Origin of the sequence: Nocardiopsis sediminis (assembly GCF_042650565.1) — a bacterium.
In the GTDB taxonomy this organism is placed as follows: Bacteria; Actinomycetota; Actinomycetes; order Streptosporangiales; family Streptosporangiaceae; genus Nocardiopsis_B; species Nocardiopsis_B sediminis.
The window spans coordinates 568,023-616,199 of sequence record NZ_JBHSBH010000007.1; the positions used below are offsets into that span (position 1 = coordinate 568,023).

Consider the following 48,177-nt stretch of genomic DNA (forward strand, 5'->3'; position numbering starts at 1 on the left):
CACCGGCGAGAGCAGCCACGCGGCGCCGATACCGGCGGCCGCCCATGGCAGGAGCAGGAAGGCGTGGGCCGGGGTCATGCCGGTGAGCGAGCCCGTGAGCCAGCGCAGGGCGCCGGCGGCCTCGGCCTGGCTGAGGACCAGCAGGACGGAGGTGAGCCCGGACAGGGCGATGCCGACGATCACGCCGTTGATGGTCAGCCAGGTGGGGTCGGAGCGTCCGCGCCCGGACAGCAGCCACAACAGGGCGCCGCCGGCCAGGCCGCCGCACAGGGCGGCGAGCACGGCGGTGTGCGCCTGCCCGGAGACCAGGCCCAGGCGCAGCGCGAGCACCACCCCGAGGACCGCGCCACCGCCCACCCCGGTCAGCTCGGGCGAGGCCAGCGGGTTGCGCAGCGCGATCTGGAGCAGCAGTCCCGAGACGCCGAGGCAGGCGCCGGCGAGCAGGGCCACGGCGGCGCGGGGCAGGCGCAGCTCCCACAGGATGCGCTCGCCGATGGGGTCGCCGGAGTCGCGCAGGAGGGCGGGCCACACTTCATCGACGGCGAGGCCGCGGCCCAGCAGCGCCTGGCCGGTGGCGGCGGCCAGCGCCAGCACGGCCAGCACCGTGACGGCGACCGCGAACGCGCGCAGCGGGCGGGGCCGCGCCGGGAGCGGGGCGGGTCCGGTGGCGCGTTCGGGGCGGCGGCGGGTCAGGGTCATGTACGCGCCCTTCCATCGACGGCGGCCGCGCGGGCGCGCAGCAGGAGCAGCCCGCCGATGACCCCGATGGAGCCGGTGAAGGCGCCCAGCGGGAGTTCGATGGGGTGGAACATGGTGCGGGCGGCGAGGTCGGCGGCGACCGTGACCAGCCCGCCCAGCAGGCCCGACCACAGCAGGCGCACGCGCGGCTCGGCGCGGGGGTAGGTCTGGCGGGCGAGCATCGGCGCCAGGAACCCGACCCAGGAGATCGGCCCGCACGCGGCGACGACCACGGCGACCAGCACGGCGGCGACCGCCAGGCAGGCGAGCCGGGCGCGGCCCGGCGACAGGCCCAGCGCGGAGGCGGCGTCGTCGCCCAGGCCCAGCACCCCGAGCAGGGGCAGGCAGAGCAGCAGCAGGGGGACGGCGAGCACCAGCCAGGGCGCGACCATGCGGAGCTCGGCCCAGCCCGACCCGACGAGGGAACCCATCAGGTAGCGGAACACCAGGCCGAGCTGGAACTGGTCGGCCATGCTGGTGATGGCGTAGACCGCGCCGGTGAGCGCGGTGGACACGGCGGCGCCGGTGAGCAGGACCGAGGCGGCGTCGCCGGCCCGGCGGGCGACGACGAGGCAGAGGGCCCCGCCGGCCACCCCGCCGGCCAGTGCCAGCGCGGGAACGAGCGCTCCGGCGACCGGCAGCGCGAACACGGTGGTGGCGGCGACCACCGCGGCCGACCCCGAGGAGACGCCGAGGAGTTCGGGGACCGCCAGGGGGTTGCGCAGCGCCTCTTGCAGCAGGAGCCCGGCGCAGCCCAGGGCGGCGCCGGCGAGGAGCCCCAGCAGCATGCGCGGCAGCCGGATCTCCCACAGGATGACCGCATCGAGCGAGCCGGGGTCGGCGATGGCCGCGGTGATGGCGGCCGGCGCCAGGACGGGCTTGCCCAGGCACAGCGCCGCCGTGCAGACGGCGAGGAGCAGGAGGGCGGCGGCGGGGAACAGGACGGCCGGGCGCAGCCGCTCCCGCCCTCCGGGAACGGCTGCGGGGGCGGGGGCCGGGCCGGAGGGGCGGGGCGTGGCCGCGGGCGAGGTCATCCGCGCAGGTACCGCATGGTGTCGTCGAGCACGATCCCCAGGGAGCGGGTACCGCGGCCGGTGGCCCAAGGCGCGAGGTCGACCTCGTGCACCCGGCCCTGCTCGACGGCGCTGATCTGCTGCCAGACGGGGTCGTCGGCCAGCTGCTCGGTGAGGGTGGAGTCGCCCGGGGAGAACGTGAAGGACTCCAGGAAGATGATGTCGGGGTCGCCCGCGAGGATCTCTTCGATGCTGTAGTCGGAGCCGCCGGCCTGGTGGCCTCCGGTGGAGCGGTCCTCCCAGTCGTAGTCGACGACCTGGTCGAGCAGCCCGCCCACGATGGAGCCCCGGGAGTCGACCTGGAAGGCGCCGTCGCTGCCGTAGAGCACCAGCGGTTTGAGGGTGTCGAGGCCTTCGGCCTCGGCGTCGGCCTGGGCCTCGGCGAGGGTGTCGTAGAACGCCTGCTCGGCTCGTTGCTGCTCGGCGCCGCGGTCGGTGAGGGCGGCCACCGCGCGCAGGTAGTCGACGGAGTCCTCCCAGCTGCGGGAGTCGGTCAGCCACACGGGCGCGGTGCCCTCGAGGGACGGCGCGAGGCCCTCGTGGGACCCGGCGAGGCCGATGACGAGGTCGGGTTCGTGCCGCAGGATCTCCTCGACGTCCTCGCCGCCGAAGCCGCCGGGGATCACCGGGACGTCGTGGTCGGGGCCGAGGAAGCCCTCGTGGGCGAGGAGGTCGGGGTTGGAGGTGGCGACGGGGGTGATCTCCAGCTCGGTCAGGATGTCGTCGCACAGGGCCACCAGGCAGACGATCCGCTCCGGCGGGGAGTCGAGCTCGACCTGTTCGCCGCGGGGGTCGGTGACCGACAGGCCGGCCTCGACCGCGACGGCCTCGTGGGCGGCGGCGTCGACCGTGTCGCGCGGGGCGGCGTCGGCTTCGTCGTCGGAGGCCCCGGAGGCGCACGCGGTGAGCGAGGTCAGAAGGGCGCCCACTGCGGCCAGTGCGGCGGTGGTCACATGCGGGTGCTTTCGGGGGAGACGAGGCATGTGAAAACGATTATCACAACCCTTGGTGGATGTCGATATCGCCGATCGCCAGGCTGTGGATGAGCCGCCCGCGCCGCTCCCCCGCGGCGAGCACGGCATCGATCCAGCACCCGGCCGGCCGCACCGCGCGGCCCTGGCCGGTGGCCCACAGCCACGCCTCGTGGGCGGCGATCCCCGCGCCGACATGCTCGGCCAGCGCACGCCACGGGTCCGGCTCCGACTCCGGGGCGCCGAGCAGGAGCAGCAGGTGCGCCGCCTCCGCCACGACCGGCTGCCCGCACGAGCGGGGCGCCAGCGCCTCCCCGAGCCCGGGCACGCCGGCGGGCCGGACGGCGACCACCCGATCGGCCCCGATCCGCGCCCGCGCGGCATCGGCGGGATCGACCGGGCCACCGGACGGGCTGCCGGATGACCGGCTCTGCTCGGGCGGGGCGCCGGGCGACCGCTCCTGCTCGGGCGGGGCGGGCGGGCTGGGAGGACCGGGGCGGTCGGCTGACGGAGGCCGCGGCCCCCCGGGGACGGATCCGGGAGCGGGGGCCCGTTCGACTGGGGGGCCGCCCCGACCGGACGCACCGGCCGCCGCGGTGATCTCCTCCCACGGGGAACTGCACCGCTCGAGCACTGCCGCGACCGGAGGGGCCTGCGCCGGAGCGGCGAAGTCCACCCCCTCGGGCGCGCCCTCCCCCAGCTCCGCTAGGGCGTCCTCCACGACCCGCACCGCATCCGCCAAGGACGCATGCAGGGCCGGCTCCGAGCCGGGACCGGCACCGCCGGCCCCGGGAATGGGTGCCGACCCGGGAGCGTCCGCACCACCGGGATGCTCATAACGAGGGCGCACAGGGGATCCGGAGGGGTACGCGGCGCGCGCGGGCACTCCGGAGGGATCCGCGTGGTGCACCGGGGCGCCGGATCGATCCGGGAACGCCGGCCGCGAACGCACCGGGTCCAGGCGCACAGCGGCGAGCGGATACTCCGGAGCGGCGCCCGGCCACCGGACGGCGCCGTCGCGCCATGGCAGCGCGGCCTCGGCGGCCAGCCCGCGTGCGGGGCGCCCGATCTCGGCGCGCGCGGCATACCCCGCGACAGGGGCTGCGGCGAGCAGCGCCCCGATCGCATGCCCCAGGTCGAGCAGGAGCACGGGCAGCGACCGCTTCCCGTACCGCCACACCGTGCGCTGGGGAACCAGCGACAGCACGACGGTGGTTCCGCCACCCCCCGGCGGCGGCACTCCACCGCCACTCCCCGGCGCCCCTCCCCCGCCCCCGTCGACCGGCACCGCCAGGGCGTGGTCGACGGGGTCGTAGCGCCACGCCCGGCCGTCGGCCACCACATGCGCCTCGACGGGGTAGCGTCCCCCCGCCGACGGGACACGGCGCAGCCGCACCCCGCCCTGGACCCGCTCGGGGTCACCGGCCAGCGCGAGGTCGAGCAGCGCCCCGATACCGCTCGGCTCCCCCCGGCGCAGCAACACACGCGGGCCGGACCACCGCCGCCCCGCAGCCGGCCGCGGCCGGGTCGCCGCCCCGGGGTCGGCCCCACTCCACGCCGCACGCAGCGCCCTCGCGACCGCTGACCCCGCTTCGCCGTCATCCACGCCCGGCACCTCCGTCCCGTCCTCGATGTCGATCAGCACGCCGGAAACCATCCGCCGGGCGCGGCCCGGTCCGCGGTCCACCCGCCGACAGGGCGGCGGACCGCACCGGCCCCGCACCCGTAACCCCGCGGAACGTGCACAACGACCGGCGGCGCGTATGAACGGGTACCTCGTCGCACACCACTCACCGCACCTCCCGCCGATACCGCAACGGTCCGCGCCCGGCTGTGCCGCGAGGCACACCTCCTGACCGCGTCCGCGCAGCCTTCTCCCGCACCGGCGTCCCGTTTCGAACACGGCTCGCCTCGCGCCGCGTCCGCCCCCGGGAAGGGCATCGTGCACGCCTGGTGGACGCGACGACCGGCGGTGCGCATGCGCGGGTGGTCGCCCCGGACACGGACCGCGCCGGACACCACCCGCCGCCCGACGGTCCTCCGCGGCGGCGGGCCGGTCGTGCGGGCTCTTCGGGGTCTCACAGGAACGGGGGCGGGGCCGCCTCCAGAGGGCCGGGGGCCGATTCGGGGGTGATGTCGGGGGACCATCCGCGGTCGCGGGCCGCGGACTTCCAGCGAGGGAGGCCGAGATAGCGGAAAGCGGCCGGTGCGTTGGGGACCAGGCCCGTGGCACAGGTGCGCACCACCCGGAGCGGGGTGTGGGCGACATCGGGTGTGGTGATGTCGACGGTGGCGATCCGGGCACCACCCCGCGTCAGACCGGCCTGCACGTCGGCGAGGTCCCCGTGCGGCAGGTCGTCGACGCCGATGACACGGTCCGGCTCGGTGAAGCGCGGCAGCAGCCGCTCCTGCACCCGCGGGTCCAGCCAGACCTGGACCTGCGCACCGAGGTCGCGCACCCGGCGGTATCCCGGGCCCGCCGCATCCAGGTAGGTGCGGTCCTCGCGGTGGTCGAGGTAGAGCCCTTTGGCCAGGACGCCCGCCTCGACGGCGCGGAACACCCACCCCTCCGGATCGGTGAGGCCCAGCGTGAACACCCACGTGTGCACCGCCTCCAGCACGGCCTTGACGCACGCCTCCGCCGGGTCGGTGCGGGCGGCACCGCCGCCGCCCACGATCCCCGTGTCGGGGTCCACCACGATGGCGGCCACACAGGCCACCGGGTGCTCGCTGGGCAGCCGGACCAGATGGGTGCGCAGCCGGGACCCGGCCAGCTCCGCGGCCAGGCCCGGAACCGACCCGATGTCGATCCCGGTCGTGGGCCCCGACAGGTGCCACCACAGCTCCAGGGCGTCGCGCTCCAGGAGTTCGAGCAGCCCCCGGCGGCGCGCGTCGGCGGCGTCGGCGCCGGTGGCGATCCCGGCGTAGTTCAGGTGGTGGGTGCGCGGCTCGCCGCGCCGCCGCCCCGAGTGGTAGTTGAGGTACACCCACGAGGCGGGCAGCCAGCACCGCTCTCCGTCCTCCTCGCCCGCAACCCACGCGATCTCCAGGTCGTCGGTGAACGGCACGTAGGGGAAGCCTTCGGCCTCGTACTGCCACGGCGCGAAGAACGGCAGGTCCTCGGGCCCGAACCGGCGCTCGCCCGCAGCTGCGAGGTCGGCGGCGGTGGCGACGGGCAGGTCGCGGGCGACCCGGTTGCCGCAGTAGCGCTCGACCGCCTCGCCGAGGGCGGCGATGCGGGCGCCGTCGGCGTCGCCGAACGTGGTGCCGAGGCTGACCCGGTCGGCGGGCCATGCGCCGAGGCGTCTGGCGTCGGCGACCTCCGCGGTCACCCCCCGGTAGCGCGGCGGCATCCCGGGGACGGGGGCGACCGGGACGAGGCGGCGGACGATCCCGGTGAGGGGGTCGATGAGCGCCTCGGCGGGCAGGGGCGGCGCTGAGGGCGGAAGGGTCACTGGGCGATCTCCTTGACGACGTCGGCCGCCGCTACGGCGGCCGTGCGGGGCGGGTGCCAGGGCAGGTCGATGCCGTCGAGGACGACGTCGCGGCGGGCGGCGAGCAAGGGGCCGGCCGTGGTGATGGGGTCGTCCCCGGTGTGCGGGTTGCGGGCGTGCCGCGGCCAGTGGTGGCCGGCGATCTCGACGCCCAGGCGCGCCCCGCCGGGCACGGCCGCGCCGACCGGGGGCAGGTCGATCGCGAGGCGCACGGGCACACCGGGCCGGTGGGCGCGGCGGACGACGGCGTGCGCGAGCTGGACCGGCGGCCGGTTGCCCACGCACAGGGAGACGCGCGCGATCCAGTCGGCGTCGGCCGCGTCGGCGGTGGCGCGCAGCCGGACGGTGACGGGCCCGCGCAGCTCGCCGCGGGGCAGCGGGTCGGTCCAGGCGATGGCGCGGTCGGATGCCGGCGGGTCGGACCGGCGCCACGGCAGGTCGGCGCCGGGCGGGTGGGAGAGGAAGGGCCGGGTGGGGTCCGCGACGAATGTGTGCCCGGCCGGATGAAGGGGGGCTGTGCGGCCGGGCGTCACCGGATCGACGGGCACTGCACGGCCCTGCACGGCCGGATCGACGCGCACCGTACCGCCATCCGCGACCGCACCGACGGGCACGCCGCATCCGTGTCCGGCCCGATCGACAGGCACCATGCGGTCATCCGCCACCGAGTCGGCAGGCACCGTGTGGCCGGGCCTGGCCGGACCGGCGGGCACCGTGTCCCCCTGCCCGGCCGGACCGGCGCGCACGGTACGGCCCTGCCCGGTCCTGCGGGGGAGGGGGAAGCGGCGCCACTGCCCGTCGCCGTCGACGGCGATGAGTCCCCCGCTGCCCGTGGCCGTCCCCGACAGCGCCGCCGCGGCCCATGCCGTGTACACCGCGCCGATGCGGCGGCCGGCCAGCGCCGCGCCCGGCCGGGGGGCGTCGAGCCGGTGCCCCCAGGGGCCCAGGAGGAGCCGGGCGGGGCCGTCCCACCGGGCGGCGAGCTCCGCTGTGTCGGCGGCGAAGGGGTCGTGCAGGCCGCCCACGGCGAGCAGCGGCACCCCGGTGGGCATCCGGTCCCAGAGGGCGCCCCGGCGCGGGGCGGACCACAGGTCGTCCCAGCCCGCCGGTCGCTCCCCCAAGGCAAGGTGCGGGATGGTCGCGGGCGGGACGGCGGTGAGCAGGCCGGAGACGTCGGGCGGCGGGACGCGCGAGCGGGACGCGCCCGCGTGCTCGGTCCACCAGCCCGCACGGCAGGCCAGCCGGGCGGCGCCCCCCGGTTCGCGAGCGGTCTCGCCGGGGCCGAGCACCGGGACGGCGACGAGGACGCCGCCCAGCACCTCGGGCGGGGCGACCGCTGCGGTGACGAGGGCGCAGTAGGCGCCGTAGGAGGCTCCGGCGAGCAGCACCCGGCCGTCGCAGAAGTCCTGGGCGAGCACCCAGTCGAGCAGCGCCGCGCCGTCGTGCTCCTCGTGGCGGAAGGGGTGGAAGACTCCTCCGGACCCGTAGCGTCCCCGCACGTCGGCGACGACGCACGGGTATCCGCGCCGGGCCCACCCCGCGGCCTCGGGACGCAGGGAGTCGCGCCCGTAGGGCGTGCGGATGAGCACGGCCGGGCCGGGGGCTCCTCCCGGCGGGCGGGTCACGGTGACGGCCAGGCGGGCGCCGCCGGCGACCGCCACGGTGCGGTCGTCGATGGCGGTCGGATCGGTCATGGGGCGGCGGTGGGGACCGGCAGGACGGCGTGGTCGGAGATCGCCCCGGTGTCGAGATCGAGGACGCGGAGCCGGCGCTGCGGGGGCAGCGCGGCCGGGGTGAGGTCCCCGGTGCGCTGCGGGGTCCCCAGCGCCCAGGCCCGCAGGTCGTGGGCGGCGATCGCCGAGATGAGGTGCTGTTCCAGTTCATCGGGGCGGTCGTCGCCCTCGATGGGGGCGTCGCCGGTGCCGCCCGCCCAGTACGCCGCGAGGCGCTGGTGGCCGGAGCCCGCGGCGGCCAGGCGGCGGGCGCGGACGTCGGCATGGCCCGGGTCGCCCGGGGATGCGGCGACGGGTTCGAAGAAGACGTGCCGTCCCTCGCGGCTGACGCGCTGCCAGGCGATCCCCTTGGCCGCCAGGGCGTCGAACGCCGTCCAGGCGGCGGGCGGCGGTCCGTCGTGGATCCAGCAGAGGGCATCGATACCCGCGGCGGCCATGTCGTCCCCGGGGCCGAGCGGCCGGACGTCGGCCCCGGCGCGGGCCAGGGCGGCGGCCGCGGTGGGGGTGTGGCCGCCGAGGTCCAGGCCGGGCCCGGCGGTGCACACGAGACCGACGGCGCGGTGCTCGGCGGGCCAGTGCGCGCGGGCGCCGAGGTGGCCGGCGGACGCGAACGCGGCGACCTCAGGGGGCTGATCACCGCCCGCGGGGCCGGTCAGCGCGCGAGCGACCCCGTCGAGGGCGGCACCGGGCAGCGCCACGTCGAACAGGTCCCCATCGGCCGCCCGCAGGACGGCCCCGTGCCCGTCGACCCGGAACAAAGCGGCCCCGGGCCGCAACCGCGGCGCGTCCGGGAGGTCGACGGGCTCACGCGGTTCGGACGACACAGATGGTCCCCTCCACATCAGATCGGGATCGGCGGACGACCGGCCACAGGACGGCCCGACCCCCTATGGACGCACCCGGCGGTCCCGATGGGGCCCGTCACGCGATCGCGCCGGCGGCGCGGGGCCGCCGGTGGTTCGACGGCCCCGCGGGTGTTACTCGGTCTCTTCGTCGAACGGGTTCTCCACCAGGGCGTTGCTGTGGCTGGCGGAGTTGTGCGGAAGCTCGCGCTCCTGCTCAACCCGGACGAACACCTGCTGCTGCTCCATCTCGGTCACCTCCTGATCGCGACTGGGGGTCGGTCGGGCAGACACCAGGCTAATAGAATGATTATCGTTTTCAACAGCGGGGCCGCGTGACCAAGTCGACATTCCACAAAACGCCGCTCTCATCTGCACATAAACCTCGAAGGGGATACCGAATGGCCGTGTCCACACCCGGAAGGCTGCGTTCCGATCCCGATTTCCGGCGCTACCTCGCCTCGCGCATGGTCTCGGTGGCGGGGACGCTCGTGGCCACCGTGGCGTTCCCGGTGCTCGTCTACCGGCTCTCCGGTTCGGCGGCCTGGACATCGGCGGTGGCGGTGACCGGCGCGCTGCCGTACCTGCTCTTCGGCCTGTTCGCCGGGGCGATCGCCGACCGCTTCGACCGGCGCAGGCTGATGGTCGGCGCCGATCTGCTGTCGGCGCTCGCCCTGGGCAGCATCCCGGTGGCGTGGGCCCTGGACGCCTTGACCCCGCTCCACGTACTCCTGGCCAGCTTCGCCGTCCAGGCTCTCTATGTCCTCTTCGACGCCGCCAACTTCGGCGCGCTCCCCCAGCTCATCGGCAAGGAACGGCTCACCGCGGGCTATTCGGCCGTCTACGGCGCCACGACCTTCGTGGAACTGGTGGTGCCCGGTGTGGCCGGGCTGCTGGTCACCGTCATGGCGCCGGCCCCACTGGTCGCCGTCAACGCCGTGACGGCCCTGGCGTCCGCGGCCCTCGTGCGCATGATCATCCGCCCGTTGTCCGCCCCCCGGTCGCCGGCCGACCCCGCCGACGGCACGGGCACCTCCGGCACCACGCTGCTCGCCGACATCCGCACCGGCCTGTCCTTCCTCCTGCGCAACCCGGTCGTGCGCACGCTGACCCTCGTCGGCGCCACCCACGCCGCCGCCAGCGGGGCGTGGGTGGCCATGCTGGTCCCCTGGGCCGACCAGGTGCTGGGGGTGGCCCCGACCGGCGACCCGCGGCTGGCGGTGCTCTTCAGCTGCTGGGGCGTCGGGGCCCTGCTCGCCAGCAGACTGGTCCCGGTCCTGAGCGAGCGCTTCGGCGCCCCGCGCCTGGCACTGGGCGCGCTGCCCGCGTCGCTGCTGGCCGGGGTGGGAGTGGTGCTGTCCACCCAGTGGCCGGTGGCCGCGGCAATGGCCGTGCTGTGGGGAACCGCCTACTCGGTCGTGGTGATCAACGCCGTCACCTACCGCCAACAGGTCAGCCCGCAGCACCTGCAATCGCGCATCAACACCACGGCCCGCATGCTCTCCTGGGGCGTGGGCCAGCCGCTGGGCGCCGCACTGGCCGGAGCCGTCGCCGTGACCGCGCTCGGCCCCCGGGGCGGGCTGGCGGCGAGCCTGGCGGTGCTGGGCGCCGGCGTCGTGCTGGCGTGGCTGTCGCCGCTGCGCGCCCACGCCCGGGCCGCGGCGCGCGACCCCGAAACGGCCCCCGCGACGCTCGGCTGAACCGTCCCGGGGCGGCGCCGCTCAGGCCGGGCGCAGAGCGCCACCGCCCCGGTGTACTCACACCCCCGCGCTCACACCCCCGGGACGGCGGGGGCCGCGGCGTCGGCGCCGACCGTTCCGGCGATCCAGCCGCGCAGGTCGGCGGCGTCGCGCAGGAGCGCCTCCGGGGAGTCGTCCTGGACGAACTCCAGCAGCACCTCGCGCCGCGCGCCGTCGGCGGCGAGGAGGCCGAGGACCGGACGCCACAGGTCGGCGCGGTCGGCCAGCGGCAGCCGCTCGGTGTAGCCGTCGTCGCCCCAGGAGAAGGCGTGCACCGATTCCAGGCGCGGCAGCAGCGCGGTGACCTCACGCAGGCAGGCCTCGGCGTCGGGCGACTCGCGCGGCTGCCAATGGGGCACGAGCGCCGGGGATGCGGCCTCGGCGTGCAGGCGCAGCGCGGAGACGAGGTCGTCGGTCAGCGACTCGACGTGGTGCTCGACCGTGACCCGCAGGCCGGCCTGCGCCGCCACGCCGGCGCAACGCCGGATGTCCTCGACCGTCCGGGCGCGCTGCTCCGGGCCGGTCTCAGCCGAGCCCGTGGTCCCGGCCCACACGCGCACGCGCGGCGCGCCCAGCGCCGCCGCCGTGGCGACGATGTCCGGGAACCCGGCCGGGTCGGTGACGCCCGCCTTGTGGTAAGAGCCGTACCCGCCGATCTCCAGGCCCGCGGCGCGGCAGCGGTCGCCGATGTCGCGGGCCCGGCCGGTGTCCCCCGGCGGCACGTGGACGTCACCGCCCCACTCGACCGCCCGCAGCCCCGCCTCGCGGGCGAGGTCGATGATCTCCTCGGCGTCCAGATCGCGGAAGGTGACCGACACCAGGCCGGGAACGAGCACGTGCGCCCTCCTCCATCAAAGGGGCGCATCGGACACCCCGAAATGAGAATGACAATCATTGTCGATTGTACGTGCGCCCCGTGCCGCGCCCGCCGCCGGGCCCGCTGTCACGGCTTGCGGGCCACGCCGCAGTACTCGTCCACCACGACCGCGTCATCGGGCCGGTCCGGCGCTGGGCGCCACAGCGAGCAGGACACCACGCCGGGGTCGAGCAGCTCCAGCCCCTGGAACATGCCGGCGATGGCCTCGGGGCTGCGCAGGGTCAGCTTGGGGGTGCCGCGCTCGTTCCAGGCGGCGACGACCTCGCGGGCGCGCTCGGGGTTCAGGGCGGCGGTGGGGTGCGAGATCACCAGGTGGCTGCCGGGCGCCAGCGCACCGGTCAGCCGGTCCAGGACGCGCCGCACCTCGGCGTCATCACTGACGAAATTGAGGCTGCCCAGCAGCATCAGCCCCACCGGCCGGGACAAGTCCAGCGTCCGGGCCGCCGCGTCGAGGACCCGGCCGGGGTCGCGCAGGTCGGCCCCGACGAAGTCGGTCGCGCCCTCGGGGCCGCCGGCGAGCAGCGCACGGGCGTGCGCGATCACCATCGGGTCGTTGTCGACGTAGACCACCCGCGCCTCGGGCGCCGCTGCCTGTGCGACCTCGTGGGTGTTGTCGCGGGTCGGCAGCCCGCTGCCGATGTCGAGGAACTGCCGCACGCCGGCCTCGGCGGTGAGATACCGGACCGCCCGGACGAGGAACTCGCGGTCGGCGCGGGCGTTGTCGACGATCTCGGGGAAGACGGCGCGGATGCGCTCGCCCATCTCGCGGTCGACGGGGAAGTTGTCGGTGCCGCCGAGCCAGTGGTTCCAGATCCGGGCGTTGTGGGGGACGCCGGTGTCGATGGCGGGATGGCCGTCCGGAGCGGACGCGGATTCGGGCACGGGTCCTCTTCTCGCGTGGTCGCCGCGGGCCCGGCCGCCCCGCGGCCGTTCCCCGTTCGTCATCACGCGCCATCGTAGGCGCGCGCCCGCGCCGGCACGAGGGGGTGTTCGAGCCGATCCCGTAGGCGCTGTGGCATCATGGCCGCCATGACGACCCGTCGAAAGGCCGATGCCGCGTAGCCGGCCCGGCGCCCTGCGCGCCCAGCTTCCCTCAGCCCCGCTCCGGGCCGATTCCCGGCCCCTCCCGATCCGGGGCCTGTCCGCCCGGACCTGCCGCGCGATCCACGATGTGGAGACCGCAAGCGACGACTACTACGTCTTCACCGGCGCCACCCGCTCTGCGCTGCGCCGCTACCGCGAGTTCCTGAGCCCTCCGGGCCGGCGCCCCTTGTACCCGACGCCTGCACTGTGCTCGTGCCGGGGCTGCGAGCTCGACGACGTCCGGCACGCCCGCGACGTGCTGGAGGCGGTCGCGGTGCGCCTGCCGGTGCGCGCCCGCGCCGAGCTCCGGCGGGTGATCGCACCGCTGGACCGCGCGTTCGCGCGGCGCACCCTGCCCGATCCCCGGGGGCCCGCCTGGCAGCCGGAGTTCGCCGAGCGCTGGTGGCACCACCGCATGTCCGAGAGGTGGTGAAGGCCGGCCACCCCACCCGTGGGCCGCCCCCTACGCCTGCGCCGCCCCCTCCTTGTCCGCCTTGACGCCGAGCCGGGCGAGGAGGTCGGTGCGCAGGGCGACGAACCCGGCGTCCGACCGGTCGCGGGGCCGGTCCAGGTCGATGCGGCGGTCGTGGGCGATGGCGCCGTCGCGCATGACCAGGACCCGGTCGGCCAGCAGCACGGCCTCCTCCACGTCGTGGGTCACGAGCACGACCGCGCAGCCGTGGCGCTGCCACAGCTCGGCGACCAGGTCCTGGGCGGTGATGCGGGTGAGGGCGTCCAGCGCCGAGAAGGGCTCGTCGAGCAGGAGCAGGTCGGGGTCGCGGACCAGCGCGCGGGCCAGGGCGGCACGCTGGGCCTCCCCGCCGGAGAGGACCTTGGGCCAGACGCCGACCCGGTGGCCCAGGCCGACTTCGCGCAGCGCCCGCTCGGCGCGGGCGCGGTCGGGGCGGCCGGGCAGGCCGAGGACGACGTTGCGCCAGACCCGCTTCCAGGGCACCAGCCGCGGCGCCTGGAAGCCGACCGCGCGGCGCCGCGCGACGGTCACCTCGCCGTCGATGTCGCGGTCGAGGTCGGCGAGGATCCGCAGGAGCGTGGATTTCCCGCACCCGCTGGCACCGAGGAGGGCGACGAACTCGCCGGGGGCGACGTCGAGGTCGAGGCCCTCGATGACGGCGCGGCCGTCGAAGCGTCGGGTGAGCCCGCGCACGCGCACGGCGGCCCCGCCGCCGGGGCCCGGGTCGGTCAGGTTCCGCTGAATGCCGGACGCCATGCCAGAAGCACCCTTTCCAGGAAGCGGACGGTGAGGTCGGCGAACAGGCCGAGGAGGGCGTAGAGGGCGAGGCAGACCACGATGACGTCGGTCTGGAAGAACTCGCGGGCGTTGTTCATGAGGTAGCCGATGCCGGAGTCGGCGTTGATGGTCTCGCCGAAGACCAGCGCCAGCCACGCCGACCCGAACGCATAGCGCAGCCCCACCAGAGCACTGGGCATGGCGCCGGGCAGCACGATGTGCACGATGGTGCCCGGCCAGCCCAGCCCGAGGGTGCGGCCGGCCTCGATGAGGGCGGAGTCGACGTTGCGGATGCCGCCGTAGATGTTCATGTACAGCGGGAAGGTGACGGTCAGGGCGATGAGCGCGATCTTGGGCTCCTCGCCGATGCCGAGCCAGATGATCAGCAGCGGGATCAGCCCGATGGTGGGGACCGTGCGCAGCATCTGCACGGGGGCGTCGATGATGTCCTCGCCCCAGCGGAACAGCCCCGAGACCGTGGCCAGGACGACCGCGGTGAGCACGCCGATGCCCAGGCCGGCGAGGACCCGTTGCAGGGAGACGAGGATGGCCTCGGGCAGCTCACCGGTCTCGATGAGCCCGCCGGCGGTGGCGGCGATGGTGGCGGGCGCCGCCAGGGTCTCCTCCGGCAGCACACCGGTGGACCCGGCGGCCTGCCACAGGGCCACCAGCGCGATCGGGCTGAAGGTCTTCACCAGCCAGCGCGGCAGCCGGCGGCGGGAGCGCTCGGCCTGGCTGCGGACGGTCTCGGTCGCGACGGCCGCCGCATCCGGCGGGTGGCCGGCGGTGGCCGGCCGGGAGGACTGGTCGATGGTCACGCGGGGCACCTCGTGTCGGTGTGTCGGGGCCGGTCAGCCGGCGCCGCCGCCGGCAGCAGCAGCAGAGTCGACCGCGTCGGTGGTGTGCTCGGCGAGGTCGAGGCCGTCGTCGGGCAGCACCCCGCCGTCGACCCAGGTGGTGTAGGTGGTCTGGAGTTCGGCGGCCAGCTCGGCGTCGACGGGGACCCGCCGGTAGGAGGTGGTGGACTCGGCGACCTGGTGGGCGATCTCGATGGACTGCTGGGAGAAGTCGGCGTAGAACGCGTCGTAGTCGTCGGGGTTGTCGCGGCCCCAGGCGTAGGAGCGGTCGACCCGCTCGGCGTAGTCGGCGATGGCCTCGACCTTGAGCGGGTCGGCCAGGGCGTCGTCGGTGGCGCTGAGGATGGAGTAGCCGGGCAGGACGTCCTCGCCCTCGACCAGGACCCGGGCGTCCAGGTCGCCTTGGGCGCGGGCGTTGTAGACGCCCCACGTGGCCCAGGCGTCGATGCCGCCCGAGGAGAAGGCGGTGCTGGCGTCGACGGGGGCCAGGAAGGACACGTCGACGTCGCCGGCGCTCAGCCCCTCCTGTTCGAGGGCGCCGAGCAGCAGGTAGTGGCCGATGCTGCCGCGGGTGGTGGGCGAGACCTCGGCTCCGCGCAGGTCGGCCACGGAGTCGATGTCGCTGTCGGCGGGGACGAGGAGGGAGGTCCCGGTGCCGTTGTTGGTCCACGCGGCGGCGGCCTTGATCTGGGAGCCGCCGGCCAGCGCGCTGACGGTGGGGGCGTCGGCGGCGGCGCCGATGTCGATCGCGTCGGCCTTGAGCGCTTCGTGCAGGTTGACGGCGGCGGCGTACTCTGACCACTCGATCTCGTAGGGGACGTCGTCGAGCAGTCCGGCCTCCTCCAGCAGCGCGCGGGTGGCGCCGGTCTGGTCGCCGACGCGCAGGACGACGTCGGCGATGTCGTCGGCGGGCGCGTCGTCGGCGCCGCAGGCGCTCGCGAGCAGGAGTGCCAGGGTGGCGGCGGCCGCCGCGGCGGTTCGCTGGGGGCTGGGCATGAGGTGGCTCCGATTCCTGTGGCCGCCGGGTCCGACCCTGGAGGCTTTCCACATTGCACTACCGTGATCCCGCAATATAGTAATACCTACTAAACCAGTCAAGATAGTCGTCTATGCGCCGGGGCGAAACTATGAGCATGACGTTCGACACTTCCCGCGGGGCCGCCGAGCGCCCCCGCGCCGGGACCCAGTCGGTGGACCGCGCCATCGCGATCCTGCGGTGCTTCGAGCACGCCCCGTCCCTGACCCCCACCCAGGTCGCCCACCGCCTCGGCCTGACCGTGAGCACCGCGCACCGGCTGATGCGGGCCCTGCACGGCACCGGCCTGCTGGGCCGCGACCCCGCCACCGACGGCTACCACCTGGGCGTGACCGCGGCGGTGCTGGGCCGGCTGGCGCTGGAACGGCTGGGGACCACGGTCATGCAGCCCGTCCTGGAGGAGCTGCGCGACACCACCGGGGAGTCGGTGACGCTCGGCGTCCGCTCGGGCGACGAGGTCGCGGTCCTGGTACAGCTGCCCTCGGTGCACCCGCTGCGCTACGACCAGCAGCCCGGGGCGCGCAACCCCATCCACGTGTGCTCCATGGGCAAGACGCTGATGGCGTTCGGCGACCCCGCCATCGCGGCCCCCGAGCCCTACACGCGCTACACCGACACCACCATCACCCGCCGGGCCGCGCTCGACGCCGAGCTGGCCCGGGTCCGCGAACGTGGCTACGCCGTCAGCGACCAGGAGCGGGTGATCGGCGTGCGCGCCATCGCCGCCCCGGTCCGCGACCGCTCCGGGCACACCTTCGCCGCGGTGGCACTCCAGGTGCCCACGGTCCGGTTCGGCGACGACCGGCTCACCGAACTGGCGGCGGCCGTCACCTCGGCGGCGGCGCGGCTGTCCGATACGGCCGGGGCCCCGGACTGAGGGCCCCGGACCGCCGGTCAGACCGCGGCGGCCCCGCGATGCGCCAGCTCCGAGCGCACCAGCGGCAGCAGGTCGCGGCCGTAGGCGACCGCGTCCTCCAGCGGCTCGTACCCGCGGATCAGGATGGTCGTCACGCCGATGTCGACGTAGTCGAGCAGCGCGCGGGCCACCGTCTCGGGGCTGCCCACCAGCGCGGTGGAGTTCCCGGCCGCGCCGGTGGCCCTGGCCGTGGCCGTCCACAGCGCACGGTCGTGAACCTCGCCCCGGCCGGCCGCCGCGAGCAGCCGCTGCGACCCCACGCTCGACTCGCGGTCGAGGATGTAGGGCGCGCTGCCGTTGCCGCGGGCGGGCACCGTACCGCCCTCGATGACGCCGAGGATGGCGCGCGCCCGCTCCCACGCCTCTTCGTCGGTCCGGCCCAGGATCGGCCGGAAGGACACCGAGATGCCCAGGTCCGCGGGGTCGCGGCCGGCGGCGGCCGCCGCGGCGCGCACCGATGCGATCTGGTCGGCGGTCTCCTTCAGCGGCTCGCCCCACAGCGCGTAGACGTCGGCGTGGCGACCGCCGACCCGGTAGGCGTCGGCCGAGGACCCGCCGAAGTAGATGGGCACGCGCGGCCGCGAGTGGGTGGGGACCCGCGACAGCGCGCCCTCGACCCGGTAGAAGTCACCGCTGAAGGCGAAGGGCTCGGTCGCCGCCCACGTGCGCTTGACGACCTCGAGGTACTCGTCGGTGCGGCGGTAGCGGGTGGCCTTGTCGGTGAAGTCGCCGTCGCGCGCCTGCTCGGTGTCGCTGGCGCCGCTGATGATGTGCACCGCCACCCGGCCCTCGGTGAACTGGTCCAGGGTGGCGATCTTGCGCGCCCACACCGTGGGCGAGACGAACCCGGGCCGGTGGGCGATGAGGAAGCCCAGCCGCTCGGTGTGCGCCGCGGCGAAGCCGGCGACCGCGAACCCGTCGGCGTCCCACGAGTGGTAGCCGATGAGGACCCGGTCGAAGCCCGCCTCCTCGTGGGCCTGGGCGAACCGGCGCGTGTAGTCGCGGTCCAGCAGCGGGCCGCGCGCGGGCCTGATCTCCGACGCGTCGCTGGTGCGGATCATCCCGATGAACTCGACCATACCTACCCCACATCCGTGTCCCACATTGCGTGATCGTGGGTCCATAATGTAATAATTCCTATCAAGTAGGTCAAGAAAGTCGGAATAGATTCGGCGGGAGGACGCGGTGACCCACACCACCGACGGCGACGAACACGGCCACACCCACGGCGACCGGGTATGGCACGGGCGGCTCGAACACATCAAGGCCTCGTCGCTCACCGGCGACACCGGCCAGACCTCGGGGATGCGGCGCTTCGAGGCCATCTCCGGCAAGACCGTCGGCTCACACCGGATCTGGATGGGCCAGACCCACGTCGGCCCCGCCACCAACTCCGGCGACCACCACCACGGGGAGGCCGAGACCGCCATCTACGTCGTCTCCGGCCACCCCTCGTTCGTCTTCGCCGACGGCGACGAAGAGGTGCGCATCGACACCGGGCCGGGCGACTACATCTTCGTCCCGCCCTACGTCCCCCACCGCGAAGAGAACCCCTCCCCCGACGAGGAGGCCGTCGTGGTCATCGGGCGCAGCACCCAGGAGGGCATCGTCGTCAACCTGCCCAGCCTCTGGGCCACCGGCGACGGCGAGGACGGCCGGTGAGCGCCCCGGCGCCCATCACCGTGACCGAGTACACCGACCCGGGATGCGTGTGGTCGTGGGCGAGCGAGCCCCGGCTGCGCCTGCTCCGGCTGCGCTACGGCCACCTGCTCGCCTGGCGGCAGGTGCAGGGCATGCAGATCGCCGACCTGCACGCCACGCGCCCCGGCTTCGACCCCGAGGCCGACGCCCCGGAGTTCCTGCGCAAGTGGACCGCCGTCGCCGAGCAGACCGGCGCGCCGATCACCCGCCGCCTGCGCTGGATGCACCGCTCCACCGCTCCCGCGGGCCGCGCCGCCATCGCCGCCCGCTCCCAGGGACCCGAGGCCGCCGCCCGCGTGCTGCGGCGGCTGCGCGAGGCGGTGTTCCTGCGCGGCGAACCCGCCGACTCCCCCGCCCGGGTGCGCGCCGCACTCGCCGGCACCCCCGGCCTGGACCTGGACCGGCTGCTCGCCGACCTGGACTCCGCCCCCGTCCGCGCACTCCAGCGCGACGAGGCCGCCGAGGCCCGGCGGGTCCACCCCGCCACCCCTCAGGCCGCGGACACCGGCCGGCCCACCCCCCACCCCGGCCATCCGGTCGCCACCGGCACGGGCCACCGCTACGGCTTCCCGACCCTGGTCCTCGCCTCCGGGCCGCACACCATCGTGCTCCCCGGCCACCGCACCACCGAGGAGTACGAGCACGCCCTCGACCGGCTCCGGCCGGGGATCACCGCCCTCGCCCGCCCCCTGCCGGACCCGGACGACCTGCTGGCCGAAACGGGCACCCTGACGCAGCCGGAGGTGGAGCTGCTCGCCGGCGGCCGGCCGCCGGCCGGCGCGATCCGGGTCCCCACCGCCGCCGGCGACGTCTGGCACCCGCCGGTCCCGGCCCCCGTGAGCACCGGCCCGCCGGAGCACCTCCGTCCTGGGGCGACGGAGCACGACATCGACCCCGACGACTTCCGCCGCGCACTGGCCGGCCACCCCGCCGGCGTCGTCGTGGTCACCGCCGAAACCGGCGACGGCCCGGCCGGCCTGACCGCCACCTCCTTCACCAGCGTGAGCCTGAGCCCCCCGCTGGTGGCGTTCTACATCGCCGACACCTCATCGACCTGGGCGCGGCTGCGCCACGCCGGGCACTTCGCCGTCAACCTACTGGCCGAGGACCAGCACGCCCTCGCAGCCCGCTTCGCGCGCAGCGGCACCGACCGCTTCGCCGCACCCACCGCCTGGCGCGCGGGCCCGCACGGCACCCCGCTGCTGGAGGACGCGGCCGCCCACCTGCTCTGCCGGGTCCACGAGACCCGGGTGGTCGGCGACCACTGGCTGGTCGTGGGGCGGGTCCACGGCGCATCGGTGCACCGCACCGACACCCCGCTGCTCTACCACCAAGGGGCGTTCGGCGGGTTCCACCCCCACGGCTGACCCGCAACGGGCCGGGCCCGCGGCGGGCCCGGCCTCAGCCCTGCCCCACGATCTCGGCGACGCGGTCGCGCACGGCATCGAAGTTCTCGGCGAAGGTGTTGCCGGGGCACTCGGTCTCGAGCCAGTCGCGGTGCCGGGAGACCCCCTGCACGGTGATGGTCATGTCGTTGCCCGGGTTCACGTAGTTCACGTCGTCGGTCGGGTTCACCCCGGTGTACATGCACAGCACCGACAGCACCTGCACCAGGCTGTCCTGGGCGGCCTGGGTGGGCTGGGCGTCGGTGAAGTCGCCGAGCAGGCAGACGCCGACGTTGCCGGAGTTCATCTGGGCGACGTGGCCGGCGGTCACCGCGCGGGCGCCGGTCCCGTCGGGCGGGCCGTCGAACACCGGGATCCGGTCCTCACCCGAGTGGCGGCCCTCGTACACGGTGCCCTCAGGGTCGATGAGCAGGTGGTAGCCGATGTCGCCCCACGCCTGCTCTACCGCGTGCAGCTGGTACACGGCGCGCACCGCCGCGGCCGGGTCGTCGCCGACGGCCATGGCGGTGTGGTGGACGGTGATCGTCTGCACCGGGAAGAACTCCGCCGGCCACAGGTCGTTGCCCTCATCATCGAACCGCAGCGACTCGTCGGCGCCCCACCCGGCCCGGGTCAGGAACCGCAGAGAGGAGCCCTCCGCCTGCGACGACTGCTCCGAGGCCCGCAGAGTCCCGGTCGCCGGGCCCTCCGACGACACGCCGTCCCCGTCGCGGGTGTTGAAGGCGACGGCCGCGGGCTCGGCGCCATCGGCGCGCACCTCATAGCCGACCGCGCCCTCCGGCACCGCCACCACAGCGGCCGGGCCCGACGCCACGTCGTCGCGCCCGTGGTCACCGAAGTGGACGGGCTGCCACGACGTCTCCCCCGCCTCGTCCACGAACCCGATGCGGGCGCTGGGCTGCGTACCTTCGGCCAGCCGGACCGCGACATGGTCGAACCGCATATCGGGGCGGACCGGCCCGCCGCCCGCAGGAGCGGTCTCGGCGAGCGTGCGCGGGAAGTCGCCGGCGGTTCCGGACGTGGTCACCGCGGGGCCCGGGCGGTCGAGAACCGCCTTGCCGGCCCAGGCGAGGCCGGCGGCGCCGGCCGCGGCCGCGCCGACCGCCATGAACTGCCGTCTCTTCAGCATGGTGCTCCTCAAACGGGGGGAAGATGGGGTTGGAGAGGCCCGTCGGCCACGGACGGTGGGCGTTGGGGCCGATCGCCGCCCTGGCGGCGATCACGGCGACCCTAACGGACCCGCCGCGACGACCGGCAATCAACGCGCGCCCCTGCCGCGAACCATGCCGTGAACCGCCGGGGCGCCACCGCGCGATAACTGAGAGGTGCTCACGGCGCCGGCGAAACCCGCCGCCGCAGCGAACGCCGCTGACCTGGGCGTCCTCCAAGCGCTACCCGCCACCCGCGCGCCGCACCCATGGCGGGCCCTCCCCCGAGCGTGGCCGGATCCGGCCCCTCAGCGGCTCCCGGCGGCCTCCCGCGGCATCACGGCGAACGGGTTCAGGATCCCCGCGGGGTCCAGGGCCGCCTTGACCGAAGCGTGCAGCTCCATGCCCACCGGCCCCTGCTCGACCGCGAGCCACCCGCTCTTCAGCCGGCCGACGCCGTGCTCCCCGGTGATCGTGCCGCCCAGGTGCAGCGCCCGCTCGGTGATCTCGTCGAAGGCGCCGCGCGCGGCGGCGCGGGCCGCGGGGTCGGCGTCGTCGAAGATGATCGTGGGGTGCAGGTTGCCGTCGCCCGCGTGCCCGAACACCCCGATGGTCAGGCCCGAGCGCGCACCGACCTCCTCGACGAACGCGATCAGCTCCGCGATCCGGGAGCGCGGAACCGACACGTCGTCCAGCAGCCAGTCGCCCAGCCGCTCCAGCGCCGGCAGGGCGAGCCGGCGCGCCTCCAGCAGCATCGCGCCCTCCGCCCGGTCCGCGCTGGTGGCGATATCGGCCGCGCCGTGCTGTTCGCACAGGCCCTCCACCCGGGCCAGGACCTCGTCGGCGTCGGGGTCGTCGCTCTGGACCAGCAGCAGCGCGTGCACGTCGTCCCCGAGCCCCATCCCCGACATCGCGTCGACCGCGCGCACGGTCGTGCGGTCGAGGATCTCCAGCATCGAGGGGGTCAGGCCGGCATCCACGATGGCGGTGACGGTCCGGCCCGCATCGGGCAGCGCCGCGAAGGACGCCACGAGCGTGTGCGCGGGTCCCGGCGCCGGGACCAGGCGCACGGTCACCTCCGTGATCACCCCGAGCGTGCCCTCCGAACCGACGAACAGGTGGGTGAGGTCGTATCCGGCGACCCCCTTGACCGTGCGCCGCCCGGTCCGCACCACGCGGCCGTCGGCGAGCACCACCTCCAGGCCGAGGACGAAGTCCCCGGTGACCCCGTATTTGACGCAGCACATGCCGCCCGCGTTGGTCGCGACGTTCCCGCCGACCGTGGCGAACTCGACGCTGCCGGGGTCGGGCGGGTAGGCGAGCCCGGCGCTACTCGCGCGGTCCCTCAGCGCGGCGGTGACGACCCCGGGCTGGACGACCGCCAGCCGGTTCGTGGGGTCGACCTCCAGGATCGCGTCCATCCGGTGCAGGCTGAGGACGACGGACTCGGCCGTGGCGTTGGCCGCCCCGCTCAGGCCGCTGCCCGCGCCGCGCGGCACGACGGTCACACCGTGCCGGCGCAGGGCGGCCATGGCGGAGGCGACCTCATCCGTCGTGCGGGGCGCGAGCATCGCCGCGGGCGTCTCGGAGGGGGTGAACCGCGACTGATCGCGGGCGTAGCCCGCGAGGATGTCGGGGTCGGTGGTGGCGATCTCCGGGGGCAGTTCCGCGAGAGCCGCCCGCACCCGGGCGGCGGCAGAGGGGTCCATCCCCCTACTTTCGCACGCCGGCCCGCACGGAGCCCGCGCCCGGCCGCGGCCGGAAGGTGAGGGCAACGGAGGGGCTTCCGGCCCCTCCGCGCCCAGCTCCCCTTTTTCTTGGGGGGACGCGAACACCCGCCCCGCCGGGCCGCGACCACGACACCGCAGCGGTGGCGGCGCCATGGTCGCGGGGCAGAGGGCGACGGAAGGGCTTCCGGCCCTTCCGCGCCCAGCTCAGAGGGGTCCGCGGAGGCGAGGATAGAGGGCAACGAAGGGGCTTCCGGCCCCTTCGCGCCCAGCTCCGTTGGGGGACCACCCATCCCGTGGCCGCGCCCCTCGCAGCACGGAGGATGGATAGAGGGCAACGAAGGGGCTTCCGGCCCCTTCGCGCCCAGCTCTGTTGGGGGGACAAGCGGAACAGAGACAGAGCGGGGGTCAGCGGGCAACGGAGGGGCTTCCGGCCCCTCCGCGCCCAGTCTTCAGGGGCCCGGAGGCGGGGGCGGCGGGCCGGGGCGGTCGTCGCGGCGTTCGCCGGAGTCCTCCATGCCCGGTTCCATGTCGCGTTCGACGTCGATGCGCTCCTTGCGGAGGTCGCCCTCGACGCTCTCCTCCTCGGTGACCGTCTCCTTGGAGATGCGCAGCTTCTCGACCGGCACCGTCTCCCGGGAGATCACCGGCTTCTCGGCGTGCAGGACGAACTCGTCGTCCTCCTCCTCGATCCGCCCGCTTTCACTGGCCGCACGGTCGGCGTCGCTGAGCGGGACGTGCTCGACCCGCAGTTCCTCATGGGAGACGGGGACGTCCTGCTGGAAGTGCTCGGACTCCACGGTCTTGCGCACGTGGGCGCGCCCGCTCTCGGTGCTCTCCACCCCGATGTGGGCCCGCTCCTCGGAGCGGATGACCGTGACGTCCTCCGCGTTGTCCATCCCCGACTCGGCGTCCGCCGCACCGATGCCCATGTCCATGTCGGTGTCCATGCGCTGGCGGTCGGCGATGTCGGAGCTCGCCGGGGCCGTGCCCGTGCCGCCGCCCGCTTCGGCGTCGGCCTCGGTACCGGCATCGGCGGCCCCGGCCGGCGCCGTGAAGATGTCCCCCTCCACAGAGGCCCGGGGCCCGGGCACCTTCACGCCGTAGTGCTCGTAGAGCCGGTTCTCCTCGTCCATCGAGAGGTGCTGCTCGGCGTCGAACTGGGGGGCGTCCTTGATCGTCTCCTTGTCGAAGGGGACGCTCAGGTCCTCCTCGGAGATGCGCGCCCCCTGGAGGGGGACGAAGCTGTGCCGGTGGCCGAGCATGCCGATCTGCACCGACACCCACTTGGGCGAGTCGGTCTCATCGTCGAAGTAGACCTGCTCGATCTTGCCGACGCTGTGGCCCTCGCGGTCCAGCAGCCTGTGGCCGATGAACTCCTGCGCTGTGCGCTGCGGTGCCATCGCGCATCAACTCCCCGAATCGTTCTCCCACCCGAGGGCGGATTCCGACCGGACCGGTGTGCCGTCTCCGTGTGAGCCCGGTATGCCGACCGGGCTACCCGGCGTCCACCGCGGATCACGTGTTTGACCGCACCCACGCCGAGATATCACCGGCGCTTGACCCGGTGCGGCGAGAACGAGGCGCCAGAACGAGGCGGGGGCCGCCCGCGAACGGACGGCCCCCGCACACACAGGCCTCAGCCGACGGTCGGTGCGTGGAGGTCGTCCGGCAGCACCGGCGGCCCCCCGCACACGGGCCTCAGCCGCCGACGTTGACGTCGATGCAGGCGTAGAAGGCGTTGGAGGTGTCGGCGATGTTCCACACCGCGAGGATCTTCTGCTCGCCGCTGAGCCCGCTGACGTCGACGTTGTGCGTCACCGTCGAGGGCGGCTGGGCGCCGCCGTCGTCGAAGCTCGCGATCTGCTGTCCGCCCGCGAAGTACTCCCAGGTGCTGGTGGAGTGGTTGGCGGTGATCGTCCAGGTGAATTCGACCGATCCGCTGACGGGGTGGACCTGCCAGCCCTTGGAGTCGTCGTCCAGTTCGGAGAACCGGCTGTTGCCGCCGCTACAGCTCGTCAGGCCCTTGGGGCCCTCCACGCTCTGCGGCTCGTACTGGATGTCGCCGCAGGGGACGGCGCCCGTCGCGCACTGCGCCTGCCGGCTGGCGGGCGAGGAGACGTAGCCGTGGGCCATGGCGGTCCCAGCGGGCAGGAGGGCGAAGACGAAGGGCGCGAGGGCCACGCCGGCGGCGGCGGAGAGGAGTTTCCGTCTGATGGTCATGTCGAGGTCCTTCGGATAGCACCGCGCCGGCCGTCGGAGGGGCATGGCGGAGGAGCGCGGCGAGGGGAGCGGGGAGCGCGGGGGGACGGCCCGGAATCCGTGTCCGCCAGTGCGGTCTAGACCGTAATTCGGGCGCAGGAGCCGGTCAAGGGAACGCTTTCCCTCGCATGCACTCCGACCAGGACGGAAACGCGTCGGTGCGGCACGGCCCCCGGACCACCCCGCGAGCCCCCGGTATTGCCGGGTGCCCGCGGCGCCGGATCCGCTGAACTGGCGCGCGCCGCCGCACCGCACGGGGCGGTCTGATCCGGCGCCGCGGCGACCGGACGCGCGGCGCGTTGTGCACTGCACAATCGGTCAGCATCCCCTTACCGTCCGGCCACACTTTTCCGGATCGCCCCCATGCCCGGCAGGCGATCCTGTCCCCGGCGGCAGTGTCGCCGAAGGCCTCCGGGCGTAGAATGCAGGGGCCCGGAACGACGACATCCCGATCCCCAGGTGTGCCCGCCACGCCGGACCACGGCCCCGGGGGGTGCCATGATCGACCCGCACCTCCCCGCGCACCCTCCCGTTCCGGACTACCCCCCGCACGCCGCCGTGCCGCCCCCGGCGCCGCCGTGCCCTCCCCTGCCCGCCCACGATCGGAGCCCTGGATGATGACCACCACCGTGTTCGGCCCCTCCCGGCGCACGGGCGCCCCCGAGGTGGGTGTGGCCACCGTACGACGGCCCACGCACACCCTCCTGCGCCTCGACGGCGAGATCGACATCGCCACGGCTCCGGAACTGCGCACCCGCCTGCTGAAGGCGCTGCGCCCAGGGACCCCACTGGCGGTCATCGACATGGGCGGGGTGTCCTTCTGCGGGGCGGCCGGGATCGCCGTCCTGGTCGACGTCCGCCACCGGGCGATCGTCCTCGGCCTTCCCCTCCGGCTGACCGGCCTGCGGCCCCAGGTCGCGCGCATCCTGCACCTCACCGGCCTCGATCAGGGCTTCGAGATCCATCCGACCCTGCGGGCGGCGCTGACCGGCGGCACCGAACTCCGCAGGCGCGGGGCGCGCCGCATGCGCGCAGGCCACATCACGGGCGTGGCTTAAGGCTCCAGCCCGCGCAGGTGGGCGTCCGCCGCCGCGAGCTCGGCCTCGGTGAAGACCGCCACCCCGGCATCCAGCAGCAGCCGCGCCGTCACCCCCGGCCCCTCGACCGTGCCGCCGGAGAACCCGCCGTCGTAGACCCGGTGCAGCCCGCACGACGGGCTCGACTCCTTCAGCACCGCCACCCGGGCCCCGTGGGCGCGGGCGGTCGCCACCGCGGCGCGGGCTCCTGCGACGAAGGACGCTGTGACGTCGTCACCGGCCGGTGTGCGGATGGCCGCACGCCCGTCCAGGACCGCCCGGGCACCCGCCGCGGCCTCGATCTCCGCCGGGGGCCGCGGCACCGGCAGCCCGCCCGCGACCTCGGGGCAGAAGACCACGAGGCGCCGCTCGGCGCGCCACCGCGCGAGGATGTCGTCGTCCACGGTCTTGGCGCCGCCGTCGTAGCGCACCCGGCGGCCCATCAGGCAGGCGCTGACCAGGACCTTGTCCATTACACCCCGGATTCCGCCCCGGACCCGCCGGCCTCGGGCCCGGCCGCCCGGGTCCGCACATAGGCCACCAGAGCCGATACCCCGGTGATCCAGCCGGTGAGCAGCCCGCCCACCACGGCACCGCCGGGGAAGGGAGCGGGACCGACCGCAACGGCGGTGCTCTGGGACACCAACGGGTCCTCCGGTCCGAGCTGCGAGGTGAAGACGTCGTCCTCGCCCTCGTCCAGGGGCGCGTAGGCGAAGTACCCCGAGGAAGAGGAACCGGACCAGCCGAAATCCGCCCGCCCCATCTGGCCGGCGGCCACACTCCCGACCGCCTCGCCCGCGGCCGTGGCCAGCACGAACCCACCCCAGCACAGAACGAGCACGACACCACCCGCCCGGCGCGCATCCAGGCCCGGCAGCAGCAGGTGGACGGCCACCCCGAACAGGGCAACGGCGGCCACGGCGCCGATGACCTCGGCAAGCAGGACGAAACCGCCGCCGAAGAGCACTCCGGCGGCGGCGATGAGCGCCGCGGGCACCAGCGCGGCGAGGGACACGATCATGCGGCGGCGGGGGGTCATGGCGCGCACTCTACTGTTCCCCCGCACCCCACGCGACCCCGGACCCGAGCCACACGGGGCGGGGGGTCATGGCGCGAACCCTACTGCTCCCCCGCACCCCACGCACCCCGGCCTCAGCGGTTCCAGTCCGGCCGCACGCTGCCCTTGGACGCCCGCGTCGAGCCCTTCTTCTCCCGGATGCGCATGCTGAGCTTGATCGGGCTGCCCTCGAAACCGAAGTCCTCGCGCAGCCGCCGCTCGATGAAGCGCCGGTAGTTGTCCTCCAGGAACCCCGTGGTGAACAGGATGAAGTGCGGCGGGCGGGCGGAGGCCTGCGTCGCGAAGAGGATCTTCGGCTGCCGGCCGCCCCGCACCGGCGGCGGCGTCGCCGCCACCAGCTCCTTGAGCCAGGTGTTCAGCCGCCCCGTGGAGATGCGGGTGTCCCAGCTCTCCAGGCCGGTCTCGATCGCCGGGACCAGCCTGTCCATGTGCCGGCCGGTCTTGGCGGAGATGTTGACCCGCGGCGCCCACGACACCCGCGCCAGCTGCCGGTCGATCTCCTTCTCCAGGTAGTAGCGGCGCTCCTCGTCGAGCGTGTCCCACTTGTTGAACGCCAGTACCAGAGCCCGCCCGGACTCCACGACCTGCTCCACGACGCGGATGTCCTGCTCGGCCAGCGGCGCGCTGACGTCCATCAGCACCACCGCGACCTCGGCCCGCTCCAGCGCGGACGACGTCCGCACCGTGGCGTAGTAGTCGGCCCCCTGGAGGTTGCGGAACTTGCGCCGGATACCGGCGGTGTCGATGAACTTCCAGGTCCGCCCGCCCAGGTCGATCAGCTCGTCGACGGCGTCACGCGTGGTCCCGGCGACGGAGTCGACCACCACACGCTCCTCGCCGGCGACCCGGTTGAGCAGGCTCGACTTGCCGACGTTGGGCCGGCCCACCAGCGCCACCCGGCGCGGCCCGCCCTCCTCGGAGTCGGCGGCCTCGGCCGACCCGGCGGCCGGCAGCGCTTCGCGGACCGCATCGAGCAGATCGCCGGTGCCGCGCCCGTGCAGGGCGCTGATCGGGTAGGGCTCGCCCACGCCGAGGTTCCACAGCACCAGGGCATCGGCCTCCTGGAGCTCGCCGTCGACCTTGTTGGCGGCCAGCACCACGGGCCGGCGGGTCGCCCGCAGCACGCGCGTCACGGCCGCATCGGCGTCGGTGATCCCGACCGTCGCGTCCACGACGAACAGGATGACGTCGGCGGTCTGCGCGGCGTACTCCGCCTGGCGGGCCACCATCGCGGCGAGCCCGCTGACACTGGTCTCCCACCCGCCGGTGTCGACCAGGGTGAACTCCCGGTCCTGCCAGGAGGCGTCATAGGCGACCCGGTCGCGGGTCACCCCCGGTACGTCCTCCACGACCGCCTCACGGCGTCCGATGATGCGGTTGACCAGCGACGATTTACCGACGTTGGGCCGCCCGACAACGGCGACGACCGGCTTGACCGCGATGTCCCCGTCGGCCGCGCCGCCCTCTGCGGGCACGCCGACGGAGCTGTAGGTGTTGTCTTCCATGACCTCTGATCCCGGATACGGAGTCCCCACGCGCCCAGGATGCGTGCCGCGGGGACCGGTTCGTCCCGCGCCCGAGAGGGCACGGGTGTTCTGCGAAAGCGCTACAGCGCGGCGGAACCCTCGCGGGCCGCCGCCTCATCCACCAGCTTGACCACGATCGCCACGACCTCGTCGAGCGTCAGACCGGAGGTCTCCAGCTCCAGGGCGTCCTCGGTCCGGGTCAGCGGCGAGGCGGCCCGGCTGGAGTCGAGCAGGTCACGGCGGGCCAGGTCGGCCTGGGTCGCCGCGATGTCGGTGGACTGCACCTCACGGCTGCGCCGCTGGGCACGGGCCTCGGCGCTGGCGGTGAGGTAGAGCTTGACCGCCGCGTCAGGGGCGACAACGGTCGTGATGTCGCGCCCCTCGACGACGATGCCCCCCACCTCGCGCCGCGCTTCGGCGATGGTCTCGCGCTGGAGCGCGACCAGCCGCTCCCGGACCTGCGGGACGGCGCTGACCGCGCTCACATTGGCCGTGACCTCACGGGTCCGGATCTCCCGGGCGACGTCCACGCCGTCCACCCGGACGGTGGGGGCGCTGGGATCGGTGCCCATCGTGATGACCGGGCGCGATGCCGCCTCCGCGACGGCCGCCGCGTCGTCCACATCGACCTCGTGGGTGAGCATCCACCAGGTCACGGCCCGGTACATCGCCCCGGTGTCGAGGTAGCGCAGCCCGCGCTCGGTGGCGACGCCCCTGGCCGTGCTGGACTTGCCCGACCCCGAGGGACCGTCGATCGCGATGACGATTCCCTCAGCGTTGCCCTGCGCGCTCACGTGGTTCTCTCCCCCAGGGGTGGAATTCCATCTCATCTCAACGATCCAGCCTACCGCCGCCCGAACACGGCCCGGCCCGATCAGGCATGCACAGAAAACCCCCGCTCGGCCAGCGCCCGCGCCAGCGGGCCCAGCGCCCCCGGGAGCACCGACAGCTGGGCGACACCCACCGGCAGCCCCGGCGAGTGGTCGATGCGGACGTCCTCGATGTTGATCCCGGCCTCACCCGCCGCCGCGAACAGCCGCCCCAGGGCGTTGGGCTCATCGGGGATGACCACCGGCAGCACCGCGTACTCGGGCACCCGGGCCGCACCGTGCTTGCCGGGGATGCGGTCGCGGCCGCGCCGGCCCCGGGACAGCAGGCCGTGCACCGCCGGCTCCCCCGGCGTCCCCCCGCGCAGGGCGGTGGCCGCCTCGGCGAGGTCGGCGGAGATCTCCTCCAGCACCCCCGCCACCGGAGCGGGGTTATGGCGCAGGATCTCCAGCCACAGGCCCGGGTCGCCCGCGGCGATCCGGGTGACGTCGCGCACGCCCTGGCCGGCCAGCGCCAGCGCCGTCTCATCACCGCCCAGCAGCCGCGCCGCCACCGCCGACGCCGCCACATGGGGGGCATGGGAGACCAGGGCCACCGCCCGGTCGTGCGCCGCGGCCTCCAGGGTCACCGGCTCGGCGCCGCACATCCGCGCCAGCCGGGTCACCGCCGCCACCGCCAGCGGATCGGCCTTGCCCGTGGGGCACAGCGCCCACGAACGGCCGAGGAACAGATCCGACCGGGCCGCACTGGGCCCCTGCTTCTCCCGGCCGCCCATCGGGTGCCCGGGCACGAACGTGGCGAGGTCGCAGCCCAGCCGCTCCGCCTCCGCCACCACGCTCGACTTCACACTCGCGGCATCGGTGTAGACGTGCGCCGCACCCCGGTCCTGGAGGTCGCGCAGCACACCGGGGATCGCGGCCGGCGGGGCGGCGATCACGGCGACATCGGCCGGCGCCCCCGGCGCCGCCGGATCCACCGGCTCCCCCGCACCCAACTCCGCGGCCAGCCGCAGACTCCCGGGATCGGGGTCGGTGAGCCGCACCCGCACACCGTGCTCGCGCAACGCCAAGGCGATCGAGGTACCGATCAGCCCGGCACCCGCCACGATCACATCATCGACGCCCCCGCGGAGGTCCCCCGCCTCCCCTGCGCCAGACGCTGCCATGTCTCTCCTGTCGGTCCCATCGGTCATCGGGCCTGCTTCGTGCGCGGGGGGGAAACGCACCGGCGGGGTGGGGCGCCGCAGCACCCCACCCCGCCGCACTTCGGTGGTCACTGCGCGATGTCCAGGCGCAACGCCTGAGCCCCGCGCAGATAGACGTGCTGGAGCTCGGCGCGCGGACGCTCGGTCTCCACATGGGCCATGAGCCGCACCACGCGCGGCAGCGCGTGCGGCACGGCGATCTCGGTGGCGCACATGAGCGGCACGTCGGTGAAGCCCAGCTTGCGCGCCGCCAGCGCCGGGAACTCCGATGTGAGGTCCGGCGTGGCGGTGAACAGCACGCTGATCACGTCGTCGGTCACCAGCTCGTTGCGCCGCACGACCTCCGACACCAACTCCGAGGTGGCCTCCAGGATGAGATCGCGCTCGTCCGCGTCGACCTGCACCGCACCCCGGATCGCTCGTACTGCCACTGTGAGACCGTCCCTTCGGCTACTTCAGGCACCGGCCGGGCCGCCCCGGCCGGACTTCACATCCCCGCGGCAGTGTAGAGCTCGCTGACCTCACGCGAGGTCAACGCGCGCATGGTGCCCGGCTTGAGCGCGTTCAGGTCGATCGGACCGACCTGGGTGCGCGCGAGGTCCGACACCGGGTGGCCCACGGCGTCCAGCAGCCGCCGCACGATGTGCTTGCGCCCCTCGTGCAGCCGCACCTCGACCAGCGCCTTGGGGTCGACGTTGTCGACCACGCGGAAGGAGTCGACCTCGACCGGGCCGTCCTCCAGCTCGACCCCGGCCCGCACCTGGCGGATGACCTCGCGCGACACCGGGCCCGGCACCTTCGCGATGTAGGTCTTGACGACCTTGTAGCGCGGGTGCGTGAGCCGGTTGGCGAGCTCACCGTCGTTGGTGAGCAGGATCAGGCCCTCGGACTCGGTGTCGAGGCGCCCGACGTGGAACAGGCGCTCCTCGGTCTGGCCGGCGTAGTCGGACAGGGTCGGGCGGCCCTCGGGGTCGGACATGGTGCTGACCACCCCGCGGGGCTTGTTCAACGCGAAGTACAGCAGGTCCGGCGCCGTGACGACGCGCTGGTCATCGACCCGGATCTCCGACTTCTCGGGGTCGACCCGGGCGCCGAAGCGGCGCACGATCTGCCCGTCGACCGAGACCCGGCCCTCGGCGATGAGCTCCTCGCTGGCCCGCCGGCTGGCGACGCCGGCCTGCGCCAGCGCCTTCTGCAACCGGATCCCGCCGGGGACGTCGGTGTAGGAGTCGCGCTGCTCGTCCTTGCGGTCCTCGTCACGCGGGTCGTACTCGGACCGCAGCGTGTTCAGCCGCGCACGCGCCGCGGGCGACAGGTCCCGCTCGGTACGGCCACCGCCCCGGGGAACCCGGCTGTCGCGGTGGTCCCTGCCGGGCTTGCCCGAGGCCCCGGTACGGGGACGGCCCGCGGCTCCACGGGAGCCCGACCGGTCGTCCCGCCGCTGGGCACCGCGGCCGTCACGCGGTCCGGAACGCTGCCCGGACCCCGACCGGTCATCGCGCCGGTACGAGCCGCGGTCGTCCCGATCGTCGCGCCCGCCGCGGTAGGAGGGCCGGTCATCGCGGCCACCCGAACGGTACGAGCCGCGGTCACCGCGGTCATCGCGCCGGAAGGACCCGCCGCGGTCATCACGTGGGGCCGAACGCCCGGCAGGACGGTCGGAACGGTCATCGCGCCGCGGCCCACCGCGGTCATCGCGCCCGCCCGAACGGAACGAGCCACGGTCGTCCCGTCGAAAGGACCCGCCGCGGTCACCACGGTCATCACGCCGCGGCCCGCGGTCATCACGCGGACCCGAACGGAACGAACCGCGATCGCCTCGATCATCACGGCGGAAGGATCCACCACGGTCATCACGGGGGCCGGACCGCCCGGCAGGGCGGTCGGAACGGTCATCGCGACGGAACGACCCGCGGTCGTCGCGGCGGAAGGACCCGCCGCGGTCATCGCGCCCGCCCGAACGGAAGGAACCGCGGTCACCGCGGTCATCCCGCCGGAAGGAACCGCCACGGTCGTCACGGCGGAATCCGCCGCGATCGTCGCTCCGCGGCCCACCGCGGTCATCGCGCGGTCCCGAACGGAACGAACCACGGTCATCCCGCCGGAAAGATCCGCCACGGTCTCCGCGATCGTCGCGCCGGAAAGAGCTTCCACGGTCACCGCGGTCGTCACGGCCGAAAGAGCCTCCGCGGCCACCACGATCGTCCCTTCGGAAGGAACCACCGCGATCGCCGCGATCGCCACGCTCACTGCGGTCACCGCGGTCATCCCGCCGGAAATTTCCTCCGCGTTCACCGCGCGGAGCCGATCGACCGCGCTCACCGCGCCGGTCGTAGGAGTCCCGCTCACCGCGGGACCTGGGGTCATTGGGTGTGTTCACCGGTGTCGTCTAAACCTTCGATATCGTCAGGCAGGAATGGTGCCAGATCAGGGAGTTCGTCGAGGCTGCGCAGACCGAGGCGCTCCAGGAAGTAGCTCGTGGTGCGGTAGAGCAGCGCCCCCGATTCCGGGTCGTGCCCGGCTTCCTCGATAAGGCCTCTCAGTACGAGGGTACGCATAACCCCGTCACAGTTCACACCGCGGACGGCCGATACGCGTCCGCGCGAGACCGGCTGGCGGTAGGCGACGACGGCCATCGTCTCCAGCGCCGCCTGGGTCAGCCGGACCTCCGTGCCCTCCTTGAGGAAGTGCTCGACGGCGTCGGCGCACTCCGGGCGCGTGTAGATGCGCCAGCCCTCCGCGACCTGGCGAAGGTCGAAACCGCGCCCCTGGGCGGTGTATTCCGCGGACAGCTCCGCCAGGGTGGCCGCGATGGCCTGCACCGGCAGGCCGAACGCCCGCGCGAGGTCGTATTCGGCGACCGGCTGGTCGACGACCATCAGCACGGCCTCCAGGTCGCGCCGCACCTCCGCGGGGACCTTCCCGCTATCGGCGCCATCGGCGCTATCGGCGGCGCGTTCCGTGTCGGCGTCCTCCCCGACGCTCTCCCCCACACTCACATCCGTTCCTCCCGTTCTTCCTCCCCGTCGGTGCCGGGCACGTCGGCGGACCCGTCGTACTCGGAGTCGACCTCGACCTCGCCCGCGGCGCTCCCGGTCCAGGTCACGGTCAGCTCCCCCAGCGGCTCGGGCTGATCGAACCCGACGTTGGCGTCACGGTACAGCTCCAGCAGGGCCAGGAAGCGCGCCACCACCTCGAACGACCCGGTGCAGTCGGCGGTCAGCTGCGAGAACGTGAGCGTGCCGCCGGCGCGCAGGGCGGCCACCACCAGCGCGCCCTGCTCGCGCACGGACGTCTTGGTCTGGTGGATGTGGGTGACCGGGACGCTCGGCGGCTCCTTGGGCGTGAGCGCCCGCACCGCCAGCGCCGCGAACTCCTGCGGCCCCAGCTTGATGAACACATCGGGCCGCGAGTCGGCGAACCGCGGCTCCAGCGGGACGGCCCGCGGGAACCGGCGGCCCTGGGCGGCGATGCGCCCGGAGAAGACCGCGGCGACCTCCTTGTAGGCGCGGTATTGCAGCAGCCGCGCGAACAGCAGGTCGCGCGCCTCCAGCAGCGCGAGGTCGGCCTCGTCCTCGATCTCCCCCCGCGGCAGCAGCCGCGCCGCCTTCAGGTCCAGCAGCGTGGCCGCCACCAGCAGGAAGTGACTGGCCTGATCGAGATCCCAGGTGTCGCCGTGCGCCTTGATGTAGGCGATGAACTCGTCGGTGACCTTCGACAGCGACACCTCGGTGATGTCCAGCTTGTGCTTGGAGATCAGCCCGAGCAGCAGGTCGAAAGGGCCCTCGAAGTTGTCCAGGTGCACCTGGAAGCCGCCGTCGGCGGGCTCGTCTCCGGTGCTCATGCGGCACAGGCCGGGATGGATGCGGTCATGTTCCCAGGGTGGCACCGGAATCCGGCCGCCACGGTGATCTCACGGATCGCGCCGGCCGGGGCCGGGCCGGATCCTTCGGTGTCCTACGGTGTTCTGCGTTCTTCAGGTTCTTCGACGTTCTTCAGTGTGCCGCGTTGTTCAGTTCGATTCGTTGATGAGCCGCTGCACCAGCATGCTCGATTCGCCGTGCTCCTCGAAGTCGGCCAGCAGCACCGCCACGGCCTCGCGGACGATGCGGCCGCGGTCCGCGGTGAGCCCGTGCTCGGCGCGCAGCGTGAGCCGGGTCTGCTCCAAGGCGAGCAGCTCGGCGGCGGAGATGTACACCGTGATCTTCTCGTCGTGGCGCTGCCGGCCGCTGGGCTGCGGTGCGCGCTGCCGCTTCGCGCGCGGACGGCGCGGTGCGGGCGGCGTGACGGGAGCGGTGTGCACCGCCGACGCGTCGTGCAGGTGCGCGGGCGCGGAAGGCGCCGGCGAGGTCGAAGGCGCGGGCTCGGGCGGCACCGGCGCGGACGGGCGGAAGAACAGCTCGTCGGCCCCCGGCAGGGTCACACGTCGGGACCGCTGATCGGCCACCTGGCCAGCACCTCCCTCGCGAGATCCCGATAGGCGCCGGCGCCCGCCGACGACGAGTCGAACCGGGTGATGGGCTCCCCCGCCACGGTGGCGTCGGGGAAGCGGACGGTCCGGTTGATGACGGTGCCGTAGACCTTGTCGCCGAACCCGTCGATGATGGTCGCCAGCACCTCGCGTGCGTGCAGCGTGCGCGGGTCGTACATGGTGCCGAGGAAGCCGTCGATGACCAGGCGCTCGTTCAGCCGCTCCTGGACCTTCTGGATGGTGTCCATGAGCAGCGCCACCCCGCGCAGCGCGAAGAACTCGCACTCCAGCGGCACGATGACCCCGTGCGCCGCGGTGAGCGCGTTCACGGTGAGCAGGCCCAGCGAGGGCTGGCAGTCGATGAGGACGACGTCGTAGTCGTCGATCACCGGGCGCAGGGCGCGCCCCAGCATGTGCTCGCGGGCGACCTCGCCCACCAGCTGGACCTCGGCCGCCGACAGGTCGATGTTGCTCGGGATCAGGTCCAGGCCGTCGATGTCGGTCTTGAGCAGCACGTCCTCGACCCCGACGTCGCGCTGCATCAGCAGGTTGTAGACGGTGAGGTCCAGCTCGCGCGGGTCGAGCCGCCCCAGCCCCACCGAAAGGGCGCCCTGCGGGTCGAAGTCGACCAGCAGCACGCGCCGCCCGTACTCCGCTATGGCCGCGCCGAGGTTGATCGTCGTGGTGGTCTTGCCGACTCCACCTTTCTGATTACACAGTGCTACGATGCGTGCCGGGCCGTGGCCGTCCAACGGCTCGGGCTCCGGGAATGTCGGTTTCGGTCTGTTCGCTTGCAGTGCCGCCCCCGTGCTGCGCGTTTCCCCCCACGGGTTGCTCGCCGAGCGTTCCGGCGTGTCCGGGTCGATGGGACCGGCGCCCGTGTCCGCACCGTCGTATTCCGACCAGCTCACAACCCTTGACCTCCCTACGGACCGGCGTTCGCCGGGCGATTCAGGCCCCCCGGTTGACCGGCCGTCGGAAAAACTCAATATGTCGACAGCGACAAACCGTCGTGCCGTGACTCTAGAACGTCGGCACGGGGTGATTCAACGCGACACTCTACGGGGTGGCCGACCACCCTACCGGGGTCCGGGCGGCACGGGGGTGGCTGGCCGCGTACACCTCGCGCAAGCGGTCGACCGTGACCAGTGTGTAGACCTGCGTGGTGGTCACCGACGCGTGTCCCAGCAGCTCTTGGACCACGCGCACGTCGGCGCCCCCGTCGAGCAGGTGGGTGGCGAAGGAGTGCCGGAGGGTGTGCGGCGAGACGTCGGTGAGGCCGGCCCGCTCGGCCGCCGCCCGGAGCACGGCCCACGCCCCTTGGCGGGTGAGGCGGCCGCCGCGCGCGTTCAGGAACAGCGCGGGGACCCCGCGCCCCGCCGCCGCCAGCTCGGGCCGGGCGCGGACCAGGTAGGCGTCGAGGGCGCCGCGGGCGAACCGCCCGATCGGCACCAGCCGCTCCTTGCCGCCCTTCCCGCGGAACCGCACCACGTTGATGTCCGGGCGTGCCCGGTCGTCGTCGCCGGAGGCGGCGGCGTCGGCCAGCCGGGTGACGTCGTCGACGTCAAGCCCCACCGCCTCGGAGATCCGCGCCCCCGTGCCGTACAGCAGCTCCAGCAGGGCGCGGTCCCGCAGCGCCCGCGGGTCGCCGCCGCCGGTGGCGTCCAGCAGCGACTCGATGGCCTGCAAGGACACCGCCTTGGGCAGGCGGCGCGGCGGCGAGGGCGGGCGCACCTCGCGCGCCGGGTCGTGGGCGGTGATGCCCTCGCGCTGGGCGAAGCGGTGCAGCCCGCGCACGGCGGAGACCGCGCGCCCGGCGGAGTTGCCGCCCAATGGCGGATGGGTGTCGTCGCCCTCGCGCAGCCGCCGCAGGAACTCGGTGACGTCGGCCTCGCCGACCCCGTCCAGCGAGGACAGCCCGCGCTCGCCCAGGAATTCCAGGTAGCGGCGCAGGTCGCGGCGGTAGGAGGTGAGGGTGTTGTCGGCGAGCCCGCGTTCGACGGTGAGGTGGTCCAGGTAGCCGCGCACCGCGGACAGCAGCTCGGCGCCGGGCTCCATGCCGCGCGGGTCGTCCTGTTCGGCTGCCGTCACGCTCACCTGACTTCCCCCCTGGGCGGGCATCCCCCGATTTCCGGGGAGATCGGGGAGATGATGCCATAGGGGAGGTCCTGTCCGCCCTTGCGACACCGCGATCCGCCGGTACCGATCAATACAACTACAGCCATGATCTGTACAACGTAGGACACGTGTGTTCGAACAACGGGCGCGAGAACCGCCGTCCGCGGGCGCACACGGACGCCGCCCGGCCGTGCCGGGCGGCGCCGGACGCGCGGGAGTCAGTCCTCGGCGGGCGCCAGTGAGGCGAACCCGGTGCGGGCCGCGGTGGCGGCGGCGAGGATCCCGACGACGGTCGCACCGTTGTGCAGCCGGTCGCCGAGCACGGCGTCGACCGCGTCGTCCAGCGGCAGCCACGCCGCCTCCATGTCGGCCTCCTCGTGCACGCGGACGAAGTCGATCTCGGCTTCGGGCACAGCGGTCAGGCCGCGGGCGAGGTACACCGAGATCCGCTCGCTGGAGAACCCCGGCGACGGGAAGAAGTCGACGAGCCGGTGCCAGCGCTCGGCACGGTACCCCGCCTCCTCCACCAGCTCGCGCTGCGCGGTGCGCAGCGGCGGCTCGCCGGCTTCGTCGCGCAGCCCCGCGGGCAGCTCCCACAGCCGGTGGCCGACCGCGTGCCGGTACTGCGACAGCAGCAGCACCCGGCCGTCGTCGTCCAGCGCCAGGGCCGCGACCGCCCCCGGGTGCTCCAGGCGCTCGCGCGCCACGACCTCGCGGCCCTGCGCGCCGGGCACGGCCAGCCAGTCGACCCGTGTGGCGGTCTTGGCGCCGGTGTACGGCTCGGCGCTCTTGACGACCTCCCAGGACTCCGGGCGGTCGGCGACGCGTGCGTCGCCCATCAGGCGCGCCCCTCGGCGGTGGCGCGCTCCCGAGCGGCCGAGACGAGCCCGGCGAACAGCGGGTGCGCCCGGGTGGGGCGGGAACGCAGCTCGGGGTGGGCCTGGGTGGCGATGAAGAACGGGTGCTGCTCGCGGGGCAGCTCCACGTACTCGACGAGCCGGCCGTCGGGCGAGAGGCCGGAGAACACCATCCCGCCGTCCTCCAGCTGCCCGCGGTAGGCGTTGTTCACCTCGAACCGGTGCCGGTGGCGCTCGGAGACCTCGGACTCGCCGTACACCTCGCGCGCGAGCGAACCCTCGGCCAGCTCGGCGGCGTACAGGCCCAGCCGCATGGTGCCGCCCATGTCGCGCTCGCCGGCGATGACCTCGGTCTGGTCGGCCATGGTCGCGATGACCTGGTCCTTGGCCTTGTCGTCGAACTCGGCGCTGTTGGCACCCGGCAGGCCGACCACATTGCGGGCGTACTCGATGACCATGCACTGGAGGCCCAGGCAGATGCCCAGCAGCGGGATCCGGTTCTCGCGCGCGTAGCGGATGGCGCCGAGCTTGCCCTCGATGCCGCGCACCCCGAACCCGCCGGGGATCAGCACACCGTCGACGCCGCCCAGCTCGCGCTGGGCGCCCTCGTCGGTGGCGCAGCCGTCGCTGGCCACCCAGCGGATGTTGACCCGGGTGCTGTCGGCGAAGCCGCCCGCGCGCAGCGCCTCGGTGACCGACAGGTAGGCGTCGGGCAGGTCGATGTACTTGCCGACCAGGGCGATCGTGACCTCGTGGTCGGGCTGGTGCACCCGGCGCAGCAGGTCGTCCCACTCGGTCCAGTCGACGTCGCGGAACGCGAGCCCGAGCCGGCGCACGACATAGGCGTCCAGGCCCTCGCGGTGCAGCACCTTGGGGATGTCGTAGATCGAGGGGGCGTCGGGGGTCGAGACGACACCGCCCTCGTCGACGTCGCACATCAGGCTGATCTTGCTCTTCAGGCTCTGCGGGATGGGCCGGTCCGAACGGCAGACGATCGCGTCGGGCTGGATGCCGATGCTGCGCAGCGCGGCCACGGAGTGCTGGGTGGGCTTGGTCTTCAGCTCGCCCGAGGGGCCGAGGAAGGGCAGCAGCGAAACGTGCAGGAAGAAACAGTTCTCGCGGCCGATCTCGTGCCGTATCTGGCGGACCGCCTCGAGGAACGGCTGCGACTCGATGTCGCCGACGGTGCCGCCGATCTCGGTGATGACGATGTCGACGTCGGCGGCCTCCATGGCGAAGATCCGCGACTTGATCTCGTTGGTGATGTGCGGGATGACCTGCACGGTGTCGCCGAGGTAGGCGCCCTGGCGCTCCTTGGCGATGACGCTGGAGTAGACCTGGCCGGTGGTGACGTTGGCCGACGCCGACAGCTCGGTGTCGAGGAAGCGCTCGTAGTGGCCGATGTCGAGGTCGGTCTCGGCGCCGTCGTCGGTGACGAACACCTCACCGTGCTGGAACGGGTTCATCGTTCCGGGGTCGACGTTGAGGTAGGGGTCGAGCTTCTGCATGGTGACCCGAAGCCCGCGCGACTTCAGCAGCCGTCCGAGGCTGGAGGCGGTCAGGCCCTTCCCGAGACTGGAGGCGACTCCGCCGGTGACGAAAAGGTGTTTGGTGCTCGCGGCGGATGCCAAAGTGGTGCTCCCGTGGTCGAATGGCGACGGTTCGCCCTTTGCGAGGACGGCCGTGCGGTGTCCGGATCGGGCCGGGCTCCGGGCCCTGCAACACCCTCGGACTCCACGGGCCACCAGGATAACAGGGCCGGACACCCACGCTGGTCTCCGCCCCGGCACGTCCAGGATCGCACGGCGTGCCCAGGCGGACGAGCGCGGGAGCGGTCCCCGGGTCCAGACCCCGCCTCTGTCGCGGGAGCACCGCACGGCGTGCCCAGGCGGACGAGGCCGGGAGCGGTCCCCGGCTCCCCGTCCCGCGGTCAGCCCCCTGCGCCGCTCCACGCGAACCCCGCGCGGCCCAGCAGAGCGGGGGGCTCCTTGCCGAGCAGGGTGCCCAGCCACTCCCCTGTGCGCGCCAGCCCCGCACCGTCCAGCCCCGTGGACACCCCGCTGCGCTCCAGCAGGTACACGAGGTCCTCGGTGGCGATGTTGCCGGTCGCCCCGGGCGCGAACGGGCAGCCGCCGAACCCGCCGACGCTGGCGTCCAGCACCGTCACCCCGTGCTCGTAGGCGGCCAGGGCGTTGGCGTAGCCGGTATTGCGGGTGTTGTGGAAGTGGCAGCGCAGAGGCGCCCCGCGCGCCACCTTGCGCACCCGCTCCACCAGGTCGGCCACCTGGCGGGGCACGCCCACGCCGATGGTGTCGGCGATGGCGATCTCGACCGCGCCCGCCTCGGCCGCCCGCTGCGCGATGGCGGCCACCCGCTCGGGCGGGGTCTCGCCGTCGAACGGGCAGCCGAACGCGGTGGAGACGGTGGCGCTCACCGGCATCCCCGCGGCGGCGGCCGCCCGCGCGATGTCCTCGAAGGCCGCCAGCATCTCCTCGACCGTGCAGCCCTGGTTGCGCCGGCAGAACCCGTCGGTGGCCGGGATGGCGACGTTGACCTCGTCCACCCCGGCCGCCAGGGCCCGGTCCAGCCCTCGCCGGTTGAGCACCAGCCCGATGTAGGAGACGCCGCCGCCTCGGGGGACGCCCGCCATGACCTCCTCGGCGCCGGCCATTTGCGGCACCCGGCGCGGATCGACGAAGCTGACCGCCTCGACCCGCCGCACCCCGGCCGCCACCGCGCGCGCGATCAGCTCCAGCTTCCGGTCGACCGGCAGCGGCGTGTCCTCGTTCTGGAGGCCGTCGCGGGGCCCGACTTCGACGATCTCCACGTGTCCGTCCATTCCGCCAGCCTAACGAGAGGGGACATGCGCGGGCAGAGCGCATGGCGCCCGCCGCCGCACCGGCCGGGCGGCCCTACCGGCGACCCGGATGCAGCACCGCCGCGTGCCCGCCGCCGCGCCGGTCGGGCTCGGCGACCGCCTGGATCCGGCCGCGGTCCAGCACCTCCAGGCCCACCGCGGCGCCGATCTCGGGGACCTCGGCGAACGCGTGCCCCATCTCCGTCAGCTCCGCCTCGGCCGGGGTGCCCAGGAAGGCCGGCTCGGCATCGGTCGCGGCACCGTTGCGCTGGGAGACCCGCGGCTCGGCCATGGCCTCGGGCAGCGTGAGCCCGCGGTCCACCCGGTCGACCAGCAGTTGCAGCACCGTGGTGATGATGGTCGCCCCACCGGGAGAGCCCACCGCGAGGTAGGGCTCGCCGTCGCGCAGGACGATGGTCGGCGCCATGCTGGACCGGGGGCGCTTGTTCGGCGCCGGCAGGTTGGCCGCTCCGGCGCCGGACTCCGCGACCTCGAACTCGAAGTCGGTCAGCTCGTTGTTGAGCAGGAACCCGCGCCCCGGGACGGTGATGCCGCTGCCGCCCGTCTGCTCGATGGACATCGTGTAGGACACCACGCCGCCCCACCGGTCCGCGGTCACCAGATGGGTGGTCGAGGGCCCCTCCTGCCCGGCCCCGGCCGGCGGCCCCGCGGCCGCGCAGCCGTCGCCGCCCGCCACGTCACCGGGCGCCGCCGGCGACTCGCCGGCCTTGTCCAGGTCGATGTGGCAGGCGCGCTGGGCCGCGAAGTCGTCCGAGAGCAGGGTGTCCAGCGGGACGTCCGCATACGCGGGGTCGCCGACGTAGGCGTTGCGGTCGGCGAAGGCGAGCCGGGCGGCCTCCAGCATCACGTGCCGCGTCCCGGTGTCGCCGAGCTCCTCGGGGTCATAGCGCTCGATGATGTTCAGCGCCTCCCCCACCGTGGACCCGCCCGACGACGACGGCGCCATGCCGTACACGTCCAGGCCCCGGAAGTCCGAGTGCGCGGGGTCGCGCTCCTCCACCGTGTAGCCCGCGACGTCGTCGGCCGTCAGCAGGCCGGGCCGGACGACGCGGTCGGTGCCGGGGGCCACCGGCGGCTCGGCGGCCGTGGCGGCGATGTCGGCGCCGATCTCCCCGGCGAGCACGTCCGCACCCTCCGCCGCGAAGGCGCGGTAGGTGTCGGCGAGGTCGGGGTTGCGGAAGACCGTGCCCGGCTCGGGCGGGGCGCCGCCGGGCAGGAACAGGTCGGCGGTGTCGGGGAAGTCGGCGAACCGGTCGGCGTTCTGCTCGGTCTGGCTGCGGAACGTCTCGTCGACGGTGAACCCGTCCTCGGCCAGTTCGATCGCCGGGCGCATCACCCGGTTCAGCGGGGTCCGCCCCCACTCCTCAATGGCACGCTCCCACGTGGCCGGCGCCCCGGGCGCCCCCACCGACAGCCCGGAGGTGACGGCCTCGGCGAAGGGGATCGGCTCGCCGTCTTCCAGGAAGGCGTCCTCCTGCATCGCCGCGGGGGCCGTCTCACGGCCGTCCAGGGTGTACACGCGATCGTCGGCGGGGCTGTAGTAGAGGAAGTAGCCGCCGCCCCCGAACCCGCCGGAGTAGGGCTCGGTGACGCCCAGGGCCGCCGCCGCGGCCACAGCCGCGTCCACCGCGTTTCCGCCACGCCGCAGGACCTCCAGCCCCGCCTCGGTCGCCGCAGGGTCCACCGTGGCCACCGCGCCGCCCCGGCCCACCGCCACCGGATCGCGATCGGCCTGCGCCGCCGCCGGCACTGCCCCCGTCCCCACAAGGACGGCCGCCCCCAGCACCGCCCCGATCCGGATGGTCACTCTGCTCACGTGGACCGCCCCTTCGCGTCGCCGACTGCGACCGTAACCCGCGCACGGCCGGAAGACCAGAGATCTCCGCATGGGTGCCGTTTTGCCCACATCGGCCCGGTCTCCCTTGATCCCGCTTTGCCCGCACCGGGCTACCCTCGCGCCGCACGCACCCAGGGAGCAAGGGAGCAGCCGTGACCGACCCCAGACCCGTCACCCAGTGGCCCGGCGGCGACCCGGCCAAGGACGCGGCCCGCGTCGCCGAGGTCATCGCCGAACGCGAGGACGCCTTCAACCGGGGCGACGCCGACCTGTTCGACCGTCGGTTCACCGCCGACGTGGTGGTGGTCAACGCGGCCGGGCGGCGCTTCGAGGGGTGGGCGGAGATCCACGCCTACCACGCCGCGCGGCTCGGCAGCCGGCCGCCCGGCGTCCATACCCGCCTCACCGTCCTGGCCAGCGCGTTCCCCGGCCCCGGGACCGCCGTGGTGCACACCTCCCAGCTGCTGACGACACCCGACGGCGAGCGGACGACCCTGGGCACCTGGACCATGGCCGAACGCGACGGCGAGTGGTGGATCTGCTCGCTCCAGCAGACAGCGGTGGCCCCGCAGGGCTGAGCCCGCGGCGGTCAGCGGTACGTCCGGGTCCGGCTTGAGCTCGCAGGGGGCACTGCGGCCCCCGCGGGGCTGAGCCCGCGGCGGTCAGCGGTACGTCCGGGTCCGGCTTGAGCTCGCAGGGGGCACTGCGGCCCCCGCGAGGCTGAGCCCGCCGGTAACGGGTCAGCGGGTCAGCGCAGGGCGAGGGCCGGGCGGATCTCCCAGGTGGTCCACAAGGGGCGGTAGCCCATGCGGTGCCAGAAGGGGCCGGAGAGCGGATTCATGACCGCGTAGTTGAGCAGGGTCGCCGCGACGCCGTGGGTGTCGAGCGCCTGGTGGGCGCTGCTGATCAGGGCGGTGCCGATCCCGTGGCCGCGCTCGTCGGCCGTCACGACGGCGTAGCCGATGTGCGCGGCCGGGGCAGCGCTGGTGAGCGGCGCCGCCCACCTGGCCCGTTCGGGCGGGGAGACCCAGATCAGGCCGACCGTGCGCCCGCGGCGCTCGGCGAGCCAGATCCACGACGGCGAGCGCGCCAGGGAGCGCGCGACCACGCGGCGGGTCTGGTCGGCGGTCTCGGGCTGCACGAACACGCCGCCGAAGTGCTCCTCGAAGCGGTGCTCCTCCATCAGCAGCGCCACGACGTGGGGCAGGTCCTCGGGGTCGGCGAGCCGTATGGTGACGTCGCGCGGCGGCAGCGACGGCGGGACGCCGCGGCGCTGCTGGCGGACGGCGAGCACGCTGTGCGGGAGCAGGCCGTGGCGTTGCAGCGGAAGGACGCCGATGATGTCGCGCGCCGGCCAGGTGAGCTGCGCCGCCGACTCCGAACCGGTACCACTGGGCAGTTCGCCGAGCTGGTCGCGCCAGCTGGTGAGCAGCGAGTCGAGCGCGCGCCCGGGCTCGGGGCCGCCCACGATGGGGGTCAGCCAGTGCTGGTCGGGGACGCCCCAGGTGCGGCCGACCTCGCCGGGCTGGTACCAGGAGTAGCGCATGGTGCCGGTGGCGACCGGGCGGCCGACCTCATCACTGACCGTCAGCAGCGGGTAGGCGCCGGGGCGGGGGTGCGAGGGGGTCGGCAGCAGCGGATCGACGGCGCGCCACCGGTGGGCCGCCGACCGCACCAGAAGCTCGAATTCCGCGGGGCCACCTGGCAGGTCGTCGTGCCGGACCCGGACGACATATCCGCCCATCCAACCTCCCAGGCCGCGCGTGATGGCTAATGCACCCGCTCGCGACTCGGTGGCGCGGCTCGGCCAGAGTCGGCGGGGGTCACGTGCCGTGGCGTCTCGAACACATGGAGCGTACCGCTTACGCCACGGTTTGCCCGGCTCGTGGGACACCTTTCCTGTTGTGATTTAACACAGTGCAATTTCACCAGAGCAATGCCGGGATCGCACCAACCGTAGCCGATTCGGTAGCGTGCTGTGCCCTCGGGGCATCCTTACCGAGGGTCATCGAGGGTCATTGCAGGCAGAACTCATTGCCCTCGGGATCGAGCATCACCACGGCGTAGCCGAGGGGCTCATCGACCTCGCGCACGTGGGTCGCGCCGAGCCGCAGCGCACGCTGGACGTGCTCGGCGACACGGACCCGGCGCTCGTCGCGCGCCAGGCCGGCCGCGACGTTGACGTCGAGGTGCACCCGGTTCTTCTCGGTCTTGGGCTCGGGCACCTTCTGCAAGAACAGGCGCGGTCCCGCACCATCGGGGTCGCTCACCGCGAAAGCGCTGTCACGCCGCTCCGGTGGAACCCCGAAGGCGTCCAGCGCGGCGTCCCAGGTGTCGAACCCCTCGGGCGGCGGATCGGGCCGGTAGCCCAGCAACTCCGCCCAGAAGCGCCCCAGCGCCTCTGGGTCCCGTGCATCGAACGTCACCTGGAATCCATAGGCCACGGTGGTCCTCCTCGGGCCCCCTCATTCGCGTGGATTCGAACCTATATTCGACCGGGGATCCACGCAATCAGGCCACGCCGATGGGACCCGCCCAGTCTCACGCGCTCAGCGGTCTCACGGAGCTCACGGCGCTCACGGGTCTCATCGGCGATGCATCGGGGCCGGCATCGGGGCTTCGGCGATCAGCTCACGCCCGCGGCGTCCATGCCGCGCAGTTCCCGCTTCAGCTCCTTGATCTCGTCGCGCAGTCGCGCGGCGAGCTCGAACTGGAGGTCCGTGGCCGCCTGGTGCATCTGCTTGCCCAGCTGGTCGATCAGGTCGGCCAGCTCGGCCCGCGGCATCTGGGCGATGTCCTTGGCCCGCTCCCCCGTGGACGACAGGGACGGCACGGGCGCCTTGGCGACCCGGTAGCCCGACCCGATCAGCTCCTCGGTGTCGACGTCCTCTCGCGCCAGCGAGTCGAGGATGTCGGCGATCTTCTTCCGCAGCGGCTGCGGGTCGATGCCGTGCTCCTCGTTGTAGGCCAGCTGCTTGGTCCGGCGCCGGTCCGTTTCGTCGAGCGCGTTGCGCATCGAGTCGGTGATGGTGTCGGCGTACATGTGCACCTCGCCGGCGACGTTGCGCGCGGCGCGGCCGATCGTCTGGATGAGCGCCGACGAGGACCGCAGGAAGCCCTCCTTGTCGGCGTCGAGGATCGCAACCAGCGACACCTCGGGGAGGTCCAGGCCCTCGCGCAGCAGGTTGATGCCCACGAGGACGTCGTACTCGCCCGCCCGCAGCTCGCGCAGCAGCTCCACCCGCCGCAGGGTGTCGACCTCGCTGTGCAGGTACCGCACGCGGATGTCCAGCTCGGCGAAGTAGTCCGTCAGGTCCTCGGCCATCTTCTTGGTCAGCGTGGTGACCAGCACCCGCTCCCGGCGCTCGGCCCGCAGCCGGATCTCGTGCACGAGGTCGTCGATCTGGCCGTCGGTGGGCTTGACCACGACCTTGGGGTCGACCAGGCCGGTGGGCCGGATGACCTGCTCCACGACGTCGCCGCCGCTCTGCCGCAGCTCATAGGGGCCGGGGGTCGCGGACAAGTACACGGTCTGCCCGATCCGCCCCAAGAACTCCTCCCACTTCAGCGGCCGGTTGTCGAGCGCCGACGGCAGCCGGAACCCGTGGTCGACCAGCGTGCGCTTGCGCGAGGCGTCGCCCTCGTACATCCCGCCGATCTGCGGGACGGTCACGTGCGACTCGTCGACCACCAGCAGGAAGTCCTCGGGGAAGTAGTCGAGCAGCGTGTTGGGGGCGCTGCCGGGCTCGCGGTCGTCGAAGTGCCGCGAGTAGTTCTCGATCCCGGAGCAGGACCCGACCTGGCGCAGCATCTCGAGGTCGTAGGTCGTGCGCATCCGCAGCCGCTGGGCCTCCAGCAGCTTGCCCTGGGCCTCCAGCTCCGGAAGCCGCTCGCCGAGTTCGGCCTCGATCCCGTTGACGGCGCGCTCCATGCGCTCGGGGCCCGCCACATAGTGCGAGGCGGGGAAGATGAACATCTCCTCGTCCTCGCCCAGCACCTCGCCGGTGAGCGGGTGCAGGGTCATCAGCCGCTCGATCTCGTCGCCGAACATCTCGATGCGGATGGCGAGTTCCTCGTAGACCGGGATGATCTCGATGGTGTCGCCGCGCACCCGGAAGGTCCCCCGCGTGAACGCGACGTCGTTGCGCGTGTACTGCATCCCGACCAGCTTGCGCAGCAGGTCGTCGCGGTCGACCTCCATGCCCGTGCGCAGCACCGCCATGCGGTCGACGTACTCCTGCGGCGTGCCCAGGCCGTAGATGCACGACACCGACGCCACCACGATGGTGTCGCGCCGGGTGAGCAGCGAGTTGGTCGCCGAGTGCCGCAACCGCTCGACCTCGTCGTTGATCGAGGAGTCCTTCTCGATGTAGGTGTCGGTCTGCGGGACGTAGGCCTCGGGCTGGTAGTAGTCGTAGTAGGAGACGAAGTATTCGACCGCGTTGTTCGGCAGCATCTCCCGCAGCTCATTGGCGAACTGCGCCGCCAGCGTCTTGTTGGGCTGCATCACGAGGGTGGGCCGCTGTACCTGCTCGACCATCCACGCCACGGTCGCGGTCTTGCCGGTGCCGGTGGCACCCAGCAGCACGGTGTCGCGGTCTCCCGCCTGGATCCGCCGGCTCAGCTCGGCGATCGCCCCCGGCTGGTCCCCCGCAGGCGACATCTCCGAGACCACCTCGAACGGCGCCATCTTGCGCTGGATTTCCGTCACCGGCCGCACGTCGCGTCAACCCCCGTAGCTTGCACCTGGTATGCCATGGAACCTGCGTCCCCAGTCGGCCTTCTCACTCTACGACCGGACACCGACAACGCCACGATCCCGCCGGACATTCCCGCCCAGGGGCCACCTCTTGACCCTGCGCCCGTCCTTTCTGACCTGGGACTCCTTCTGCACTTGGGGGGTGGGGGCGTGGGGTTGGCGGGCGAGGGCAAGGGGTTGGCGGGTGGGGTCGGTGGTGAGGGCGGAGGAATTTGATGAGGCCATGAGCGGATCCCTTTGGTGGTCGGGTGGTCGGGTGGTCGGGTTCAGACAGGCGGCGACGGTAGCGGGGGGCGGGGCCGGGCTCGGATCCCCTGGGTGATGCCGGGTCGGGGTTCAAGCGGGCAGCGACGGTGAGGGGGGCCGGGGTGGCGGGGAGGGTTCGTGTGGTCGCGGGGCTGGGGTTACGGCGGGCAGCGACGGCCGGCGGTGGGGAGGGTTTGCGGTCGGGTCCCGGGTTTCCTGTGGTGGGGCCCCGGTCCAGGGCGGCCTCTCTCCGTTCCCGGAGTGGGGCCGCCCCGGGCGATGGATTCGCCTTCGGCTCGGTTCCTGGTGTCCCGGCTTCCTCGGGATCTCCGGGGGGCTCTTCCCTTCCCCCCCTGGCTCCCCGGTCCCTCCTTCCCGGCTTCCGGTGGTCATTGGCTGGGGTAGGGGTCGCGGGTGGTGGTGTGGGTGCGGTTGTGGGGGGTGCGC

45 protein-coding genes (1 of these 45 cut by a window edge) are annotated in these 48,177 nt (G+C 73.9%); 7 read left to right on the forward strand and 38 right to left on the reverse strand.

Going from position 1 to position 48,177, the window contains the following annotated elements; translation table 11 throughout:
• The 8 genes from ACFOVU_RS11630 to amiA form a co-directional block, all read right to left on the reverse strand.
• Positions 1–699, reverse strand: partial view of a FecCD family ABC transporter permease gene (locus ACFOVU_RS11630; protein WP_378532738.1) — the 5' portion only. Its footprint begins 387 nt before the window's first position; only the first 699 of its 1,086 coding nucleotides appear in the window; the start codon lies at positions 697–699; the stop codon falls past the left edge of the window.
• Complete coding sequence (locus ACFOVU_RS11635; protein ID WP_378532740.1) at positions 696–1,772, reverse strand: iron chelate uptake ABC transporter family permease subunit; 1,077 nt, start codon at positions 1,770–1,772, stop codon at positions 696–698. The genes ACFOVU_RS11630 and ACFOVU_RS11635 overlap by 4 nt, the downstream gene beginning before the upstream one ends.
• Positions 1,769–2,764, reverse strand: coding sequence for an ABC transporter substrate-binding protein (locus ACFOVU_RS11640; protein ID WP_378532742.1), 996 nt, complete (start codon positions 2,762–2,764; stop codon positions 1,769–1,771). Before ACFOVU_RS11640 ends, ACFOVU_RS11635 begins: the two co-directional genes overlap by 4 nt.
• Before the next feature lie 43 nt (positions 2,765–2,807).
• The gene (locus ACFOVU_RS11645; RefSeq protein WP_378532744.1) at positions 2,808–4,427 is read right to left on the reverse strand and encodes a hypothetical protein; all 1,620 of its coding nucleotides are present in this window, start codon (positions 4,425–4,427) and stop codon (positions 2,808–2,810) included.
• Between the two features lie 433 nt (positions 4,428–4,860).
• Positions 4,861–6,237: a YcaO-like family protein gene (locus ACFOVU_RS11650; protein WP_378532746.1), complete on the reverse strand. Its 1,377-nt coding sequence runs from the start codon at positions 6,235–6,237 to the stop codon at positions 4,861–4,863.
• The gene (locus ACFOVU_RS11655; protein ID WP_378532748.1) at positions 6,234–7,970 is read right to left on the reverse strand and encodes a CocE/NonD family hydrolase; all 1,737 of its coding nucleotides are present in this window, start codon (positions 7,968–7,970) and stop codon (positions 6,234–6,236) included. Before ACFOVU_RS11655 ends, ACFOVU_RS11650 begins: the two co-directional genes overlap by 4 nt.
• Positions 7,967–8,833: a hypothetical protein gene (locus ACFOVU_RS11660; RefSeq protein WP_378532750.1), complete on the reverse strand. Its 867-nt coding sequence runs from the start codon at positions 8,831–8,833 to the stop codon at positions 7,967–7,969. Before ACFOVU_RS11660 ends, ACFOVU_RS11655 begins: the two co-directional genes overlap by 4 nt.
• Positions 8,834–8,986: 153 nt before the next feature.
• Positions 8,987–9,100: a streptamidine family RiPP gene (gene amiA, locus ACFOVU_RS11665; RefSeq protein WP_378532753.1), complete on the reverse strand. Its 114-nt coding sequence runs from the start codon at positions 9,098–9,100 to the stop codon at positions 8,987–8,989.
• 152 nt (positions 9,101–9,252) lie between these two features.
• Here amiA and ACFOVU_RS11670 point away from each other — a divergent pair, with 152 nt between their 5' ends.
• Positions 9,253–10,551 (forward strand): MFS transporter, encoded by a 1,299-nt coding sequence (locus ACFOVU_RS11670; protein ID WP_378532755.1) that lies wholly within the window; start codon positions 9,253–9,255, stop codon positions 10,549–10,551.
• A 71-nt stretch (positions 10,552–10,622) separates the two neighbouring features.
• On the opposite strand, the gene ACFOVU_RS11675 is transcribed toward ACFOVU_RS11670, so the two are convergent.
• Positions 10,623–11,426, reverse strand: coding sequence for a sugar phosphate isomerase/epimerase family protein (locus ACFOVU_RS11675; RefSeq protein ID WP_378532758.1), 804 nt, complete (start codon positions 11,424–11,426; stop codon positions 10,623–10,625).
• A 107-nt stretch (positions 11,427–11,533) separates the two neighbouring features.
• Complete coding sequence (locus ACFOVU_RS11680; RefSeq protein WP_378532760.1) at positions 11,534–12,349, reverse strand: SAM-dependent methyltransferase; 816 nt, start codon at positions 12,347–12,349, stop codon at positions 11,534–11,536.
• Positions 12,350–12,638: 289 nt separating this feature from the next.
• Between ACFOVU_RS11680 and ACFOVU_RS11685 the strand changes: the two genes are divergently transcribed.
• Positions 12,639–12,983 carry a hypothetical protein gene (locus ACFOVU_RS11685; RefSeq protein ID WP_378532763.1) on the forward strand — a complete coding sequence of 115 codons (345 nt, stop codon included), beginning with the start codon at positions 12,639–12,641 and terminating at the stop codon, positions 12,981–12,983.
• 30 nt (positions 12,984–13,013) lie between these two features.
• On the opposite strand, the gene ACFOVU_RS11690 is transcribed toward ACFOVU_RS11685, so the two are convergent.
• From ACFOVU_RS11690 to ACFOVU_RS11700, 3 genes are read right to left on the reverse strand one after another with little or no spacing between them, the layout of a single operon-like run.
• Positions 13,014–13,778, reverse strand: coding sequence for an ABC transporter ATP-binding protein (locus ACFOVU_RS11690; protein WP_378532765.1), 765 nt, complete (start codon positions 13,776–13,778; stop codon positions 13,014–13,016).
• Positions 13,751–14,617 carry an ABC transporter permease subunit gene (locus ACFOVU_RS11695; RefSeq protein ID WP_378532767.1) on the reverse strand — a complete coding sequence of 289 codons (867 nt, stop codon included), beginning with the start codon at positions 14,615–14,617 and terminating at the stop codon, positions 13,751–13,753. The genes ACFOVU_RS11690 and ACFOVU_RS11695 overlap by 28 nt, the downstream gene beginning before the upstream one ends.
• Positions 14,618–14,650: 33 nt before the next feature.
• The gene (locus tag ACFOVU_RS11700) at positions 14,651–15,652 is read right to left on the reverse strand and encodes an ABC transporter substrate-binding protein (RefSeq protein ID WP_378532769.1); all 1,002 of its coding nucleotides are present in this window, start codon (positions 15,650–15,652) and stop codon (positions 14,651–14,653) included.
• A 137-nt stretch (positions 15,653–15,789) separates the two neighbouring features.
• On the opposite strand from ACFOVU_RS11700, the gene ACFOVU_RS11705 reads away from it, so the two are divergent.
• Positions 15,790–16,569 (forward strand): IclR family transcriptional regulator, encoded by a 780-nt coding sequence (locus ACFOVU_RS11705; RefSeq protein WP_378532771.1) that lies wholly within the window; start codon positions 15,790–15,792, stop codon positions 16,567–16,569.
• A 17-nt stretch (positions 16,570–16,586) separates the two neighbouring features.
• Here ACFOVU_RS11705 and ACFOVU_RS11710 read toward each other — a convergent pair whose 3' ends face one another.
• Positions 16,587–17,687, reverse strand: coding sequence for an LLM class flavin-dependent oxidoreductase (locus ACFOVU_RS11710; RefSeq protein WP_378532773.1), 1,101 nt, complete (start codon positions 17,685–17,687; stop codon positions 16,587–16,589).
• Positions 17,688–17,793: 106 nt separating this feature from the next.
• On the opposite strand from ACFOVU_RS11710, the gene ACFOVU_RS11715 reads away from it, so the two are divergent.
• Positions 17,794–18,270: a cupin domain-containing protein gene (locus ACFOVU_RS11715; RefSeq protein WP_378532775.1), complete on the forward strand. Its 477-nt coding sequence runs from the start codon at positions 17,794–17,796 to the stop codon at positions 18,268–18,270.
• Positions 18,267–19,676, forward strand: coding sequence for a flavin reductase (locus ACFOVU_RS11720; RefSeq protein ID WP_378532777.1), 1,410 nt, complete (start codon positions 18,267–18,269; stop codon positions 19,674–19,676). The genes ACFOVU_RS11715 and ACFOVU_RS11720 overlap by 4 nt, the downstream gene beginning before the upstream one ends.
• Positions 19,677–19,710: 34 nt before the next feature.
• Here ACFOVU_RS11720 and ACFOVU_RS11725 read toward each other — a convergent pair whose 3' ends face one another.
• The 4 genes from ACFOVU_RS11725 to ACFOVU_RS11740 form a co-directional block, all read right to left on the reverse strand.
• Entirely contained in the window at positions 19,711–20,844 is a 1,134-nt protein-coding gene (locus ACFOVU_RS11725) for a peptidoglycan recognition protein family protein (protein WP_378532780.1), read from the reverse strand.
• A gap of 327 nt (positions 20,845–21,171) precedes the next feature.
• Positions 21,172–22,572, reverse strand: a complete 1,401-nt coding sequence (locus ACFOVU_RS11730) for an FAD-binding oxidoreductase (RefSeq protein WP_378532782.1) — start codon at positions 22,570–22,572, stop codon at positions 21,172–21,174.
• Positions 22,573–23,042: 470 nt separating this feature from the next.
• Entirely contained in the window at positions 23,043–23,993 is a 951-nt protein-coding gene (locus ACFOVU_RS11735) for a YsnF/AvaK domain-containing protein (RefSeq protein ID WP_378532785.1), read from the reverse strand.
• A gap of 298 nt (positions 23,994–24,291) precedes the next feature.
• Positions 24,292–24,813 carry a lytic polysaccharide monooxygenase auxiliary activity family 9 protein gene (locus tag ACFOVU_RS11740; RefSeq protein WP_378532787.1) on the reverse strand — a complete coding sequence of 174 codons (522 nt, stop codon included), beginning with the start codon at positions 24,811–24,813 and terminating at the stop codon, positions 24,292–24,294.
• Between the two features lie 653 nt (positions 24,814–25,466).
• Here ACFOVU_RS11740 and ACFOVU_RS11745 point away from each other — a divergent pair.
• Complete coding sequence (locus ACFOVU_RS11745) at positions 25,467–25,910, forward strand: STAS domain-containing protein (protein ID WP_378532789.1); 444 nt, start codon at positions 25,467–25,469, stop codon at positions 25,908–25,910.
• Here ACFOVU_RS11745 and ACFOVU_RS11750 read toward each other — a convergent pair.
• The 17 genes from ACFOVU_RS11750 to ggt form a co-directional block, all read right to left on the reverse strand.
• Entirely contained in the window at positions 25,907–26,401 is a 495-nt protein-coding gene (locus ACFOVU_RS11750; RefSeq protein WP_378532790.1) for a DUF523 domain-containing protein, read from the reverse strand. The two genes, ACFOVU_RS11745 and ACFOVU_RS11750, sit on opposite strands and share 4 nt — an antisense overlap.
• Complete coding sequence (locus tag ACFOVU_RS11755) at positions 26,401–26,967, reverse strand: hypothetical protein (protein WP_378532791.1); 567 nt, start codon at positions 26,965–26,967, stop codon at positions 26,401–26,403. Before ACFOVU_RS11755 ends, ACFOVU_RS11750 begins: the two co-directional genes overlap by 1 nt.
• A gap of 113 nt (positions 26,968–27,080) precedes the next feature.
• Complete coding sequence (der, locus tag ACFOVU_RS11760) at positions 27,081–28,511, reverse strand: ribosome biogenesis GTPase Der (protein WP_378532792.1); 1,431 nt, start codon at positions 28,509–28,511, stop codon at positions 27,081–27,083.
• Between the two features lie 101 nt (positions 28,512–28,612).
• A complete protein-coding gene (gene cmk, locus ACFOVU_RS11765) occupies positions 28,613–29,326 on the reverse strand; it encodes a (d)CMP kinase (RefSeq protein WP_378532793.1) in 714 nt (237 codons plus the stop codon).
• 80 nt (positions 29,327–29,406) lie between these two features.
• Positions 29,407–30,525 (reverse strand): prephenate dehydrogenase, encoded by a 1,119-nt coding sequence (locus ACFOVU_RS11770; RefSeq protein WP_378532794.1) that lies wholly within the window; start codon positions 30,523–30,525, stop codon positions 29,407–29,409.
• 107 nt (positions 30,526–30,632) lie between these two features.
• A complete protein-coding gene (gene aroH, locus ACFOVU_RS11775; protein ID WP_378532795.1) occupies positions 30,633–30,995 on the reverse strand; it encodes a chorismate mutase in 363 nt (120 codons plus the stop codon).
• Between the two features lie 56 nt (positions 30,996–31,051).
• Entirely contained in the window at positions 31,052–31,762 is a 711-nt protein-coding gene (locus ACFOVU_RS11780; protein WP_378532796.1) for a pseudouridine synthase, read from the reverse strand.
• Between the two features lie 89 nt (positions 31,763–31,851).
• Positions 31,852–32,886: a hypothetical protein gene (locus ACFOVU_RS11785; RefSeq protein ID WP_378532797.1), complete on the reverse strand. Its 1,035-nt coding sequence runs from the start codon at positions 32,884–32,886 to the stop codon at positions 31,852–31,854.
• A 41-nt stretch (positions 32,887–32,927) separates the two neighbouring features.
• A complete protein-coding gene (gene scpB, locus ACFOVU_RS11790) occupies positions 32,928–33,470 on the reverse strand; it encodes an SMC-Scp complex subunit ScpB (RefSeq protein WP_378532825.1) in 543 nt (180 codons plus the stop codon).
• Positions 33,471–33,559: 89 nt separating this feature from the next.
• Positions 33,560–34,408: a segregation and condensation protein A gene (locus ACFOVU_RS11795; RefSeq protein ID WP_378532798.1), complete on the reverse strand. Its 849-nt coding sequence runs from the start codon at positions 34,406–34,408 to the stop codon at positions 33,560–33,562.
• A gap of 168 nt (positions 34,409–34,576) precedes the next feature.
• Positions 34,577–35,011: a hypothetical protein gene (locus ACFOVU_RS11800; RefSeq protein WP_378532799.1), complete on the reverse strand. Its 435-nt coding sequence runs from the start codon at positions 35,009–35,011 to the stop codon at positions 34,577–34,579.
• Positions 34,984–35,946 carry a ParA family protein gene (locus tag ACFOVU_RS11805; RefSeq protein WP_378532800.1) on the reverse strand — a complete coding sequence of 321 codons (963 nt, stop codon included), beginning with the start codon at positions 35,944–35,946 and terminating at the stop codon, positions 34,984–34,986. The genes ACFOVU_RS11800 and ACFOVU_RS11805 overlap by 28 nt, the downstream gene beginning before the upstream one ends.
• 148 nt (positions 35,947–36,094) lie before the next feature.
• Entirely contained in the window at positions 36,095–37,093 is a 999-nt protein-coding gene (locus ACFOVU_RS11810) for a site-specific tyrosine recombinase XerD (protein ID WP_378532826.1), read from the reverse strand.
• Positions 37,094–37,371: 278 nt separating this feature from the next.
• A complete protein-coding gene (locus ACFOVU_RS11815) occupies positions 37,372–37,992 on the reverse strand; it encodes an NUDIX domain-containing protein (protein WP_378532801.1) in 621 nt (206 codons plus the stop codon).
• Positions 37,992–39,641, reverse strand: a complete 1,650-nt coding sequence (locus ACFOVU_RS11820) for a CTP synthase (protein WP_378532802.1) — start codon at positions 39,639–39,641, stop codon at positions 37,992–37,994. Before ACFOVU_RS11820 ends, ACFOVU_RS11815 begins: the two co-directional genes overlap by 1 nt.
• A 299-nt stretch (positions 39,642–39,940) precedes the next feature.
• Entirely contained in the window at positions 39,941–40,849 is a 909-nt protein-coding gene (locus tag ACFOVU_RS11825) for a hydroxymethylglutaryl-CoA lyase (protein ID WP_378532803.1), read from the reverse strand.
• Between the two features lie 73 nt (positions 40,850–40,922).
• Positions 40,923–42,704, reverse strand: coding sequence for a gamma-glutamyltransferase (ggt, locus tag ACFOVU_RS11830; RefSeq protein ID WP_378532804.1), 1,782 nt, complete (start codon positions 42,702–42,704; stop codon positions 40,923–40,925).
• Between the two features lie 173 nt (positions 42,705–42,877).
• On the opposite strand from ggt, the gene ACFOVU_RS11835 reads away from it, so the two are divergent.
• Positions 42,878–43,303 (forward strand): YybH family protein, encoded by a 426-nt coding sequence (locus tag ACFOVU_RS11835; protein ID WP_378532805.1) that lies wholly within the window; start codon positions 42,878–42,880, stop codon positions 43,301–43,303.
• A gap of 170 nt (positions 43,304–43,473) precedes the next feature.
• On the opposite strand, the gene ACFOVU_RS11840 is transcribed toward ACFOVU_RS11835, so the two are convergent.
• The 3 genes from ACFOVU_RS11840 to uvrB all read right to left on the reverse strand — a co-directional run bounded on the left by ACFOVU_RS11840 (position 43,474) and on the right by uvrB (position 47,445).
• Entirely contained in the window at positions 43,474–44,469 is a 996-nt protein-coding gene (locus tag ACFOVU_RS11840) for a GNAT family N-acetyltransferase (protein WP_378532806.1), read from the reverse strand.
• 271 nt (positions 44,470–44,740) lie between these two features.
• Positions 44,741–45,151: a VOC family protein gene (locus tag ACFOVU_RS11845; RefSeq protein ID WP_378532807.1), complete on the reverse strand. Its 411-nt coding sequence runs from the start codon at positions 45,149–45,151 to the stop codon at positions 44,741–44,743.
• 200 nt (positions 45,152–45,351) lie between these two features.
• Complete coding sequence (uvrB, locus tag ACFOVU_RS11850) at positions 45,352–47,445, reverse strand: excinuclease ABC subunit UvrB (RefSeq protein ID WP_378532808.1); 2,094 nt, start codon at positions 47,443–47,445, stop codon at positions 45,352–45,354.
• Positions 47,446–48,177 lie beyond the last annotated feature (732 nt).

What these genes read in the sequence shown, in the direction of transcription:
- ACFOVU_RS11795 (WP_378532798.1), bottom strand. Translation starts at nt 34,408, where the DNA reads ATGAGCACCGGAGACGAGCCCGCCGACGGCGGCTTCCAGGTGCACCTG.
- ACFOVU_RS11670 (WP_378532755.1), top strand. Translation starts at nt 9,253, where the DNA reads ATGGCCGTGTCCACACCCGGAAGGCTGCGTTCCGATCCCGATTTCCGG.
- ACFOVU_RS11655 (WP_378532748.1), bottom strand. Translation starts at nt 7,970, where the DNA reads ATGACCGATCCGACCGCCATCGACGACCGCACCGTGGCGGTCGCCGGC.
- ACFOVU_RS11635 (WP_378532740.1), bottom strand. Translation starts at nt 1,772, where the DNA reads ATGACCTCGCCCGCGGCCACGCCCCGCCCCTCCGGCCCGGCCCCCGCC.
- ACFOVU_RS11825 (WP_378532803.1), bottom strand. Translation starts at nt 40,849, where the DNA reads ATGGACGGACACGTGGAGATCGTCGAAGTCGGGCCCCGCGACGGCCTC.
- ACFOVU_RS11700 (WP_378532769.1), bottom strand. Translation starts at nt 15,652, where the DNA reads ATGCCCAGCCCCCAGCGAACCGCCGCGGCGGCCGCCGCCACCCTGGCA.
- ACFOVU_RS11745 (WP_378532789.1), top strand. Translation starts at nt 25,467, where the DNA reads ATGATGACCACCACCGTGTTCGGCCCCTCCCGGCGCACGGGCGCCCCC.
- ACFOVU_RS11730 (WP_378532782.1), bottom strand. Translation starts at nt 22,572, where the DNA reads ATGGACCCCTCTGCCGCCGCCCGGGTGCGGGCGGCTCTCGCGGAACTG.
- ACFOVU_RS11770 (WP_378532794.1), bottom strand. Translation starts at nt 30,525, where the DNA reads ATGGCAGCGTCTGGCGCAGGGGAGGCGGGGGACCTCCGCGGGGGCGTC.
- ACFOVU_RS11705 (WP_378532771.1), top strand. Translation starts at nt 15,790, where the DNA reads ATGACGTTCGACACTTCCCGCGGGGCCGCCGAGCGCCCCCGCGCCGGG.
- ACFOVU_RS11710 (WP_378532773.1), bottom strand. Translation starts at nt 17,687, where the DNA reads ATGGTCGAGTTCATCGGGATGATCCGCACCAGCGACGCGTCGGAGATC.
- ACFOVU_RS11840 (WP_378532806.1), bottom strand. Translation starts at nt 44,469, where the DNA reads ATGGGCGGATATGTCGTCCGGGTCCGGCACGACGACCTGCCAGGTGGC.
- ACFOVU_RS11755 (WP_378532791.1), bottom strand. Translation starts at nt 26,967, where the DNA reads ATGACCCCCCGCCGCCGCATGATCGTGTCCCTCGCCGCGCTGGTGCCC.
- ACFOVU_RS11690 (WP_378532765.1), bottom strand. Translation starts at nt 13,778, where the DNA reads ATGGCGTCCGGCATTCAGCGGAACCTGACCGACCCGGGCCCCGGCGGC.
- der (WP_378532792.1), bottom strand. Translation starts at nt 28,511, where the DNA reads ATGGAAGACAACACCTACAGCTCCGTCGGCGTGCCCGCAGAGGGCGGC.
- amiA (WP_378532753.1), bottom strand. Translation starts at nt 9,100, where the DNA reads ATGGAGCAGCAGCAGGTGTTCGTCCGGGTTGAGCAGGAGCGCGAGCTT.
- ACFOVU_RS11810 (WP_378532826.1), bottom strand. Translation starts at nt 37,093, where the DNA reads ATGGAGCCCGGCGCCGAGCTGCTGTCCGCGGTGCGCGGCTACCTGGAC.
- ACFOVU_RS11725 (WP_378532780.1), bottom strand. Translation starts at nt 20,844, where the DNA reads ATGCTGAAGAGACGGCAGTTCATGGCGGTCGGCGCGGCCGCGGCCGGC.
- ACFOVU_RS11815 (WP_378532801.1), bottom strand. Translation starts at nt 37,992, where the DNA reads ATGGGCGACGCACGCGTCGCCGACCGCCCGGAGTCCTGGGAGGTCGTC.
- ACFOVU_RS11740 (WP_378532787.1), bottom strand. Translation starts at nt 24,813, where the DNA reads ATGACCATCAGACGGAAACTCCTCTCCGCCGCCGCCGGCGTGGCCCTC.
- ACFOVU_RS11735 (WP_378532785.1), bottom strand. Translation starts at nt 23,993, where the DNA reads ATGGCACCGCAGCGCACAGCGCAGGAGTTCATCGGCCACAGGCTGCTG.
- ACFOVU_RS11750 (WP_378532790.1), bottom strand. Translation starts at nt 26,401, where the DNA reads ATGGACAAGGTCCTGGTCAGCGCCTGCCTGATGGGCCGCCGGGTGCGC.